The following is a 57,671-nucleotide window of genomic DNA, read 5'->3' as shown; positions in this document are numbered from 1 at the left end:
ACGCCTTCTTCACACCCGATCAGGGCAGAGGACAGTCGCAACAGGCCTCGCGCATGCGGAAATCTGCACAGCGCGGGAGATCGGCCCGGACGCCGAATGACGACGCCGTACGCCACCTTCGACGACGGCGAGCAAGGCAGCACAACACACCGCCAAGGCATGCAGATGCCGCAAACCCTCGCGGCAAAAGAAAAGGGCCTGCATTGCTGCAAGCCCTGAAAGAATGGTGGCCGAGGACGGAATCGAACCGCCGACACGGGGATTTTCAATCCCCTGCTCTACCAACTGAGCTACTCGGCCACTGCGCAACGCGGCAGGACCGGTGCGAGGACGCGCATCATAGCGAGGTGATCGGGATTGGGCAAGCGCAATGTTGCAGAATTTTCCTACCGACCGCCGCGGCCTGCGCCGACTGCGTCCGATCCGAGGGGGCGCGATGCTGGACACGTCCTCGGCATCCGGCCGGCGCACGGCAGGGACGCCTTGGTGATGGCCGCTGGCCGGATCGCCGAGGACACCGACTGGACGCCCGGCCAGCCGCGGTCATTCCGCCATACCTGAACGTCCGCAGGGACGTGCGGGTCAGCCTGGATGATCTGGTGGGTTGCTGCGCCAAGGGCGATCGGAGGAGCAGCAAAGGAGGTGGATGGCATGACGGAACGGGGTAATGGCCGGCCCACAGGCCGGCCGCATGCCGGATTGCGGGCTGACGGCAGATGGCACGACGCGGACGACGCCATCGCGCAGCTAGGTTGGGCGAGCCTGCCATTCCAGTGGCGGAAGCGCACGACACCAAGCGAAGGCGCCAGTAGAGCGTGTCCGCTGTCCGCCTTGCGTCACGTCATGTCACGTCGCGCGCGCGACCGCCAGCATGCCGCCAGCTTTCCGCAGCCCGCGCAGTCCGGGGGAGGCTCCGCCATCGCTGCGCCACCACGGCAGACAGGGGTGTGGTGTAGTCTTCGCCGGTCTTCCTTTCCGTGGATTCCGCCCATGCGTCACCCGCTCCGCCTCGGCTTGCTCGTGTTGTGCACCGCGTTGCTCGGCGCCTGCAGCGACGGCATCGTGCGGCGTGTGTCGGACCCGGCCGCCAGCGTGCAGCAACTGACGGTCAACATGGACGGCAGCTGGAAGGTGGACCTGCGCCTGCAGAACTACAGCAGCATTCCGATGCGCTACGACACCCTGCGTCTGGACCTCGGTGTGGGCGGCGAAGCGGCCGGCAGCCTGCAGGCCGCGCCCGGGATCTCGATCGGCCCGGAGACGGCGGACGTGGTGAGCGTCGCGCTGAAGCCCAGCTCGAGCGCGCGCATGGCCGTCGCCGATGCCCTGGCCGGCCGCCGCAGCCTGGAGTACACCCTGAAGGGCAGCATCGCCGCGACACCCGAAGACAAGAAGCCGCGCAGCTTCGAGATCGACACCCGCAACATGCTCTCGCCCGCGCCCGGCCTGGACGGCGTGCTGCGTTGACCCGGCGGTGGCGCTGAGGCGCCACCTGTCCCCGCTCCCTCCAACGCGACGTCCCGGCTTCCGGGGCGCGGAACGCGCCTGCGCGTCGACCCGCGCTTCACCGGACACAGGCGCTGCCTCGACCTGCCGCGCGGCACGCTAACGCACGGCGCCCTCGGCGCAGACCTGTCCGTGCGCTTTTCCTGAGGCACACCTCCTCCAGCGGGCCGCGTTCAGCCGGCGTTACCGCAAAATTAATACATAAATGTATTATTTATACATGTACAAATCATCGAGCCGCGCATGAGCCGCTTCGCCGCCACCGAGCAGCGCCTGGACGTGACCGCCCGCAAGCATCCGCACTTCCCGCGGCAAGCCGCGCTGGTCCTGCGGCTGATCAAGCTGCTGCACAAGCTCAGCCTGGACCAGAGCAACGAGGTGTTGCGGCCCTATGGCCTGAGCTACGCCGAATACAACGTGCTGATGATGATCGACGCCAGTCCCGACGGAACCTTGAACCCGTCCCAGCTGAGCGACGCGGCGGGCGAGAAGTCGGCCAACATCACCCGTCTGACCAGTCAGTTGGTCGACAAGGGCCTGATCCAGCGCATGCCCAGTGCCGAGGACCGGCGCATGCTGCTGCTGCGGCTGACCGAGGCCGGCGAGCGCCTGATCGAGGCGCTGATCCCCGACCTCTCCGCCCAGCTCGACACGTATGTGCAGCATCTGGATCCGGCGGCGCTGGCGCAGTTGCAGGCGCTGCTGAAGACCCTGCTGCGCGGGGTCGAGGACGCCGCATGAGCGCACAACACCCCAACGCCGCCGCCGCTGCCGAGGCAGCGCCAGGCCTGCGCACCCTGCTGGCCGACGCCCTGCGCGGCGAAGGCGAGGCCTGGCTGTTCGTGCTGCGCACGCTGCTGTCGATCTATCTGGCCGGCTGGGTCGCCCTGCGTCTGGACCTGGCCTCGCCGATGACCGCGATGATCACCGTGGTGGTGGTGATGCACCGGCAGACCGGCATGGTCTTCGCCAAGGGCTTCTACCGGGTGCTGGGCACACTGATCGGCAGCGTCGCGGCGCTGACGATGGTGGCGCTGTTCCCGCAGGAGCCGGTGCTGTTCGTGCTGGCGCTGTCGCTGTGGATCGGCGCCTGCACCGGCGGCGCGCTGCTGTACCGCAACTTCAAGGCCTATGCCTTCGTGCTGTCCGGCTACACGGTGGCGCTGATCGCGCTGCCGGCGGTGAACCAGCCGCAGAACGTGTTCAACCTGGTGGTGGCGCGGGTGACCGAGGTGGTGCTGGGCCTGCTGGTGACCGGCATCGTCAGCGACGTGGTGTTTCCCAGCCGGCTGCGCCAGACCCTGCGCGACACCGTGCGCCGCGCGTCCGACGGCTTCCTGGACTTCGTCCGCGACGCCACCGGCGGGCAGCTGCCGCGCGAGGCGATGGAGCAGGCGCACCTGCGCTTCGTGCGCGACGCGGTGACCATCGAGGACCTGCGCAGTTCGGTGGTGTTCGAGGATCCGGAGGCACGGGTGCGCAGCGGCCGCCTGCGCCTGCTCAACCAGCGCTTCATGGCGGTGTCGACCAGCTTCCAGGCGCTGCACCACTACATCAACCGGCTGCTGCGCAGCGGCGATGCGGAGGTGGCCGAGGCGCTGATCGGCCTGTATCGGCCGCTGAAGGCCGCACTCAGCGACCGCGGCGGACGCGAGGGCGCGGCCGCGACCGCGCGCAAGCTGGCGGCGTGCCGCGATGCGCTGGCGACGCGTGCGGCCGAAGCGCGTGCGACCCTGCCGGCGGCACGGCACGAGGGATTCGACACCGGCGTGTCGCTGCTGCAGCGCTTCTTCGCCGACCTGCACGACTACGTGGCCACCGAGGCGACCCTGGTCGCGCCGCAGCAGTGGCGCACGCCGCAGGACCGCGGCGACACCGCGGTGTTCGTGCGCGGCAACGACTACGCCGCGGCCGCACTGACCGCGCTGCGCAGCGCGTTGCTGGTGGCGACGATGTGCTGGCTGTGGATCCAGGCCGGCTGGATCAGCGGCGCCACCGCGGTGTTCCAGGCAGTGGCGCTGAGCGCGATCCTGTCGTCCAGCGCCAACGCGCCCGCTGCCGCGCGCTCGCTGTTCAAGGGGTTCGTGTTCGGCATCGTGCTCGGCGTGATCTGCCAGTTGCTGGTGCTGCCGCAGATGGACGGCTATGTGCTGTTCGTCGCCGGCACCCTGCCGTTCCTGCTGGTGACCCTGTACCTGGCCTCGAAACCGGCGCTGTACGGCTTCGCCACCGGCGCCAACCTGGCCTTCGTTTCGATCCTGGCGGTCCAGCCGACACCAAGCTTCAACGCCGCGGCCACCTTCAACAGCGTGGTGCCGCTGCTGCTGGGGACGCTGGCGGTGAGCGCGACGTTCGTATTCGTACCGCCGGTGATCGGCACCCGCTGGCAGCGCCGGCGCCTGCTGGAGCGGCTGCGGCGGCAGACCACGCTGGCCGCGCGTGCGCCGCTGCCGGGGCTGGCGCTGCAACTGGAGAGCGTCAACCGCGACCTGTTCCAGCAGATCGTCGCGCACACCCCGCCGGGCAGCGACGAACTGCGCGACCTGCTCGGCTGGGCGCTGTCGGTGCACGAAACCGGGCGCACCCTGGTCGAACTGCGCCGCGATGCGGCCGAAGGCACGCTGCCGCCGGCTTTGGCCACCGCGGTGGAGGCCGCCGTGCAGGCGCTGGCCGACCTGTATCTCGACCCCAGCCCGCACCGGCACCGACACGCCTTGCAGCGGGTGGAGGCGGCGCTGGCCGCCAGCCAGGTGGAAGGCGCGGTACCGCTGCGCTGGAAACCCACCCGCGAGCACCTGCTGCTGCTGCGCGGCGCGCTGCTCGACGCCGATTCCGTTCTCGCCGCGCTGGCCGATACGCCTGCGCCGACCACCGCCCCCCCAGGAGCCGACGATGCTGCTGCCCGCTGAACTCTCGATCGCCGGCGTGTACGTGCCCGGCCTGCTGGTGCTGGGCCTGGCCCTGCTGCTGGTGGCCTGGGCGCTGGACGCGGTCGCCGGCCGCGCTGGCCTGTACCGCTACGCCTGGCATCCCTCCCTGTTCCGTCTGGCCGTCTACGTCGGCGCCTTCGCCGCCCTCGGCCTGCTCCTTCTTCCGTGAGTCCCGCCATGAAGACCCCTGCCCTGATCCGTTTCGCCCTGACCGCCCTCGTGGTGCTGGTCGCCGCCCTGCTGGCGCATGCGCTGTGGCGCCATTACATGCTCTCGCCCTGGACCCGCGACGGCCGCGTGCGCGCGGAAGTGGTGCGGATCGCGCCGGACGTGTCCGGCCTGGTCGATGCGGTCGCCGTGCGCGACAACCAGCACGTCAAGCGCGGCGACCTGCTGTTCAGCGTGGACCGCAAGCGCTACGAGCTGGCCCTGGAAAAGGCCCGCGCCAACCTTGCGGTCGCGCAGGCGCAGGCGCGTGCGGCCGGTGCCAGCCTGTCGGCAGCGGCCGCCACCCAGGCGGCCAGCGAAGCGGAATTCCAGATGCGCCGCGCCCAGGCCGAACGGCGCGCGCGTGCCGCCGCGGTGATCTCCGCCGAAGCGCGCTCGGACGCCGAAGCCACCGCGCGTTCGGCGCAGGCCGACGTGCACCGCAGCGCGGCGCTGCGCGGCCAGGCCACCGCGGCACAGGCGCAGGCGGTGGCATCGGTGGAACAGGCGCAGGCCGCGCTTGACCTGGCCGAGCTGGATCTGCAGCGCACCCAGGTCCGCGCCACCGCCGACGGCTACATCACCAATCTGGAAGTGCGCGTCGGCGACTACGCCCAGGCCGGCAATGCACGCCTGGCGCTGGTCCGCGACGATGCGATGTGGGTCTACGGCTATTTCGAGGAAACCAAGCTGCCGCGGGTCCACGTCGGCGACCGCGCCGACATCCGCCTGATGAGCGGCGGGCTGATGCTGCACGGCCAGGTCGAGGGCATCGCCCGCGGCATTTCCGACAGCGACAATCCGACCGGCACCTCGCTGCTGGCCAACGTCAGCCCCACCTTCAACTGGATCCGCCTGGCGCAGCGCGTGCCGGTGCGCATCCGCATCGATCCGGCCAGCGTGCCGCAGGGCACCCTGCTCGCTGCGGGCATGACTGCCACGGTCAGCGTGCATCCGCGGAAAAACTGATGCCGCGCCTATGGGGCCTCCAGCGATCAGGCGGGCTCACGTGTAGGAGCGGTTTTCGGGGCAGCTCCAACAACGACGAAACGTCATTTGCAGGAGCGGCTTCAGCCGCGACGCGCATTCCTGCTACACCGCGTCGCGGCTGAAGCCGCGCCCACACGTTGCAAGGACAGATCCCGCCGAGCCGCGGCAACAACGGGCTGCCAGTGGCGCGCTCGTAGCGGCAGCAGACGCCTACCGCAGCAAACCAGCACGGCGCAGGCCTTGCACCTGCGCGCATGCTGTCGCCACGGTCACCGCAGTCCTCAGTCCTTGGCCTGCCGATTGACGCCGAGGAAGCGCCCGGCGATCACCGCATAGCCGCTGCGCGACACCGTGCTGCCCGGATCGAAGTAGGCATGCAGGGTCGGCTGCAGGTCCTGCGGCCCCTGGGTCGCCGCGAAACGCGCGTTGAGGATGCCGGCATCCAGCGCCAGCTGCACATAGCCGCGCAGGTTGCTCGGGATCGCCGCCACGTCCTCGATCGGCAGGCGCTGGTTGTTGTAGCTCACCGACAGCGTGCCGTCGAAGGCCAGCGCCTGCGTCTGCAGGCCCAGCGCCTGCACCAGCGAATACGCCAACTGCAGTTTGCTGACGGCGTCGTTGGGGCGGAAATCGCCGGCGACCAGCCCCATCACCGCGGCCTGGTTCTGCTGCAGGTCGCGCAGCACCCCGCCCTTGCCCACCGCCGCCTCGGCGAACGGATAGGCCGGGTCGTTGCGGCCGAGCCCGCTGAAGCTGGGCGTGGCCGGCAGCGCCTGGCGCACGCCGGCACCCATCACCAGATAGCGCGCCAACTCCGCGCGCTTGAGCGGATTCTGCGGACGGAACAGGCCGTCGGCGTAACCGTCGATCAGGCGGTTGGCGACCGCGTACTCCACCGCGCCGCGATCGCGATCGCCGCTGGCGACGTCGTTGAGGCCGGTGTAGCCGCCGCTGCGCAGGAAATCCAGGGTGCCGCGCACCGTGCCCGGCGCCGCGATGCCGTTGCTGCCCTTGGGCGCCACCGGTACGCCACTGATCGAACCGATGCCGCGCACGCTGATGGTCCAGGTGCCCGGCTTGCCCGGCGCACCAACGCTGACCGTGCTGCCCAGCAACGGCAACGCCACCGGCGAGCCATGGCTGACGCCGTCCGGATCGGTCAGCACCAATGCCTGGGTGTTGGCGTCGATGGTGGCCTTGGCGCTGATCCAGGCGACGTCCTTGCCGACGGTGAACGACTGGGTCTGCGGCGTGCCCACCGGCGAGAACGCCACCTCGAACGGCTGGCTGCCGCCGGGCAGCACCAGCGCATTGCTGTAGAACGGATGCAGGGAATTGACCGTCTTACCGAAGCCGCTGCGCTGCTTGCTCGCTTCCAACAGCGCGGCATAGGCATTCACGTAGCCCGCGCCAGCCTCCCAGTACGTGCGCCCGGGGATGTTGGTGGCGGTGCGTTCGAGCAGGTCCTTGACCTGGTCCGGAGTCAGGTCCGGGTTGGCCTCCAGCAGCAGCGCGACGATGCCGGCCACGTGCGGGGTGGCCATCGAGGTACCGCTCATGGTGGTGTAGAACGGCAGTTGCGCCGGCGCGATCAGCTTGCTGTCCTTGTCCGCGGCCAGCGGCGGCAACGCGCCGGTGGAATCGCGGGTGGAGACGATGTCCACGCCGGGCGCGGTGATCGTCGGCTCGTTGAGATAGGTCCAGGTCTTGCCGTCGGCCATGGTGAAGCTGCCGCTCTCGCCGCGCTTGCCGCGCGAGGAGAAGTCGGCCAGCGTGCCGTCCTTCTCGCCGGCGGCCACCGAGATCACCCACGGCGCCTGCGCGTACGGATTGTGGGTGTCCTCGTTGGGGCCGTCGTTGCCGGCGGCGAACACGCTGACGATGCCGCGCTTGTACAGCTCGTAGGTGGCGACGTTGACCGGATTCTGCGGATCGAACTTGCCGGAGGAGCCCCAGGAATTGCTGGTGACGCGGATCGGATCCTTGAAGCTGAACTGATGCGTGGCCGCATAATCCAGACCGCCGACTGCGTCCAGGATCAGCAGCACCGCACCGGATCCGTAGCCGACCAGACTGGCGCCGGTCGCCACGCCGCGATAGGCGCCGTTGGACTGCGCGCCGGTGCCGCCGACCGTGCCGGCGCAGTGCGTGCCATGGCCGGAGCCGAGATCGGTATTGGGCACACCCTCCGCATAGGTGATCGGCAGCATCGCATCGACGTTGGCCAGGTTGGTGGTGCCCAGCACGTTCTGCACGACGCGGGTGCCGTAGGCGAGATCGCGATGGGTGGCATCGATGCCGGAGTCGTTGATCATCACCCCGACGCCGCGGCCGCTGTAGGGCAGCGCGCGGCCGAAATCGCCGGGATTGCCCTGCGCGCGGTCCACGCCGGTCAGCTCGCGGGCTTCCTTGTTGAAATAGCGCAGCGGTGCGTTGTAGTAGATCGAGGCGACGTCGTCGCGCTGCGCCAGCGCGCGGATCTCGGCCGGCGTGGCCAGCGCGCCGGCGATCGGCAGCGTGCGCATGGTGATCCCGCGGGTGATGCCCAGCGCATGCAGCGCGGTGAGTTGCGAGGCCGAGACCGGCCCGGACTGATCGTAGGTGATCACGATCTGCAGTGCGTCGCCGGCCGGCGCAGCGGCGAGCTTGGCTTCCAGTACCTGGTCGAGATGGGCGGCGGCCAGGGCGTCGCCGCCGGCGAACACACCGCCGGCGAGGACGGCGCAGATACCGACGGCAAGAACGGGACGGCGAATGGACATTGCGGAATCTCCGGATCGTCGAAGCCCGTAGCGGGCGGTCAGCGCAGCGTGCCGGGCGCGCCGATACGCGGCCAATCCGGTATCGCACCCAGGCCGACCAGGTGGAAACACCCAGCCGCGGCGCATGCAACTACCACGGGATTGGAGGGTGCGCTCCCCTGTCGCCGCTCGCGACAGTCGGCACTGCACGGCGAGCCACACGCCGGGGCATGCCACCCGATCCAGCGAACACCGCGGCTGGAACGGCAACAGAGTGCATTGCAGGCAGAGGGCGCCGACATGCGGCAAAAACAGGGTGCGGGAGCGGCGTGCCCGATCCGGCGCATCGGCGCGCGGTGCGGCCGAAAGGAATGCGGGACGTGCGGGGCCCATTCCGATTCCCGGACGCCATTCCGGGGAGCGGTGGAACCCCGCACGTCCAGCACGGGGGATCGCGGTGGCTGCCGACCACGCCGCCGAACGGCGACAGCGTGATCGAAGGCAACCGCGAAAACGTCAACGACAGCAGTCGATCGGACGGCGCTTCATTTCGTCGAAGAACGGCGGCCTCCGGACTGCATCGCAAGCACCGACACGCGGTCGACTGCGCTTGCAGCGGATCGGGCGGACGCTGGCGTCCGCCCGATCCGGTCACTTCTTGCTGGCTTCGCGCAACGCCGAGTAAGCGTTGAGATAACCGGCGCCGACTTCCCAGGAGGCACGTCCCGCCATCGGTGTGGCGGTGCGCTCGATCAGGTCCTTGACCTGGTCCGGGGTCAGGTTCGGATTGGCCTCCAGCACCAGCGCCACCACACCCGCCACATGCGGCGTGGCCATCGAGGTGCCGCTCATGGTGGTGTAGAACGGCAGCTGCGCCGGCGCGATCAGCTTTTCGTCCTTCTGCGCGGCCAGCGGCGGCAACAGGCCGGTGGAGGCGCGGGTGGAGATGATGTCCACGCCCGGCGCGGTGATGCTGGGCTGGTTGATGTGGGTCCAGCTCTTGCCGTCGGCGGTGGTGAAGGTATCGCGCTCGCCGGCCTTGCCGCGCGAGGAGAAGTCGGCCAGCGTGCCGTCGACCTTGCCGGCGGCGACCGAGATCACCCACGGCGCCTGTGCGTACGGATTGTGGGTGTCTTCCTTGGGACCGTCGTTGCCGGCGGCGAACACGCTGACGATGCCGCGCTTGTACAGCTCGTAGGTGGCGACGTTGACCGGGTCGGCCGGGTCGAACTTGCCGGAGGTGCCCCAGGAGTTGCTGACGACGCGGATCGGATCCTTGAAGCTGTTCTGGTGCGAGGCCGCGTAGTCCAGGCCGCCCACCGCATCCAGCACCAGCAGCACACCGCTGGAGCCGTAGCCGACCAGGCTGGCGCCGGTCGCCACGCCGCGGTACTTGCCGCCGGACTGCGCGCCGCTGCCGCCGACCGTGCCGGCACAGTGGGTACCATGGCCGGAACCGGCGTCGGTGTTCGGCACGCCCTCCAGGTAGGTGACCGGCAGCATCGAGTTCAGATTGTGCAGGTTGGTGTTGGCCAGCACGTTCTGCACCACGCGGTCGCCATAGGCCAGGTCGCGGTGGGTGGCGTCGATGCCCGAGTCGTTGATCAGCACGCCGACGCCGCGGCCGGTGTACGGCACGGTGCGGCCGAAGTCGCCCGGATTGCTCTGCGCGCGGTCGACCCCGGTGGCCTGGCGCGCGTCCTGGTTGAAGTAGCGCAGCGGGGCGTTGTAGTAGATCGAAGCGACGTCGTCGCGCTCGGCCAGCGCCAGGATCTCCTCCGGCGTGGCCAGCGCACCGGCGATCGGCAGGGTCTGCATGCTGACGCCGCGGGTGATGCCCAGGTCGTGCAACACGGTCAGCTGCGCCGCCGAGACCGGCTTGGACTGCTTGTAGGTGATGACGATCTGCAACTCGTCGGTCAGCGGCGTGCTGGCCAGCTTGGACTCCAGCAGGCTGTCCAGATGCGCGGCGGCTTCGGCCTTGCCGCCAGCGAAGACGCCGCTGGCGAGCACGGCGCAAATGCCGATGGCGAGTGCGGGACGACGGATGGGCATCTGGAATCTCCGGTTGGTGGGCCCGGGACGGGCGGGTGACTGCAGCCTGACGCGGCCGCGCGGTGGCGCCTATCCGGGATCGCCCCTACTGCGCGTGGGTGGAAACACCCAGGGCCGCGTGCATCGCCCGTACGGATCGGTATGATCGGGACGAAGGCCGCTGCCGCGCGCCGCGGTGCCGGGCGGAACGCAGGCGCGGTGCGCAGTGCCGGCACATGCAACAGGGGGTTTCAGATGCACACGATGTTCGCAAGGGTTTGCCTGCTGTTCTGCGCCGTCGCGGCGTCCGGCGGGCTCGCCGCGCAACCGCTGCCGGTGCAGTTGGACGTGAGCGGCAATGTGGCGACGGCGGCCATCGGCGCCGGCCCGCACCCGCTCGCGGAACTGACGCTGGAGTTCGACAACGCCAGCGGTCTCAGCCCGGCCAACCTCGGCCTGAGCGCAGAACTGCTGACCCCGGCCCAGGTCACGGCCTTGCTGCCGCGGCTGCCCAGCATGCAAACCGGCCAGGTGCCGTCGCAGTTGCCGCTGCTGATCACGGTGACACCGCCACCGAGCGGCGGCCTGACGTTCCGGCGCGTCGTGCATGTGGAGCTGCACACCCATGCGCTGGCCTATACCGCCGACAGCACCCTGCGCCTGTTCAAGGCCCCGGAGGGCGGCGATTTCCGCGACATCACCGATGAGATCGCCCCGGGCAGCGTCCGCGCCCGCGGCACCACCGGCGGCTTCTCGCAGTTCATCGTGCTCCACGACCTGCGCCCGACCGCCAACGTGGTGGCCGCCAAGCTGAGCCGGCTGCAGGCGCTGGTGGCGCAGCTGCCCGCCAACGAGGCGGCGCCGCTGGCCTCGATGCTGAACAGCGTACAGAGCGCCCTGGCCAATGCCGACTACACCGCCGCCACGGTCGCGCTGGACGGGTTCCGCGAGCAGGTGTCGTCGCGCGCCGGCCATGGCATCGCGCAAACCTGGAACGCCGGCATGAGCGCAGGCAACCCCGCCGGCGAACTGCTGGCCGGCGCCGCGACGCTGCGCTTCTCCATCGACTACCAACGTCTCTACGCGCCTTGAGCGCTGCGGGACCGGTCGCACCCACCGCGACGGAGGACACGCCGCGATGCCCGCGCGCCTGACTGCCTACCTGCCCGACGCGCCGGCACCGACGCTGCTGCTCGCCGCCGGGCAGACCCTGGCGATCGGCCGCGCGGCCGACAACGCGCTGGCGCTGGAACACCCTTCGGTGTCGCGCTGGCACGCGCAACTGCAGCCGCAGGCCGACGGCCACTGGCAGTTGCACGACCTGGGCAGCAAGAACGGCAGCTTCCGCGATGGCGTGCGGGTGGCCGCGCCGATCGCGCTGGAGACCGCGACCTGGCTGCGCTTTGGCGACATCTACGCCGAGTTCGCCCCACTCAGCCCGGCCGATGCGGAACTGGCCGAACGCCGCCAGCGCGCCCGCTGCGATCGCGCCACCGCCCTCACCCAAGGGCTCGCCCAGATCGGCGGACTCGACGATCTGCTCGGCGCCAGCCTGGACGCGGTGGTCGAACTGGCCCAGGCCGAACGCGGCCTGCTGGTCCTGGCCGAGGCGCACGGCCAGCGCGTCGCGGCCAGCCACGGGATCGGGCCGCTGCCGCTGCAGCACAGCCTCCCCGGCAGCGAGGGCGCCCTGCACCGCGCCCTGCGCGACGGCCGGGCCACCGTGGCCCACGACGTCGGTGGCGTGCCGTGGCTGGCCGAGCGCGCCTCGGTCTGCGCCGCCGGCCTGCGCACCCTGCTATGCCTGCCGCTGCGCGACGGCACCCGCGTGCTCGGCGCGATCTACGCCGACAGCCGCCGCGCCGGCAGCGCCATCGGTGCGCTGGACATGCAATTGCTCGAAGCCTTCTGCGAGCGCGCCGCGCTCTGGATCGCCGCCCGCCAGGCGCTGCGCGACACCGGCGCGGAACAGGGTCCTGAGCCGGCATGAGCGATGCGGCCACCGCCACCGGCCTGTACGCGCAGGAGAGCCTGACCCCGGGCGACGTGCTGGCCGGCCGCTTCCGCATCGAGCGTTTGCTCGGCATCGGCGGCATGGGCCTGGTGTACCTGGCCCACGACCAGGCGTTGGGCATCGACGTCGCGGTCAAACTGCTGCGCCCGGAACTGGCGCAACGGCCGCAGGCCTTCGCCCGCTTCCGCCAGGAACTGCTGCTGGCGCGGCAGGTGTCCAGCCCGCACGTGGTGCGCATCCACGACCTGGCCGAACACGCCGGGCGCTGGCTGATCAGCATGGACTACGTGGACGGCGAGTCGCTGGAGGCGCGGCTGCAGCGCGAGGAACGGCTGGACGTCGACACCGCCCTGCGCATCGCCGGCGACATCGCCCGCGGCCTGCAGGCGGCGCATGCACGCGGCGTCGTGCACCGCGACCTCAAGCCGGCCAACATCCTGCTGCAGCGTGGCGGCGATGCGCTGATCAGCGACTTCGGCGTGGCCTGCTCGATGGCCAGCAGCGGTCTCGGCGCGACCCTGGGCAACGTCATCGGCACGCCCGCCTACCTGTCGCCGGAACAGGCGCGCGGCGACGCGCTCGACCCGCGCAGCGACCTCTACGCGCTGGGCCTGATCCTCTACGAAATGCTCGCCGGGCAGGTGCCGTTCGCCGGCGGCACCCTGTCCGAGACCCTGGCCCAGCGCATGCTGCGCGAGCCACCGCCGGTGGACCGGCTGCGCGCGGACGTGCCGGGCTGGCTGGTGCGGTTGCTGCAGCGGCTGCTGCGCCCGCAGCCGCGCGACCGCCTGCAGCACGCCGGCGAGGTGATCGTGGCGATCGAGCGTCGGCAACTGCCGCGCGATCGCCGGCGCTGGCGCCGGCTCGGCCTGGGCCTGGCCGCGACGCTCGCCGGTGCTGCCCTGCTTGGCGTCGGTGCCTGGCGGTGGCAGGCGCAACGCGCCAGCGCCCCGCCGCCGGTGGTCGCCGCGCAACCGCTGCCGCGCCTGCTGGTCCTGCCGCTGGCCGGCGACCCGGGCAGCGCCGAGCAACGCCTGGCGCTCGGCAGCTGGCTGCGCGGCAGCCTCGGCGAAACGCTGACCGTGGTCGATGACGCGCGCACCCGGCAGGCGTTGCGCCAGTACGACCCCACCGGCCAGGCGCCGCTGGACGTGGCGGCGCTGCGCCGGCTCGCTTCGGCGCAGCGCGTGCTGCAGCCGAGCCTGCAACACCAAGGCGCCGGCTGGCGCCTGCAGGCGCTGCTGCACCCGGCCAGCGGCGCGCCGCAACGCATCGACGGACCGACCGCCGCCGATCCGGCCGCGGCCTACGCCGCCTGGTTGCCGATCGCGTCCAGGGCGCTGCTCGGCGAAGGCGCCACCCTGCCCGACGACCTGCCCGCACCTGCCGCGCTGCAGGCGTATGCGCGCGGCCTGGCAGCGCAGCAGCACGACGACAGCGCGCAGGCACTGCAGCAGTTCGCCGAGGCCAGCGCGCAGGCGCCGCAGTCCGCGCCGTTGCGCCTGGCCGAGGTGGTCGCGGCGCAAGCCATCGGCGAAGAACAGAAGGCGCGCGAGGCGCTGGATGCGCGCGCGCCTGCGGCGACGGCGCGGCCGCGCACCCTGGCCCTGCTGGCGGCGCTGCGCCTGGAAGCCGAAGACGATCTCGCCGCTGCCGACAGCGCCTGGCAGGCGTTGGCCACGGCCCGGCCCGACGACAGCGAGGTGCAGTTGCAGGTCGCGCGCATCCAGGCGCAGGCCGGCCACCTGGACGCGGCACGCGATCGCCTGCGTACGCTGGCGCAGCGCGATCCCGACGACCCGCGGCTGTGGTTGGCGCTGGGCAAGCTGGCGATCCTCAGCGGCAACGCCGCCACCGCGGTGGACGACGACCTGCTGCGCGCGCAACTGCTGTTCCGCCGCGGCCGCGACCTCTATGGCGAAGCGGAGACGGTGAACGCGTTGGGCGTGGGCTACGGCCGGCTCGGCCTGGCGCAGCAGGCGCAGGCGCAGTACCTGCGCGCGGTGGAGCTGCGCCGGCAGGTCGGCAATCGCCGTGGCGTCGCCACCAGCCTGCGCAACCTGGCGGGCACGCTGAGCATCGGCGGTGCCTTCGCCGAGGCCGAACAGAAACTGCAGCAGGCGCAGGTGCTGTACGTCGAACTCGGCGACCGCGACGGTCAGGCCGCCGCCGCCAACGAACTCGGCCTGCTGGCCGAGGAGCGCGGCGACTACCCGCAGGCGCTGCAGGCGTTCCGCGGCGCGCTGACCGCCTGGCGCGCGATCGGCGATGCGCACGGCGTCGCCGAGACGCTCAACAACATCGGCTTCGCGCATTTCCAGTTGGGCGACCTGGACAGCGCGCAGGCGTTCTGGGAACAGGCCGCGCGCGCCTATGCCGACCTCAACGACGCCACCGGCCGCGTGCGCACCGCGCAGAATCTCGGCCTGCTGGCCACCGCACGCGGCCACTGGACCCAGGCGCAGACCCTGCTGAGCCAGGCGTTGCGCGAGGCCGAGCGCCACCAGATGCTCGAGGAAGTGGCGGTGAGCCGGCGCAACCTGGCCGAACTGGCGTTCTGGCAAGGCCAGCGCGCGGTGGCGCTGACCGAACTGGACCAGGCGCAGCGGCTGTTCCAGCAGAGCCGCGACCAGCGCGGGCAGACCGACATCGCCTTGCTGCGCGCGCAGGTGTGGCTGGCGTTGGACGACCCGGCGCAGGCGCGGCTGGCGCTGCAGCAGGTGCAGCGGCAAGCGCCCGCCTCGGTGTCCAGCGAACAGCGCGCGAGTGCGGCGCTGCTGCAGGCGCAACTGGCCGAACGCGACGGCGATGACGCCGCGGCCGCCGCCGCGCTGCGCCAGGCCGAGGCGCTGGCACGCGCCAGCGGCACCCGCCTGCTGCAACTGCAGGTCCAGGTACACGCGGCGCACGACGAACCCGCGCTCGCCGCGCTGGAGGGCGACGTCGCCCGCCTGGGCAATGCCGGGCTGCGCCTGCGCTATCTGCAGCAGGCGCTGCGCTACGGCGCGGCCGACCAGGTCGCGGCGCGCTATGCGCAGGCGCAGGCCCTGCTGCTGCGCGGCAGCCCGTTGTTCGCCGCCGCCCTGCACACGCAGGCCGCGCAGCGCCTGGACGCGCTCGGCGACCACGCCGCCGCGCAACGCGCCCGCCGCGCCGCGGCGCAGGCCACCGACGGTTCCGCTGTCGCGCGCGCACAGACCACGCCATGAACGACGCCGCCACGACCGCCGCCGAACGCTACCGCCTGCTGCTGCAGCGGCTGGAAGCCAACGAACGCGAATTCCGCCGCCTCGGCCGCGCCGTGGTCAAGGTGCAGGAGGACGAACGCCGGCGCCTGGCGCGCGAGCTGCACGACGGCGTCGGCCAGAACCTCACCGTGCTCAAGCACCGGCTGGCGCAACTGGGCGCGGCGCTCGGCGCGGCCGACGCCGCGTTGCGCGCACCGCTCGAAGACGCCATCCATCTGTGTACGCAGGCACTGGAAGACACCCGGCAGATGTCGCGCTTGCTGCGCCCGCCGATCCTCGACGACCTGGGACTGGAAGCCGCGCTGGGCTGGCTCGGCCGCAGCCAGTCCGCCGCCGGCGCCACCCCGGTCAGCGTCGAGATCGGCCCGCTGCCGACGCTGGACGAAGCGCTGCAGACCCTGCTGTTCCGCAGCGCGCAGGAAGCGCTGACCAATGCGCTGAAGCACTCGGCTGCGCAGTCGGTGCTGTTGCGGCTGGTGGCCCGCGACGGCTGGGCGCATCTGCAGGTGCTCGACGACGGCCGCGGCTGCGACCCGCAGCAGGCGCTGGTGGCCGGCGGCAGCGGCCTGAGCGGCCTGCGCGAACGCCTGCGCCTGAGCGGCGGCAGCCTGCGCCTGCAATCGTCCCCGGGCGAGGGCTGCTGCGTGCAGATCCGGGTCCCGCTGGAGGCCGATTGAACGTGATCGCCCTGCCCCGCCCCGACACCCGCGCGACGCTGCACACGCCGCGACATCCCGCCTGTCGGCGCGCTTGGAGCGCACCGGCATGAGCGCGCCGATCCGGGTCCTCATCGCCGACGACCACACCCTGGTGCGCGAAAGCCTGGTCGCCGTGCTCGACGCGATCGACGGCATCCAGGTGGTGGCGCAGGCCGCCGACGGCATCGAGGCGCTGGCCAAGGCCGAGGCGACCAGCCCGGATGTGGCGATCGTGGACATCTCGATGCCGCGGCTCAACGGCATCGACGTGGTCCGACGGCTGTGCGAGACCGTGCCGCTGGCGCGGATCCTGGTGCTGACCATGCACGAGGAACACGAATACGTGCTGCACGCGGTGCGCGCCGGCGCCTCCGGCTATCTGCTCAAGGACAGCGCCAGCGCCGACCTGATCGCCGCGGTGCGCAACCTGCACGCCGGCCGCGGCCACTTCTCGCCGCAGGCCGCGCAGGCACTGGTGGCGCAGATGCAGCAGCCGCAGGCGCTGCCGCCCGATCCCTACCGCAGCCTGACCGCGCGCGAACGCGAGGTGTTCCACCTGATCGTGGAGGGCCGCACCACCAAGGAGATCGCGCGGGTGCTGCAGATCAGCGTCAAGACCGCCGAGAACCACCGCTTCCGCGTGCTCAACAAGCTGGGCATGCGCAATACCGCCGAACTGGTGCGCTACGCGGTCCGCCACGGCCTGCTCGACTGAACGGCGCCGCGCACCGGCGGGCTCGGCGCGGCTGCGCATACTCCATACGCCATAGTATCCTGGGCACCTCGGCCGCGCCGCGGCCCTCGTCACGAGCGATCGCATGAGCACCTATCAAGCCCCGTTGACCGATCTCCGCTTCGCGCTGCACGACGTGCTGCAGGTGGAGGCATTGTTCGCCCGCCTCGGCCACGCCGACGCCAATGCCGAACTGATCGACGCGGTGCTGGAGGAAGCGGCGCGCTTCACCGGCACCGTGCTGGCGCCGCTGAACCGGGTCGGCGACGAGCACGGCTGCATCCTGGACAAGGCCACCGGCGCGGTGACCACCGCCCCCGGCTTCCGCGAGGCCTACCGGCAGTTCGCCGAGGGCGGCTGGACCGGGCTGACCGCCGCCGCCGAGTTCGGCGGCCAGGGCCTGCCGCACACCCTCGGCGTGCCGCTCAACGAAATGGTCAACGCCGCCAACCTGGCCTGGGGCAACTTCCCGCTGCTGTCGCACGGCGCGGTCGAAGCACTCAAGCAGCACGGCGAGGCCTGGCAGCAGGAGGTGTTCCTGAAGCCGCTGGTGGATGGCCGCTGGACCGGCACCATGTGCCTGACCGAACCGCACTGCGGCACCGACCTGGGCCTGCTCAAGACCCGCGCCGAGCCCAACGCCGACGGCAGCTGGTCGGTCAGCGGCACCAAGATCTTCATCACCGCCGGCGAGCACGACTTCACCGACAACATCGTGCACCTGGTGCTGGCGCGGCTGCCGGACGCGCCGGCCGGCGCCAAGGGCATCTCCCTGCTGGTGGTGCCGAAGTTCAAGGTCGCCCGCGACGGCAGCGTCGGCGAGCGCAACGCGCTGCGCTGCGGCTCGCTGGAGCACAAGATGGGCATCCACGGCTCGGCCACCTGCGTGATGAACTTCGACGGCGCCGAGGGCTACCTGGTCGGGCAGCCGCACAAGGGCCTGCAGGCCATGTTCACCATGATGAATACCGCGCGCCTCGGCGTCGGCCTGCAGGGCATCGGTCTGTCCGAACGCGCCTACCAGAACGCGCTGCACTACGCCCGCGAGCGCCTGCAGTCGCGTTCGCTGAGCGGCGCCAAGCTGCTGGAGAAGCCGGCTGACCCGATCCTGGTGCACCCGGACGTGCGCCGCATGCTGCTGACGGTGAAGGCGCTGACCGAAGGCAGCCGCCTGCTGGCGCTACATGCCGCAACCCTGATCGACATCGCGCACAGCGCGCAGGACCCGGCCGAGCGCGAGCAGGCCGACGTGCTGGTCAGCTTCCTCACCCCGATCTCAAAGGCCTGCCAGACCGAGTGGGCGGTGGAGAACACCTATCACGCCCTGCAGTGCTTCGGCGGCCACGGCTACATCCACGAACACGGCATGGAGCAACTGGCCCGCGACGCGCGCATCACCACCCTGTACGAAGGCACCACCGGCATCCAGGCGCTGGACCTGATCGGGCGCAAGACCGCGTCCAGCCAGGGCGCCGGGCTGAAGCTGTTCCTGGCGCAGATCGAGGCCTTCCTGACCGAGCACGCCGACAACCCGGCGGTGGCCGAATTCGTCGCGCCGCTGCGCGAGAAGGCCGCCGAGTGGGCGGCGCTGACCAAGCGCATCCTGCAGCGCGCCGCCGGCAATCCCGAGGAACTGGGCGCGGCCAGCTACGACTACGTGTTCTATTCCGGCTACGTGGTGCTGGCCTACTGGTGGGCGCGCAGCGTCGCCGCGGCCGAGGCCTCGGCGCACGGCGAGGCGTTCAAGCAGTCCAAGCGCGAGACCGCGCGCTTCTACTACGCCCGCCTGCTGCCGCGCACGCTGACCCACGCCGCGGCCATCGACAGCGGCGCCGCGCCGCTGATGACGCTGGCCGACGCGCAGTTCTGAGTCGCACATCCAGGTCCGAACGCAGCCCCGGCATGCACGCCGTGCCGGGGCCGCACGGCCCGCCGCGACCGATACACAAACCGTCACCAATCGGGTATAAGCTGTCTTCCCGATGGAGACAGACACAACAACGCTTGGTCTGATCGATACCGGGGCCTGCGGCGCCTCGGCCGCGGTCCCGTCGCCTGCGGCGTCCCCTTCCCACCTGCCTTCGGTCCGGCTGCTGTCGCTGGACGCGCATGGCCGCGTGCTGGACTGGATCAACTGGCAGGATGCCGCCTGCCTGTACGCACGCGGCGCGGTGGCCTGGACGCTCGGCGAGCCGTGCCTGCACATCCACGGCGGCATCAGCCGCGCCAGCGGCGAGCGCAGCGTGCTGGAGCTGCATCCGATCATCGCCGCGCGCGGCCACGCGCATGCGCGTGCGCTCGACCCCACCCCGACCCTCACCAATACCGCGCTGTTCGCCCGCGACGCGCAACTGTGCCTGTACTGCGGCCAGCAGTTCAGCCGCCCGCAGCTGACCCGCGATCATGTGCTGCCGGTGTCCAAGGGCGGCCGCGACATCTGGGAGAACGTGGTCACCGCGTGCTTCCACTGCAATTCGCGCAAGGGCAACCGCACCCCGCAGCAGGCGTCGATGCCGCTGCTGGCGGTGCCGTACCGGCCGAGCTGGATCGAGCATCTGATCCTGTCCAACCGCAATATCCTGGCCGATCAGATGTCGTTCCTGAAGGCGCAGTTGCCGAAGCGCTCGAAGCTCTCGTTGTAGCCGCGCGGCCTCACGCCGCCGTCACGCCCGCTGCGACGGATTGCCGCACCCCGGCCAAAACCGGCCATCCACGCGCCCGCGGATGAACGGGTTGATTGCGCGTGCCCGGAATGGAGAGGAAAATGACAGGTCCGCTGAACCTCCATTCCGATGATCGACCCCACCCGCTATCCGCGCCTCTCGCGCATCCAGGTCCCCGCCGAACTGCGTCGCTTCGATGAATCGGAGCTGCCGGCCATCGCCGAGGAACTGCGCGCCTTTCTGATCGAGTGCGTCGGCAAGAGCGGCGGCCATTTCGGCGCCGGGCTGGGCGTGATCGAACTCACCGTCGCCCTGCACTACCTCTACGACACACCGGTCGACCAACTGGTGTGGGACGTCGGCCACCAGACCTATCCGCACAAGATCCTCACCGGACGCCGCGACCGCATCCACACGGTCAAGCAGGCCGACGGCGTGGCGCCGTTCCCCAAGCGCGAGGAAAGCGAGTACGACACCTTCGGCGTCGGCCATTCCTCCACCTCGATCTCGGCCGCGCTGGGCATGGCGGTGGCGCTGCAGCGCATGGGCGACGAGCGCAAGGTGGTGGCGGTGATCGGCGACGGCGCGATGACCGCGGGCATGGCCTACGAGGCGCTGAACCACGCCGGCGGCATGGACCCGGAACCGAGCCTGCTGGTGATCCTCAACGACAACCGCATGTCGATCTCCGAGGCGGTCGGCGGGGTCACCAAGATGCTGGGGCGGATGAGCGGCAGCAAGACCCTCAACGCCATCCGCGAGGGCGGCAAGAAGATCCTCGGCGACAAGAAGAGCAACCCCACCGCGCGCTTCGTGCGACGCTGGGAAGAGCACTGGAAGGGCATGTTCGTGCCGTCCACGCTGTTCGAGGAAATGGGCTTCCACTACACCGGCCCGATCGACGGCCACGACCTGCCGGCGCTGCTCGGCGCGCTGAAGACGCTCAAGACCCTCAAGGGTCCGCAGCTGCTGCACGTCATCACCACCAAGGGCAAGGGCTACGAACTGGCCGAGGGCGACCAGATCGGCTATCACGCGGTCGGCCCGTTCGACCCGAGCAAGGGCCTGGTGGCCAAGCCGGGCGCCAAGGCGCCAACCTACACCGACGTGTTCGGCGACTGGATCTGCGACATGGCCGCGGCCGAGCCGGCACTGCTGGCGATCACCCCGGCGATGCGCGAAGGCTCGGGCCTGGTGCGCTTCAGCAAGGAATACCCGCAGCGCTATTTCGACGTGGCCATCGCCGAGCAGCACGCGGTGACCCTGGCCGCGGGCATGGCCGTGCACGGCGCCAAGCCCGTGGTGGCGATCTATTCCACCTTCCTGCAGCGCGGCTACGACCAGTTGGTGCACGACGTGGCGGTGCAGCAGCTCGATGTGCTGTTCGCGATCGACCGCGGCGGCGTGGTCGGCCCGGATGGCGCCACTCATGCCGGCAACCTGGACCTGAGTTTCCTGCGCTGCGTGCCGCACCTGGTGGTGATGGCGCCGGCCGACGAAGCCGAGTGCCGGCAACTGCTCAGCACCGGTCTGCGCCATGCCGGCCCGGCTGCGGTGCGCTACCCGCGCGGGACCGGCCCCGGGATCGCCCCCGGGACCACGCTGGACCCCCTGCCGATCGGCAAGGCGCAAGTGCGCGCGCAGGGCCACACGGTGGCGCTGCTGGCGTTCGGTGCGACCCTGGCGGCAGCCGAACAGGTCGGCCGCGAGCTCGGTCTGAGCGTGGTCAACATGCGCTTCGTCAAGCCGCTGGACCGCGCCCTGCTGTTGGAGCTGGCGCAGAGCCACGAAGGCTTCGTGACCATCGAGGACAACGTGGTGGCCGGCGGTGCCGGTTCCGGCGTGGCCGAGCTGCTCAACGCCGAAGGCGTGCTGCGCCCGGTGCTGCACCTGGGCCTGCCCGACGCGTTCCAGCACCATGCCAGCCGCGAGCAATTGCTGGCCGAAGCCGGCATCGACGCCGCCGGCATCCGCGCCGCGGTGCTGAAGCGCTGGCCGCAACTGGCCACCAGCGCCAGCGCACCGCGCACCGCGGCGGGCTGACCCGTCGCGATTGCGAGCAGAGCAACGGCACGGCGGTTGGCGCATGCCGTGCCTGCTTGCGGCATTGCGCTCGGTTCTCGATGCGCCTCATGCCGCTTTCGATTGCGCCGGCGTCTCCAGCGCGTGACCTAGGGCGTGTCATCAATCCCCGAGCATGCCGCGCCGCGATTGCGCGCGCCTGTGGCAAGGAAGAGCGAGGAAGTGGACGTCCGTCCACGCCCGAGCGATGACGCGGCCATGGGCGCGCGCAATCGCGGCCCTTCGGGTTGGGCCTGGCAGGCGCGCGGCCGGCGCCGCGCGGCTTGACCTGACGGCCAGTCAGGCGCTGCGCCACGCAACGCCGGCCGCGCGCCTGCCAGACCCAACGCGGCATACTCGGGAATTGATGACACGCCCTAGGCTGTATCGACATTCAGCGGTATTTTTTTGGGATGTCGAAGACCATCACGTCGCGGCCCAGCCGCTATGAATTGACCCAGAGCCAATGGGAGCGGATCGAAGACTTGCTTTCAGGCAAAGCCAGTGACCCGGGCCGCACAGCAGCCGACAACCGCACTTTCGTCAATGGCGTGCTGTGGGTGTTGCGCTCCGGCGCACGCTGGAGTGATCTGCCGCCGCGCTACGGGGCCTACAAAAGCGTGCACAAACGCTTTACCCGTTGGGCCGCCAAGGGCGTCTGGGAGCGGATTTTCCAGAGCCTGACTCGGGCTCGAGACAACGAGTACCTGATGATTGATAGCAGCATCGTCCGGGCGCATGCACAGGCGGCGACCGGAAAAGGGGGGCTTCGGACTCGGCTCTGGGGCGCTCCCGAGGAGGCCTGAGCACAAAGATCCACTTGGCCGTGGATAGCCAGGGCCGGCCGGTGCGGGTCGTGCTGACAGGTGGGCAGCGTAACGACATCACGCAAGCGCGCGCCTTGTTGGCCGGGTTCAAGCCGAAATATGTGCTGGCCGACAAGGGCTATGACAGTCGGGAACTGGTGGCGTTGATCAGGTCACGAGGCGCCAAGGCGGTGATCCCTCCACGCAGTTGCCAGCGGCCGCGCCGCTACGACAAAGCACGCTACCGGTTACGCAATCGCATCGAACGTTGCTTCGCCAAGCTCAAGCAGTTCCGCCGTATCGCCACGCGCTTCGATCGCAAGCCAACGCATTTCTTGGCTTTCCTGTATCTGGCCTCTATCCCAATGTGGCTGAAATGAATGTCGATACAGCCTAGGGCGCGATCACCTCGGCGCCACTGGCGCGTAGCCGATCCAGCGGCCCGCCCGGCTCCTGCAGGGTCTGCATCGGCAACGCCGCGAAACTGGAGCGGTTCTGCGCCAGCGCCCGCTCGGCCGCCTGCAACCAGGCCGCCTGCGCACGCTGGCGCACATCGCCCAGGCCCAGCTTGCGCGCGATCGCCGCTTCGCCGACCGCGTCCAGGCACACCCGGTACTGATCGTTGGCGGGCAGCCTGGCCAGCGTGTCCAGATCGCCTTCGGACCACGCATTGGCGCGCTGGCGCATCGTCTCCAGGTCGCGATCGATGACCTGCAAGGTGCGCGCGAAACAGGCACTGTCGTTGAGCGAGGTCGCCCGGAACTCCTGCAGCGCGCGCTTGGCGTCGGGCACCTTGACCTCCACCACCACCGGCACGATCGGCACCCTGGCGCGCTTGGCCGCACGCGCGATCACCGGCTGCACGACGCTGCCCAGGCTCAGGCCGGAGGTGCGCATCGCCGTTTCGTACAGCTCCTGCGCCGCGAATACCGGCCGCCAGCGTTCCACGCTGCCGTCGCGGCCCAGGTAGCGCGCCTTCAGCGGCAGCCAACGCGCATACAGCTCCGGCGGCAGCACCTGCTGCAGGGTGCGGTCGTCGGGATTGCGCCGCGCCTTGAGCAAGGACGGCAGCAGCATCAGGCTGCGGAACATGCCCAGGCCCGAGTCCAGGGTGAGGGTCGGCGCCGCGATCACCTGTTGCGATTGGGCGATCACCCGCTCCACTTCGCCCGATTCCCACTGCATGCGCTTGGGCAGCGGCGACACCGTGCCGAGGATCCACAGCACGTGATCGCCGCGGCGGACCTGCCACAGCCCCGGGCCGGGCTGGCGCCCGCTCACCAGCACCGCCTCCAGGTCGACCACCGGCGGATGGGCTGGTGCGGCCGGCGTCGCGGTCTGCGCCTGCACGGCGGGCACGCCCGCCGCCAGCAACGCCGCCGCCAGGCACAACGCCGAGCCGAGCCGGCGCGCCACGGTCCCCGGCGCGGTCGTCGCGCGCACCCCGCGCCGCCCCGGCATCAGTCCGCCAGCTTCGGCAGATGCGTGGCCAGCGGGTCGGTGTCCGCCAGCAGTTCGAAGCGCTCCCACAGGAACCCCGGCGCTACCACGCAGCGCACCAGGCAGTAGTCGGCCAACGGACGCGCGGCCTGCCAGGTGCCGGCCGCGATCACCACCGACGGCATGCCGCCACGCTCGCTGGCATCCAGGCGGTAGCGCTGCAGGCCATGCTGCGGATCGAAGCCCAGCAGTTCCAGAGCACCGCCCTCTTCCCATTGCCAGGTCTCGTCGGCATCGATGCGGTGCCAATTGCTGACTTCACCCTGCGCCAGCAGGAAGCGGATCGCGGTGCAGGCCGGGCGCAACGTCTGCTCGTGCTGCACCACCAGGGCCGAGGTATGCACGCGCGCGTAGCGTCCGCCCTCCGGGTGCGGCAGCAGCGACAGGTCGCGCACCAAGGCGGCGATTCGGAAGGCGGCGGCGCTGGACATGCGTCCAGTCTAATCCGGCGCACGGCCGTGCGGATGTCAGGCCGCGCCATTTCCGCGGCGGCGGCCGCTCGACGTCACGAGGGGCGCAGCGAGTCGCGTGCAGGCGGCATGGCGCCCAGCCGCCTGCCATGCCGCAGGCACAGCGCGAAGAACACCAGCAGATCCCAGCTGTAGCGCTTGAGCAGGCGCCGCGGCTCGCGCAGCAGGCGATAGATCCATTCCAGGCGCAGTCGGCGCACCCAGGCCGGCGCGCGCCGCGCGGTGCCGGACAGGAAGTCCAGCAGCGCGCCCACGCCGAACGCCAGCGGCACCTGCAGTTGCCCCGCCTGCTGCAGCGCCCAGCGCTCCTGCAGCGGATTGCCGAACGCCACCAGCAGCACGTCGGCGCCACTGGCGTTGATGCGCGCGGCCAGCCCGTCCCCGGCCGCGGCGAACTCGGCATAGCCGTCGCAGGTGCCGACCACCTGCTGCCCCAGCGTCTGCCGCAAGGTCTGCGCCGCGGCGTCGGCCACGCCGGGCCGGCCGCCGAGCAGGAAGAAGCGCAGCGGCCGCGGGCTCTGCCGGCACAGCGCCGGAATCAGATCGGTGCCGTTGAGGTTGCCGGCGAAGCGGCGACCGTGCACCAGCAGCGCGCCCAGGTCCATGCCGATGCCGTCGTTGACGATGCACACGTCCGGCGCAGCCAGTTGCGCACGCAGGGCCTGGCACTGCACCACGAAGTTGGTGTTGGCGAAGAACACCTGGCGGCGCTCGCCGCGCGCCAGCGCCTGCAGCAACGCGGCAACGAACTCGGTCTCGGTGCTGCGCAGGATCGGATAACCGCCCAGCGCCAGCACCTCGCCGGTCGCGCGCTCACCAGAGGTCATGCGGAAAGCTCTCCAGCAGGCCGCGTTGCACCGCGGCCAGATCGAACACGGTATTGCCGCCCAGCGCCACGCATTCCTCCACCGTGTGCCCGGCATGCCAGCGGCCGCGGCCGGTGCCGGCGTAGTAGTCGTCGTACTTGAAGCGGTCCTCGCCGTTGCCCCAGTCCAGGTACACCGACGGCACGCCGTAGGCCTCGGCCAGGATCAGCCCGTGCAGGGAACTGGACACGACCAGGTCGGCGCCGAGCAATTGCCGCACGAAGGCGGCCGGCTGGCGGTTCGGCAGCACCAGGTGGTCCTTGTACTGCGCATACTTGTCCAACGGTTCGTTGAAGTGCGGCACCACCAGGAACGGCTGCCGTGCCGATGGCGCCAACAGCGCCTCGCGCGGGAAGAACAACGGCATCAGCAGACCCGGGTCGCCGTAGACCTCCGGCACCTGCAGGCCGCGCTCGCGCAGGAACGCGCGGGTCTTGGGGCCGCGCACCGCACGCACATCGAGCTGGCGGAAGGTATGGCGGTCGGCGGGAATCTTGCCGTTGACGCCGCTGCCCCACACGGTGTCGCCGTCGCGGGCGAAGTGCAGCACCGAGCCGATCGCGATCAGCCGCGTGCGCTTGTCGCGCTTGTCCAGCAAGGTGCGGTCGCGCTGGCCAAGCACGTTGGAGACGATGATCTTGGAAAGATGATCGCCGACGTTGATCTCGCCGTTCTTCGGCTTCCACCAGAACAGCGCCCGGCGCTCTTCGTAATCGATCCATTTTTGCAATGCGGACATCGGTCCTCCTTGGTTGCGCGGGGGGTACGGCGGACAAGCCGGGGCGTGGACTCAGGCCACGCCGTCGGCGAACAGACGGGTCTCCGGGTAGGCGGCCGGGTCCAGCACCCGGTCGGTGGTGTCGGACCAGCTCAGGCACTGCCGATGGCGCACGTGCGGCGCCTGCAGCGCCTGCCCTATCGCGGTGATGATCGACGCCTCGTCGCCAGGCGTGTAGCCGAAGCGCGACGGATAGCGGCCGACCACGGCATTGGGGCAGACGGCCGGCAGGCCGAAGAAGTCGTACTGCAGCAGCTTCATCGAACTGTCGGCCAGATACGCCGGCACCTGCTCGGACGCGTACGGCGCGATGCCGAAGCGGGCGTGCTTGATGTAGCGGATGGTCTCGGCGTGCTTCATCTCGCCGTACACCACCACGTTGTCGCCATAGCCCGGCGCGCGCCCCATGCCCGAGCCGATCACGTGGAAGGTGACCTGCGGAAAGGCGCGGCTGGCGGCGACGAAGAAATCGGGATCGAACAGCATCGAGCCCACCGCCACCGCATGGATGCCCTCGCCGTACGGCGAGGGGTCGCCGAGCGTGTGCAGGTCGTGGTCCACGCCGTGGCCGACGTGGTACACGTTGTGGCGGCTGGCGACCTCCTCGGCCATCGCCGGCGACACCAGCGCGATCACGTCCAGGCTCGGCGCCACGCGGTCGAACTCGCGCTCGATGTAGTCGGCGACGTTGATCGTGCTCAAGCCGTCGGAGGCGCGGTACACCTTGCGAGCGGTCGGGTTGATCCGCGCAGCCAGCGCGATGAAGGCCACCGCGATGCCGCTCTCGAACACGATCACGTCGGCCTCGCGCATCCAGCGGATCAGCGTGGCCGGCGCGCGCGCCGCGTACAGCTTGAACATCAGGTCTTCCAGCGGCCGCAGCCAGCGCCGCCGGGTGTTGAACGGATGCAGCAGCGCGCGCCACAGATAGCAGTCCACGCCGTTGTGGCGGACCACCTGGTTGGCGGTCGCGTCCAGCGGCAGGCGCAGGTCGCCCTTGAGCCGCGACAGCAGGCTGTAGCGCAGCGAGAAGAACCGCGTGGGGCCGCGCTTGGCCAGCTCGTCGGCAATGAAGTGGATGTTGGCGCGACGCGGCGTGCGGTAGTCGTGCGCCGACAGCACCAGATAGCACGGCGCACGCCCACTGGTGGCCGCGGCCGGTGCCGATGCGGGCAGCGCCGCTGCGGAAGAATCGCTCATGCGCTCGCTCCTGTGCGGAATGAAGGAAAGGAAAGACACGGCCGGCCGACGCTCATCGCGCTCCCCGTGCCTGGCGCAACAGCGTGCGCATCTGCAGGATGGCCAACACATCGCGGCGGAACGCCGGCCACAGCGCGAACACCAGCAGGCAGCCTAGCGCCATCGCCACCGCGCCGACGATCAGTTGCAGCCACAACGACGCGCCACCCCACTGCTGTGCGGCGAAGTACGCGGCAACGCCGCAGACGCCGTAGCCGAGCACCGCGCGCAAGGCGTTGTTGAACAACTCCCAGGCCGGGATCTGCGGCGCGATGCGCGCGATCCAGATCACCGACAGCGGCCACATCACCAGCAAGCCCAGCGTGTAGCCCACGGTCACGCCCATCACGCCCCACAGCGAGCCGGCGAAGATGCAGGCGATCAGCATCACCCGCCCGACCACCGAATAAACCAGTTGCTGACGCATCAGGCCCAGCGCCAGGAACACCCAGTAAGTGGCGTAGGAGGCGGTCTGGAAGATGCCGCCGAGCGTCAGCACCTGGAACAGCGGCACCGCCGGCCGCCACTGCTCGCCCAGCACCAGCACGATCAACGGCATCGCCAGCGCGCAGGCGAAGGAGAACAGCGCGACGATCAGGTGCACCATCACCGTCTGCCCGCGCAGCAGGAAGTTGCCGAAGCGCGGCGGATCGTCCTGCAGCTGCGACAGCACCGGCAGCGCCACCGAGGTGGCCGGTGCGTTGATCTGGTTCAGCGGCATCATCAGCAGCTGGAACGCGCGGTTGTACAGGCCCAGCGCCTCGGCGCCGATGCGGTGGCCGATGATCACCTGGCCGACGTTGCGGCTGGCGTAGCCGAGCAACTGCGCCGCCATCAGGTTCCAGCCGAAGCTGAGGAAGGTGCGCATCGGCGCATCGCGCCGGTAGCCGCGCGGCAGCCAACGCGCGCAGGCGCCGGCGATCAGCAGATTGACCAGCGCCTGCACCACCTGTTGCCAGACCAGCGCCCAGTAGCCGTAGCCGGCCAGGGCCACGCCGACGCCGGCCAGCAGGCCCAGCACCTGCGCGCCGACGTCGCTCAGCGAGACCTGGCCGAAGCGCAGCGCGCGGCTCAGGTGCGCGCGGTACTGCGTGGTCATGCCGTTGAACAGGAAGGTCACCGCCAGCGCCTGCGAGATGCCGAGCAGGGCCGGCTCGCGGTAGAAGTGCGCGATCCACGACGAGGACAGGAACACCACGATCGCCAGCGCCAGGCCGATGCCGCTGTTGATCCAGAACAGGTTGTCGCGCTGCTCGCGGCTGACGTGCTTGGCCTGGATCGCCGCCGAGGACAGGCCGAAGTCGCGCAGGATCTCGGCCATGCCGACGATCGCCGTCACCATCGCCATCAGGCCGTAGTCGTAGGGCGTCAGCAGCCGCGCCAGCAGAATGATGCCGCCGAACTGCACCACCATCTTGGCCAGTTGCCCGGCCATGGTCACCGCCGCGCCGCCAGCGGCGCGCGCGCCCAGTCCGGGCTGCGGCGCTGCCGGCCGCGGGGTCTCGGCGCTGCTCATGCGTCCTCCCCGCGACGCGCGGTCAGCGCCTGCAGATAGCTGCGGTAGTGCTGCAGGCCGATGCCGTTCCAGTCGCGCCGCGACAGGTCCGGCACGGCATCGGCGGGCACCTGCTGCGCCTGCGCCAGGGCCTGCGCCAGTTGCGCCGTATCCAGCTCGCCCTGGTACAGCTGCACCCACTGCGCGCCGACTTCGTCGGCGATGGCGGCATTGGCCTCGCTCCACGGCGCCAGCACCGGGCGCGCCAGCGACAGCGCCAGCAGCAGGGTGCCGGAGTTGTGCATCTGCCGGTACGGCAGCACCACCAATTCGGCCTCGCCGATCTCCTGCGCGAGCACCGCGTCCTCCACATACTGCAGGCGTGCACTGATCCGCGGGTCCTCGGCGCAGGCGCGCTCGACCACGCCGCGGATCTGCGCATCGATCGGATTGCCGGCGATGCGCAGGCTGAGTTGGGGATCGGGCAATGCGCCGAACGTCGCGATCAGCGTCTCCACGCCCTTGTACGGGCGCAGTAGCCCGAAGTGCAGCAGGCGTCCGGGGACGCGCGGCGGTTGCGGCAGCGGCGCGTACCAGTCGCAATAATGGCCGTGCAGGATGGTGTCGGTGGCCGGCGTGCGTGCGGGCGTGGTCGCATTGATGCGGATCCAGCGCGCGGTCTGGCGGTCGATCCAGCGCAGCAGCAGGCGTTCGCGCCAGCCCTTGTCCTCGTGCGGCGCCACGTTGTGCAGGGTGCGCACCAGCGGTATACCGGCCAGGCGCAGGCGCAACAACAGAACGGCGACACAGAGCTGCTTGGCCAGCGTGCCGAGCGCCGTGCGATGCCGCAGCAGGTATTCCGGCCAGTGCAGGTGCAGCACGTCGTAGCGCGACAGCAGCGCCGCGCGCATCGAGAAGAAGCGCAGTTGCACCTGCGGCGGCAACGCCGCGTAGAGCTGGGTCAGATAGGGATTGGTGGTCGCGTTCGGGCGCTCGGTGGACAGCAGCACGGTGACCGCCGGCGCGGCCTGCTGCGACGTGCCATGGCGCTGGCTTTCGCCGCTCATCGGCCGCCCTCCGCGCCGCCCAGCGCCAGGCGGTATTCGTCCAGATAGGCGCCGACCACGCGATCCCAGTCGTAGCGATGCGCGTAGGCCATCGCCGCTGCGCGCTGCGCGGCGAAGTCCGCATCGGTGCCGGCGGCGAAGGCACGAACGGTGGCCGCGGCTGTCTGCGCATCGGCCGGGTCGACCAGCACGCCCTGCCCCGACTCGCGGTGCAGGCGCGCAAACGGCGGGATGTCGCTGAGGATCGGCAGCAGCCCCGCGCTCATCGCCTCCACCGCGGCCAGGCCGAACCCCTCGTGCCGCGACAGGCAAACGAAGTACTGCGCGCTGCCGAGCAACTGCGCCAGTTGCGCCTGGGTCGGCGCCACCTGCAGGCGCACCCGCTGCTGCAGGCCGCGCTCGGCGATCGCCTGCTGCAGGTCGGCCATGCTGAAGTCGTATTCGCGCCCGGCCACGATCAACTGCCAGGCCGGATCCTGTGCGGCCAGCGCGCGCACCAGGTCCAGGGTCTCCAGCAGGCCCTTGTTAACCGACCAGCGCCCGAAGTAGATCAGCGTGCGTCCGGGCGTGACGCTGCCCTGCCCGGCGAACTTGTCCACGTCCACCCCGTTCTCGATCACCCGCAGCCGCTGCGGCGCGACCACCTGCGAGAACAGCCGGCCATCGTTCTCGCTGGTCGCCACCACCCGCGCATAGGCGAGCGCCGAGGCGCGGGTGAGGGTCTTGAACCAGAGCATCTTCAGGCGCGAGGCATAGGTGGTATGGAAGAAACCGCCATGGGTGGACACGATCATCGGCACACGGTGCAGCGGCCGGGTCAGGGCCAGGAAGTCGTAGAAGAAATCGATGCCGTGCACGTGCAGCAGATCCGCGCCGCGCACCGCCGACAGCACCGACGGCGCCAGCGGGTAGCGCGAGGAACCGCGGTACGGCAAGCGCACGATCGGCACGCCCTGGTGGCTGTCGTGCGGCGCCAGACGCTGCCGCGGATCGGTGAACACCCGCTCCAGGCTCACCACTTCGACCTGGTCGCGGCCCTGCTGCAGATGGCGGCGCGCGATATTCAGCACCACCTCCTCCATGCCGCCGACCGACGGATGGAACTGGCGCACCACATGCACCACCTTCATGCCCGGCCTCCGTCGCGCCCGTGCGCGGCCCGCAGCGCCGCCGTCATGCCGTCGCTCCCGCGACCGCACTGCGGCGCACACCGATCATCCACGGCGCGATCCGCACCAGCACCACGCGGATCGGCACGCTGGCCAGTACCGCCAGCACACTCACCGACACCGCCCAGGCCGGTCCCCAGGCGTCGCCGCGGACCAGGCCGGTACGGGCGGCGACGCCGGCCATCACCGAGAACAACAAGGTATGCGTGCACAGGATCAGCAAGGTGTTGCGTCCGATCCACTGCAGCCAGCCCCAATGCTGCACCAGCCCGGCGACGCACAAGGCCATGGCGCTGCCGAGCAGGCTGGCGGCCAGGAACCCCAGCGGGGAATCGCCGAACTTGAGCATGTTCACGTCGACGCGGCCGTTGTGCCAGGCGATCGCGAACCAGGCCGCGCCCAGCAGCACCGCCGCCAGCGCATTGCCGGCCGGCCGTGCCGGCCACCACTGCGCCCGCGTCGCGGCGAGCGCGCCGATCGCGAAGAAGCACAACGCCACCGGCAGCACGTCCAGCGAGAACGGCAGGCGCATGTCCTGCCCCGGGAACCAGCACGCCCAGCCCCAGGCCAGCGGCAACGAAAGCCCGGCCAGCACCTGCAACGACAGCGTACGACGCAGCGCCAGATAGGCCAGCGTGGTCACGAACAGCGCCGGCAGGAACCACAGCGCGGGCATCACGTAGAGCTTGGGCCCGATGCCGCTGACCAGGCCCAGCAGCGGCTCCCACCACGGCCGGTCGCCCCACAGTTGCGCCTTGCTGCCGATGTGCCGGGTCAGCATCCAGTACGCGTAGGCAACGAAGAAGAACGCCACATAGGGCAACAACAGGCTGCGCGCCAGCTTGCCGACCGTGGCCAGGCTCAGCGGGCGATTGCCGAAGGCCTCGCCGACCCAGCCCGACAACAGGAAGAACATCGGCACGTGGAAGCTGTAGGCCAGGATCACGTAGGCGTGCGGAATGCCCTTGGCATGGCCGAACACCACCAGCAGGATCGCGATCGCCTTGGCCGCATCGATGCGCATGTCGCGCGGCGCGCTCGCCCATGCGCTACGCCCCTGCGCCGGCACGGACGCGGAGACGGCCGTGGCGGGCGCGCTCATGCCGGCACCGCCGGGATACGGGGAGCCGGCGCCGCAGGCACTGCGGCTGACTCGCGCAGGCGCGGCGCCATCTGCCACAGGCAGCCGCACACGAACCACCACAGCGCCGCAGTCTTGATCGAGAAGTAGCCGTTGGAGACCAGCAGGCTCAGCGAGAAGGCGAAGATCAGCAGGTTCTTGAACAGCTGCCCTTCGATGGTGCGCATCAGCATCGCGAACGAGTACGCCAGCAGAAACGCCAGCACCAGCAGCACCGACTGCGAGGAGATGAAGTAGGCGATGCCGCTGTCGAAGTAGCGGTACGGCTGATCCACGTCCAGCCCCATCCACGCATCGGCGCTCATCCTGCGGATCGAATCGACGGTGAAGAACACCCGGCCCAACGTGGTGTCCTCGTAGCTCTGGATGCCGGAGGCCCACACCAGCAGCCACGCTCCGCCCATCACCGCGAAGAAGATCAAGAAGCCCAGGCGCTGGTCCATACGCAGCAGCAACGGACTCAGCAGCGCCATCATCACGCAGGTACCGGCGGCCAGGCGCCCGTCCGAGGCCACGATCAGGAAGCCGATCATCGCCACCGAGGCGACGATCGCCAACGGCCGCATCCAGCGCCAGAACGTCAGCAGGATCGCGGTGAAGAAGATGATGAAGTTGCCCATCGTCACCGGCTCGATGAATACCGAGGAGGCGCGCGGCAGGTTCGAGGACGGCAGGAAGTTGCGTGCGCCGGGCCGTGTCGCACTGACGAACAGGTTGCTGTCCTGATTCCAGAAGCTCGACGCGCTGGCGCCGCGCGCGTTGACGAAATAGCTCTTGGGGTTGACCACGTCGCCGTAGACCTTGGGCAGGGCCAGTTCGAACACCGCCACCAGCGACACCAGCAGCGCCATGCGCACGAACATGCGCGGCAGCGAGCCGGTATACGCCGCGCCGAGCATCAGGAAGGCGAACGGGATCAGCGCATCGCGGAAGAACTTCGGATCCAGCGTCCACGCCATGAACAGGCGCACCAGCATCAGCAGCGCCAGCAGCGCGATGCCGGTGAACACCATCGCCATGCGCTTGCGGTCCAGCGCGCGCAGGCCGAGCAGGAAGCAGGCGGCGTACACCGCCAGCTCCACCGCGTAGGTCATCGCCGGGCTGACCCGGAACACCTTCGCGTTGATCACCGCCAGCACGAAGTTGTAGCCGACGGCGAACAGCAGCACCAGCTCGATCAGCAGGTTGCGGCGCTGCTCGCGCAGCGGCATGTCCGGCACGCTCAGCATGCGCACCTCGCTGCGGCGGCGGCGCGTTGCACGCCAACGCGGCCATCGGCTGCCGTCACGCGCGGCAGAAACGTGTCGCGCGCCACGTCATTCGACGCAGGCAGCACGGGAACGACGGCGACGCGGAGGCGGCGCCGGCGCTGTTCACGGTCGACGGGAAGAAGACGCATCGGGCGCATCAGTAGGCGGTCTTCTGCCCGAGCACCTTGAACGCGGTCAGCACGATGATCCGCGTGTCCAGCCACAACGACCAGCGGCGGATGTAGTCCAGGTCGTACTGGATGCGCTTCTTCATCGTGCGCAGTTCCGGCGTCTCGCCGCGGAAGCCGTTCACCTGCGCCCAGCCGGTGATCCCCGGCTTGACGTAGTGCCGCTGCATGTAATGGTGGATCAGCTTTTCGTAGTGGGTGTTGTGCTGCGCCGCGTGCGGACGCGGCCCCACCACAGACATGCTGCCGCCGAGCACGTTGAACAGCTGCGGCAGTTCGTCCAGGCTGGTGCGGCGCAGGAACGCGCCGAAGCGGGTCACCCGGCTGTCGCCGCGCGTGGCCTGCACCACCACGTCGCTGGGCTCCTGCTGCACGCGCATGGAACGGAACTTGTACATGTAGAACTCGCGCCCGCCCAGGCCGTGGCGGCGCTGGCGGAAGAACACCGGACCCGGCGAGCTCAGCTTCACGCCCACCGCGATCGCCAGCATCAGCGGCCACAGCACGGCCAGTGCGGCCAGGGCCACCAGCTTGTCCTGCAGCGCCTTGGCGACCACGAAGTAAGTGTTGCGGTCCACGCCGCCCTGGCGCAGGTTGATCACCGGCACATTGCCGATCTGGTCGCCGGACTGGTTGAGCATGCCGAAGTCGAACAGATCGGGAATCAGCCGGACCTGGATCGGATAGCGGTCCATGCGTTGCAGGAGCTGCTTGATGTGGTCGCGCTCGCCCAGCGGCAACGAGATCCACACCTGCTCGACCTGGTGGTCGTCGAGGTAGTCGATCAGCGCGTCGGCGGTGCCCTCGCCCAGGCACTGCAGCTTCTGCGGATGGTCGGCCACCGACAGGTCGTAGTCGCTGCTGAAGTAGCCCACCACCTGCATGCCCACCCAGGGATTGCGGCTCAGGTAGTTGTGGATCTTCACCACCGGATGGCGCAGACCCACCACCACCACGCGCTGCACGTCCACGCCTTCCGAGCGCAGCCGGTTGAGCACGCCGCGCACCAGCGTGCGCGAGAGCAGCAACGTCGCCAGGCTGGTGACGAACCAAGTGCCGATCCACAGCCGCGAGACCTGCTGGCCGAACTGCACCACGAAGGCATGCATGGCGAACAGGGCGAACACGCCGCCACAGGCCAGGCTCAACACCATCATCTCGCGCAGCAGGCCGCGCCCGCGCCAGCTGCGGTACAGCGGGAACAGCGCGAAGCAGATCACCGCGTACAGCAGCGTGGTGCCGATCGCCACCCGGTAGGCCGGTTCCGGCATCCAGGTGCCGAACAGCAACCGGTGGGTGAGCAACGCGCCGCCGACCATGACGGTCAGGTCGGACACGCGCAACAGGATGTCTGCCGCGGCCGCGTACTTGGACAACATGCGCGGCGAGGAGGTCGTATAGGTGGCGCTACTCAGGTCTGCCAAAAGCATGATCGGGATTCCTATCCAAACCCGGTCGATCGGCATGCGGGGGAACATGCGACGCCGCCGGGCCTCGATTTCGCCTGCCTGTGGACCGCTGCGGCGCCTCCCTCGCCGACCCCAGGTCCACGGCAGCCCGTGATTACTTCAACAGAACAACGTCTTCGTACAACCGCGCTGGAAAATAATGGAGCACCTCATTGCCTAGCTGAACCACGTATCACCTCACTGAAGACTGTGCGTCGAACCGATGCCGTTGTGTGCGGTGCGGCACGCACCCGCGCCTCGCGCGGTGCGGCGCGCCATGACACCGCGACATCACGCCGATGCCGCCGCCGCGGCTTCGGCCTCGCGGATGAAGTAGCGCACCAGCGCCACCGCCACCGCCAGGAACAGGCCGAACACGAAGGCCAGCGCCAGGCCGAGCAGCTTCTTCGGCGAACTCGGCTTGCCCGGCACATCGGCGCGGTCGACGATCGAAATGTTGTTGGTGCCCACGTTGCCGACCACGCCGATCTCCTTGTAGCGCTGCAGCAGCGCGTCGTAGAGCTGGCGGTTGGTGTCGGCCTCGCGGCGCAGCATGGTGTAGCGGATGCTGCGGGTCTGCAGGTCCAGTTCGTCGTTCTTCAGCGCGGCGATGCGGTCGGCCAGCAGGGTTTCCTGCTGACGCGCCGATTCATAGTCGTTCTTCAACGCGCTGCGGATGTTGGCGACCTCGTCGGCGATCTGGCGCTTGGTCTCGGCGATCTGGTTCTGCAGGCGCTGCATCTCCGGGTAGCCGGGCTGGAACGTCGCCAGCTTCTGCTGGTAGTCGGCGGTCATCTTGGCCTGCTCGGCGCGCAGATTCTGGATCAACGGGTTGCTGACCACCTGCGGCAGGCCCATGCCGTCGCCGATGCCGGCCTGGCGCCAGGCCGCCTCGGCCTTGATCCGCGCGTCCTGCGCCGCGGCCAGGCGCACATTCAGTTCGCTCATGTTCTGCGTCGGCAGCGAGGGCTTGTCCTCGCCCATCGACACGATCTGTTCCTGGCTGGAATAGTCGACCGCGTTCTTCTCCGACTCCTCGACCTTGTCGCGCAGCTGCGCCAGGCGGTCAGACAGGTAGCGCGCGGCGAACGAGGACGCCTGCAGCCGGCGTTCCTGGGTCGAGGCGATGAACATCTTGGCGTAGGTGTTGGCCACGCGCGTGGCCAGCACGCGGTCGGGCGAATCGAAGTTGATCCGCACCAGGCGCGAGTCGCGGACCGGCTCGATGGTCAACGCATCCAGCACCGGGCCGACCAGCGCGTTCTCTGCCGCGGCGGCACGCGCCTGCGGCGTCGGCGCGCGCCCGTCGCCGTTGTCCTGCAGCTTCTCCAGGGCTTCGTCGACCAGCGGCTTGAACGCCGGCGCCTCGGTCAACTTGGCCTCGCGGATCACCTGCCGCGCCAGCGACCGGCTGCCGAGCAGTTCGTACTGGGTCTGGTAGAAGTCGCGATCCTGCGGCGATTCAACCGGCATCAGGTTGGCGACGTTGGCGACGTTGAGCGATTCGCGCTCGATCTGCAGCACGCTGGTGGCGCGGTACTTGGGCGTCATCAGCAGGAGGACCAGCAACGCCAGCAGGACGACTGCCCCGGTGATGCCGATGATCAGCCAACGCTGCCGGTACAGCGCATTCCAGTAATCCAGCAGGCCGATGTCGGCCGGGCTCAGCGGGGCACCCACAGGACGCGGGTGCGGCGCGGAAGCGGGAGGCAAGGTGGAGGCGCTCATCGGTAGGCCCTCCAGACCATCACGAACGGGGTCAGCTGCACCACGGTGCGCAGCAACACCAGCGCATCGGAGCGGTACACCACCACGATGTCGCCGCCGTAGATCGCCGGATCGGGCGCGGCGCCCTTCTGGATCTCGCGCAGATCGAAACGCGCCAGCATCTTCTGTCCACCGACGGTGCGGAACACCACCACATTGCCGCGGCTGGCCACGTCGCTGACGCCCTTGCCCAACGACAGCGCCTGCTGCAGGGTCAAGGCGGAGCCCTGGATGGGATAGATGCCCGGCTCGCTGACCGCACCGGTGACCGTGACCCGGTTGCCGGTGAACTCGTCGACCAGCACCGACACCTGCGGGTTCTGCAGATAGCCGTTGCGGTAGCGGTCGGCGATCTCCTTCTGCAGCGCATTGACGCTGGAGCCGGCGGCCTTCACGTCGCCGATCAGCGGCAGCGAGATGCGGCCCTCGTTGTCGACCCGCACCTGCCGTTCCAGGTCATCGACCTGGAACACCTTGACCGTCAGCAGGTCGCCCGGGCCGAGCAGGTATTCCGGCTTGCCCATTGAAGCGGCAAGCGGATCGCCCGCCGGCAGGTCGGTACGCATCGCCGGCCCGCTGCTGCATGCAGACAGCAGCCCCAGGCAGAACAGGGCCAGCGCCCAGTGGAAGGTCACGGAAAGTTTACCCATGCGCGATGCTGATGCCCTCTGTCGATTGGTTTTCGAAGCGCCGCACTCCCCCAGCCGGCCAGGGTTCCGTTCCCGGTCGGAGGATGATTGCGGTGTCAATTCCTGCCTGGGACGAACGGCCCTGGCCAACAGCGAAGCTTCGTGTTGCAACGCACTATGGCACAGGCATCTGCCGCCACCAAGGCGTTACCCGACATTTTTTTGACGCAGTAACGCGAGGGTTCAACTACATGTCCGGCTATTCAGCGTAGCAAGGACCCGTGAACGCTCCATCGACGCGATGTTAACGTGATCAATGTCAATGCATTGACGCTGCGTAGCTCTCAGTTCCCACGGGGCTTTCCGCTCTGGTGGGGCGACGAGCTCGTCGCGGGACAGCGCAATCCCGCGCATTTTGTCTACGGCGACGCGCCAGCCTCCCTGCGCCGATACAGATCGCCCTATGTCGCGATACCGACACGCATTGCCATCCCGGCGGGCACCCCATTCCCCACATCGGCCATACGCGCGCCGCCGATCCGACGCGCCCAAACAAAAAGGCCCATGTCGCGGACATGGGCCTTCGAAAGATGGTCGGGGTAGCCGGATTCGAACCGACGACCACTAGTCCCCCAGACTAGTGCGCTACCAGGCTGCGCTATACCCCGGTGTGTTGCGTCTCCGCCGTCATGGCGGACCCGCCTTGCGGCGAGCTGGCGATTATAGCGGGTTTGCCGCGGCCATTCCTAGCGGCAGCAGCGCCGCCGTGGCTCACCGCCGCAGCAACTGCAGGACTTCTTCCAGCTCCTGCCGCACCTGCTTGATGATCTGATTGCTCAGCGCCGATTCCTGGCGGGCACCCTCGCCTTCCAGGCGCAGGCGTGCGCCGCCGATGGTATAGCCCTGTTCGTACAGCAGGCTACGGATCTGCCGCACCATCAGCACGTCGTGGCGCTGGTAGTAGCGCCGGTTGCCGCGCCGCTTGACCGGTTCCAGGCTGGGGAATTCGGTCTCCCAGTAGCGCAGCACATGCGGCTTGACGTCGCACAGCTCGCTGACCTCACCGATGGTGAAGTAGCGCTTGGCCGGAATCGGCGGAAGTTCGCGGTTACTGCCCGGGTCCAGCATATGCCTCCACTCGCTCCTTGAGCTTCTGTCCGGGGCGGAAGGTCACCACCGTCCGCGCCGAAATCGGGATCTCTTCGCCGGTCTTGGGATTGCGGCCGGGCCGTTGGTTCTTGCGGCGCAGGTCGAAGTTGCCGAAACCGGACAGCTTCACCTGCCGCCCCTGCTCGAGCGCATCGCGCAGCACGTCGAAGAACGCATCGACGAATTCCTTGGCCTCGCGCTTGTTCAGCCCGACTTCGTCGAACAACCGCTCGGCCATTTCCGCTTTGGTCAACGCCATCGCCCTGCTATCCCCTGTCCTTCTCAACCACGCATCCGCGCGTCGTGTTCCCGCGCCAGCGCGGCCACCGCATCGGCGACCACCGCCTCCACGTCGCGGTCTGTCAGAGTGCGCGTGTTGTCCTGCAAAATCAAGCCCATAGCGAGACTCTTGCAACCAGCCTCGACCCCCGCGCCGACGTAGCGGTCGAACAGCACGACCTCGCGCAGCAAGGGCCCCACCGCCGCGCGCACGCTGCGCGCCAGCGCCGCCCAACTCACCGCGTCCGGCACCACGACCGCCAGGTCGCGACGCACCGACGGGAACCGCGACAGCTCGGCGGCGCGCGGCAGGGCACGCGCGGCCAGCGGCGCCAGGTCCAGCTCGAACGCCAGCACATCGACGTCGATCTGCATCGCCTGCAGCAGCCGCGGATGCAGTTGGCCGATCCAGCCGATCCGCACGTCGTCGCGATAGACGTCGGCCGATCGGGTCGGATGCGCGAACGGGTGCGCCGACGGCCGGTAGTCCAGGCGTGCGCCGGAGGCTGCGGCCAAGGCGTCCAGGTCGCCCTTGAGGTCGTGGAAATCGACCTTGCGCGCCGGCAGGCCCCACTGCAGGGCGTCGGCATCGCCGCACACCGCGGCCGCCACCCGCTGGGTCTCGGTCGGCGCGGCACCGGCTTCCGCCGCCGCGGCGAACACCTTGCCCAGTTCGAACAGGCGCACGCGCCCGGCCTGGCGCGCGGCGTTGCGGCCCAGCGCGGCGACCAGCCCCGGCAGCAGCGACGGACGCATCACCGCCAGTTCGGCGCTGAGCGGATTGGCCAGGGCCACGCGCCCGTCGTGCAGGCCCCACTGGTCCAGCAGCGCAGCATCGACGAAGGCGTAGTTGATGGTTTCCAGCAGATCGCGCGCCAGCAACTGGCGACGCACGCTGCGCTCGTCCAGTTGGGTCTCGCTGTCCATGGCGATGCGCGTGGCGCCGCCGGGCAAGGTGGTCGGCAGGCGGTCGTAGCCGTGGATGCGCGCCAGCTCCTCGATCAGATCCTCTTCGATGGCGATGTCGAAGCGGCGACTCGGCGCGGTGACCTGCCAGCCGTCGGCCGAGGCGACCACGTCCATGCCCAGCGCGCGCAGGATGCGCTCGACGTCGGCGTCGGCGATCTCGATGCCGAGCACGCGCAGGATGCGCGCGCGGCGCAGCGCGATCGGTGCCGGCGCCGGCAGGAATTCGGGCAAGGCGGCCTCGACCACCGGGCCGGCGCGCCCGCCGGCCAGCTCCAGCACCAGCCGCGTCGCCAGCTCCAGCGCCTGCCGCGGCAGCGCCGGATCCACGCCGCGCTCGAAGCGGTGACCGGCATCGGTGTGCAGGCCGAGCTTGCGCCCGCGGCCCATGATCGCGGCCGGCGCGAAATGCGCGGCCTCCAGGAACACGTGGCGGGTGGTCTCGGTCACGCGGGTGGCGTGGCCGCCCATCAGCCCGGCCAGCGCCACCGGCCGATCGGCATCGGTGATCAGCAGGAACGCCGAATCCAGCGCGGCCTCGCGGCCATCGAGCAGGGTCAGGGTCTCGCCGCCGCGCGCGTGGCGCACGCCGATCGGGCCCTGCAACGTGTCGAGGTCGAACGCATGCATCGGCTGGCCCAGTTCCAGCATCACGTACTGGGTGATGTCCACCAGCAGCGACAGCGGACGCACGCCGCTGCGGCGCAGGCGCTCGGCCATCCACAGCGGCGTCTTCGCCGCCGGATCCAGGTCCTCGACCACGCGGCCGCAATAACGCGGCGCGTCGGCGCCCGCGTCCAGCGCGACCGGCAGCGTGCGCTCGCTGCTCACCGCGGCCGGCGTCACCGCCAACGGCAGCACGTCGCTGCCGCATGCCGCGGCCACGTCGTAGGCGATGCCGCGCACGCCGAAGCAGTCGGCACGGTTGGGGGTGAGCTTGATCTCGATGCTGGCGTCGGGCAGGCCCAGATACTCGATCAGCGCCTGGCCGATCGGCGCATCGTCGGGCAGTTCGAACAGGCCGGACGCGTCGCTGTCCAGGCCCAGCTCCTTGGCCGAGCACAGCATGCCGTTGGACGCGACGCCGCGCAGCTTGGCCGGCTTGATCGCGATGCCGCCGACCTGCGCCCCGACCAGCGCCAGCGGCGCGACCAGACCCGCGCGCGCATTGGGCGCACCGCAGACGATCTGCAGCAGCTCGCCCTGCCCGGCATCGACCCGGCACACCTGCAGCCGGTCGGCCTCGGGATGCGGCGCAGCCTCGACGATCCGCGCCACCACCACCTGCTGCAGGCCGTCGCCGAGCGGCACGACCTCCTCGACCTCCAGGCCGATGGCGGTCAGGGTCGCCGTGAGCTGCTCACGCGTGGCCTGGGTCGGAACGTGGCTGCGCAGCCAGTTTTCGCTGAATTTCATGGAAGGGCCGGGAATCGGGAATGGAGAATGGGGAATCGAAGACGCGGTCTACTAGGAACGGAAACGGAGAGGGGAAACGAGCCTTTGCGTTGCTTTGCCCATTCCCGATTCCCGTTTCCCGACTCCCAGCCTCAAGCAAACTGCCGCAGGAACCGCACGTCGTTCTCGAAGAAGGCGCGCAGGTCGTTGACGCCGTAGCGCAGCATCGCGAAGCGCTCCACCCCCATGCCGAAGGCGAAGCCGGTGTAGCGCTCCGGGTCGATGCCGACGTTGCGCAGCACGTTCGGGTGCACCATGCCGCAGCCGAGCACTTCCAGCCAGCGGGTGCTGCCGTCGGGCTGCTGCCAGGCGATGTCGACCTCTGCGCCGGGCTCGACGAAGGGGAAGTAGCTGGGACGGAAGCGCATCTGGAAATCGCGCTCGAAGAACGCGCGCACGAACTCGGCCAGGGTGCCCTTGAGATCAGCGAAGGTCGCGTGCTCGTCGACCAGCAGGCCTTCGACCTGGTGGAACATCGGCGAATGGGTCTGGTCGCTGTCGCTGCGGTAGACCTTGCCGGCGGCGATCATGCGCAGCGGCGGCGCATGTTCCCCCATGTAGCGCACCTGCACACCCGAGGTGTGAGTGCGCAGCAGGCGGCCGTCGCCGAAATAGAAGGTGTCGTGCATCGCCCGCGCCGGGTGGTGCGGCGGGAAGTTCAACGCCTCGAAGTTGTGCCAGTCGTCCTCGATCTCGGGGCCGTCGGACAGCTCGTAGCCCAGTCGGGCGAAGATCTCGGTGATGCGCTCCAGGGTACGGGTGACCGGATGCAGCCCGCCGCGTTCGCCGCGCCGGCCCGGCAGGGTCACGTCGATGCGCTCGGCGGCCAGGCGCGCGTCCAGCGCCGCGGTTTCCAGCAGCGTGCGGCGCTCGGCCAGCGCGGCGGACACCGTGTCGCGTGCGCGGTTGATCGCCTCGCCGGCCAGCTTGCGCTGCTCCGGCGCCAGCGCGCCGAGCTGCTTGAGCTGGGCGGTGATGCTGCCGCTCTTGCCGAGCAGCGCGACCCGCAGTTGCTCCAGCGCCTCCGGACTCTGCGCCGCGGCGATGTCCGCCAGCGCCTGCCCGCTCAGGGAATCGATCTCACTCATTGCACTCGCGCCTCACTGCTCCGGCCGAACCCGTGGCCACCGTGTCCCGCCGATGCGGAACCTCCCTACCCGGCAGGCGCCCCGTCGCCGGGGTGCCCAAAAACGCAAAAGGGGAAGGACTTGCGCCCTTCCCCTGCATGCCTGCGATGGCTCCCGCCGAAACCCCGCACGTGGACGCACGGGTTTCTGCAGGGACTCGCAAACTTATGCCGCCAGCGCGCCCTTCGCCTTCTCCGCCAGGGCGGCAAAGCCCTGCGCGTCGTGCACGGCGATGTCCGCCAGCACCTTGCGGTCGAGGGTGATGCCGGCCTTGAGCAGGCCGTTCATGAAACGGCTGTAGCTCATGCCGTTGATGCGGGCCGCCGCATTGATGCGGGTGATCCACAGCGAACGGAAATTGCGCTTCTTCTGCTTGCGGCCGATGTAGGCGTACTGCTGCGCCTTGATCACCGCCTGCTTGGCGACGCGGAAGACCTTGCGACGGGCGTTGTAGTAGCCCTTGGCGAGGTTCAGAACTTTCTTGTGACGACGGCGCGCCTGGACGCCACGCTTGACTCGAGCCATGGTTCAGTCCTCAGAGGTAGGGAAGCATACGGTCCAGACGGCCTGCGTCCTCGGCACGGACGTGGTTCGTCTGCCGCAGGTTGCGCTTCCGCTTGGTCGCTTTCTTGGTGAGGATGTGGCTACGGTTGGCGTGGCCGGCCTTGTATTTGCCGGAGGCGGTCTTGCGGAAACGCTTGGCCGCCGCCCGGTTGGTCTTGATCTTGGGCATTGCAATGTCCTTGATGGTGTTTTGTCACTGGTCAGGGCGGTGGCTGCGCCACACTTTCCGTCCGTGCCCTTACCTGCTTGTAAGCCCTTGATCCACTGAGGATCCGGGCGGGTCCTATTGCCGCGCGAGCGGCAAACCCGATGAACTGGGCCGCGCATTATGCCAGGGCTTGGAATGCCTTGCAAATCATGCGGTTCGGTGGGCGCGCACTGGCGCGCCGGGAATCGAGAATGGGGACTAGGGAATCGAAAACGGCGCGCACGGCGTCGCCACGCAGCCTGCGCTGGGGCAAAATGCGGGGATGACCATGTCGGTGGGCGCCGTTGGCACCCAGGCGGCCGCGCGCCCGCACTGGGCGGGGCGCGATCCTGGACTGGGTCAGCGCTTCTTCGGCGCGATCATCATCACCATCTGCCGGCCTTCCAGGCGCGGACGCGATTCGATGACGATGTCTTCGCCCAGATCGGCCTCGATCCGCGCGGCCATTTCGCGACCGAGCTCCTGATGGCTCATCTCGCGGCCGCGGAAACGGATATTGACCTTGACCTTGTCGCCTTCCTCGATGAAACGGCGCATGTTGCGCAGCTTGATCTGGTAATCGCCTTCGTCGGTGACCGGACGGAACTTGATTTCCTTGATCTCGACCTGCTTGGTCTTCTTCTTGGCTTCGTTGGCCTTTTTCTGCTGCTCGAACTTGAACTTGCCGAAGTCCATGATCTTGCAGACCGGCGGATCGGCCTGCGGCTGGATCTCGACCAGATCGAGTCCATCCTCTTCGGCCAGCGCCAGCGCTTCGTCGCGGGTCAACACGCCGACCATCTCGCCGTCCGCGCCGATCACGCGCACGCGCGGCACGCGGATCTCTTGGTTCTTGCGGTTCTGTTTGTTGTCAGGGGTACTGATGTTGCAATCTCCCAGGGGAATCGGACTGGCGCGGACGGAGGCTCCGTCCGCACCAGGGTGGTGTCACGCCAACTGCTCGGCGCGCAGCCGTTCGGCGAAGGCGGCGACCGACATGGTGCCCAGATCCTCCCCCGATCGCGTACGGACCGCAATCGCGCCGTTTTCCGTCTCGCGGTCGCCCGCGACCAACAGGTACGGCACCCGCTGCAGCGTGTGTTCGCGAATCTTATAACCGATTTTTTCGTTCCGCAAATCGGCCTCGATGCGGAAGCCTTGATTTGCAAGGAGTTTCCGCACGTTGTCTACATAGTCTGCCTGCGCGTCCGTGATGTTCATGACCACGGCCTGCACCGGCGCCAGCCAGGCCGGGAACATGCCGGCGTGATGCTCGATCAGGATGCCGATGAACCGCTCCATCGACCCGACGATGGCCCGGTGCAGCATGACCGGATGCTTCTTCTGGCTGTGCTCGTCCACGTACTCGGCGCCGAGGCGGCCGGGCATCATGAAATCCACCTGCATGGTGCCGAGCTGCCAGGTGCGGCCGATCGCGTCCTTGAGGTGGTACTCGATCTTCGGGCCGTAGAAGGCGCCCTCGCCCGGCAGTTCCTGCCACTCCACGCCGCAGGCGCCGAGCGCGGCGCGCAGGGCGGCCTCGGCCTTGTCCCAGGTGGCGTCGTCGCCCAGGCGCTTTTCCGGGCGCAAGGCGATCTTGATCTGGATGTCGTCGAAGCCGAAGTCGCCGTACACCTTCAGCGCCTGCTGGTGGAAGGCGGTGACCTCGGCCTCGATCTGCTGCTCGGTGCAGAAGATGTGGCCGTCGTCCTGGGTGAAGCCGCGCACGCGCAGGATGCCGTGCAGCGCGCCGGACGGCTCGTTGCGGTGGCAGGCGCCGAACTCGCCGTAGCGGATCGGCAGGTCGCGGTAGCTGTGCAGGCCCTGGTTGAACACCTGCACGTGGCCGGGGCAGTTCATCGGCTTGACCGCGTAGGTGCGCTTCTCCGACTCGGTGAAGAACATGTTGTCCTGGTAGTTGTCCCAGTGGCCGGACTTCTGCCACAGCGACACGTCCAGGATCTGCGGGCAGCGCACCTCGCCGTAGCCGCTGTCGCGGTAGACCTTGCGCATGTACTGCTCGACCACCTGCCAGATCGACCAGCCCTTGGGGTGCCAGAACACCAGGCCCGGGCCCTCTTCCTGCAGGTGGAACAGGTCCTGCTGCTTGCCGATCTTGCGGTGGTCGCGCTTGTCGGCCTCCTCCATGCGCAGGATGTAGGCCTCGAGCTGCTTCTTGTCGGCCCAGGCGGTGCCGTAGATGCGCTGCAGCTGCTCGTTCTTGGCGTCGCCGCGCCAGTAGGCGCCGGAGATACGGGTCAGCTTGAAGGCCTTGAGGAAGCGCGTGTTCGGCACGTGCGGGCCGCGGCACATGTCCACGTATTCCTGGTGGTAGTACAGGCCCATCGCGGTGACGTCGTCGGGCATGTCCTCGATCAGGCGCAGCTTGTAGTCCTCGCCGCGCTGCTTGAACAGCTCGATCACCTCGGCGCGCGGGGTGACCTTCTTGATCACGTCGTAGTCCTGCGCGATCAGCTCCTGCATGCGCTTCTCGATCGCCGCCATGTCCTCGGGGGTGAACGGGCGCTCGCTGTAGATGTCGTAGTAGAAGCCTTCGGCGATGACCGGGCCGATCACCATCTTGACCTCGGGATACAGCTGCTTGACCGCGTGGCCGACCAGGTGCGCGCAGGAGTGGCGGATGATCTCCACGCCCTCGGCGTCCTTGGCGGTAATCAGGCGCAGGCTGGCGTCGTGGTCGATGAGGTCGCAGGCATCGACCAGGCGGCCGTCGACCTGGCCGGCGATGGTCGCCTTGGCCAGGCCTGATCCGATGGACTGGGCCACGTCCATGGGGCTGACGGGGTGTTCGAATTCGCGGCGGCTGCCGTCGGGGAGCGTAATCGTGATCATGGGAGTCGGCGGAAAGGGAAACGGGGGGACGGCGTCCGCGCCACTTCGGCGGCAGGCCAGCCTGGGCGCGGGACAGAAAGAAGGCGCCACAAGGGCGCCTGCTCAGACAGCCTTGGGCGGGAACTCAAGCGAGGGCGGTGGTAGTGCTCATGTCGCACGCTCGGCCGGCGTCGCCGCGGGCCACCCATGTCCGGATCAGGTCGATAGGCAAGAATGGTAAACCAGCTTTTACCAAAATGGTAATTGCGGCCGTTTACCGAAACGGTCATTCCTGGTGCGCGCCCAAGGCCTTCGCTGCGCCGCAGCAAGAGCTACAGCGGGCGCCATGGCATGCTTCGTCGACGTTTTCTCCGCACCCGGACGCGCCGTCATCAAAGGCAAGGCCACATCGCTGGACATCGCCTATCTGGCAGGCGTGTCGCAACCCACGGTCTCGCGCGCGCTGCGCGGCAGTCCGGCGGTCAACGAGCAGACCCGGCGCAAGATCCTGGCGATCGCGCGCGAGCTGAACTACAAGGTCGACAAGCACGCCTCCAGCCTGCGCCTGCGCAATGCCGGCACCCTGGCGCTGCTGTTCTTCGAAGACCCGACCACCGACGACTCGCTGATCAACCCGTTCTTCCACTCGATGCTGGGCTCGATCACCCGCGCTTGCGCGCGCCATGGCTACGACCTGCTGGTGTCGTTCCAGCAGTTGTCGGACAACTGGCGCGCCGACTACGGCGACAGCCAGAAGGCCGACGGACTGATCCTGCTCGGCTATGGCGACTACCTGCAGGCGCAGCAACGGCTGCAGCACCTGGTCGACCAGGGCACGCATTTCGTGCGCTGGGGCGCGGTGCTGCCCGGGCAGCCGGGGGTCTCGATCGGCAGCGACAACTTCCAGGGCGGCCACGACATCACCGCGCACCTGCTGGCGCACGGCCGCCGCCGCATCGCCTTCCTCGGCGACGCCTCCAACCATTACCCCGAATTCCTGGAACGCTATCGCGGCCACCTGCAGGCACTGCGCGCGGCCGGCGCCGAGGCCACGCCGGCGCTGCAGGTCGATGCGATCACCACCGAGCAGTCCGGCTACGAGGCCGCCCTGGCCCTGCTCGGCCGCGGCGAACGCTTCGATGCGCTGTTCGCCGCCAGCGACCTGATCGCCATCGGCGCGTTGAAGGCCTTGCGCGAGCACGGCCTGCGCGTGCCCGAGGACGTGGCCCTGGCCGGCTTCGACGATATCCCGGTGGCGGCCAGCGTCGATCCGGCGTTGTCGACGGTGCAGCAGGACACCAAACTGGCAGGCGCGGTGCTGGTGGACACCCTGCTGGCGCAGATCGCCGGGCAGCCGGTAAGCAGCCGCACCCTGCCGGTGACGCTGGCGCTGCGCGGCTCGTCGCTGCTGCGCAACTGAGCCCTGCTCGGGCGCTGACGCGCCGACGGCCGGCGCGCTGACGCCGACCGGCAGCGCCGCGTTCACGGCGTCGGCGCGACGCCGTCCTTGGCCGCCATCAGCCAGCGCAGCCGCGCGCGCAGGTCCGGGCGCACGATCGGCGCATCGGACAGGAACACGCGCACGCCATGTGCCGGCACCTCGGCGCGCAGCGCATCGGTCACCTCGGTGGCGCTGCCGTCGAAGCCGTCGTGCCAGGTGCCGGGCTGCAGATAGCGCCGCACTTCCAGCGTGCGCGGCGCGTCGCTCTTGTTCAGCAGCACCAGCGCGGTCTGAGTGCTACCCGCATGCTGGAACACCCGGTAGAACACCGCCTCGTCGCCGGACAGCTGCAGATTGAGCTGCAGGCCGCGCTGCAGCGCCGGGCTGCGCTGGCGCAGCGTGGCGATGCGTCGCAGCGGCGCGAAGATCGGGCTGCTCGGCGCCGCGTTCACCCGCGCCTGGCCGAAGTAGTTGCGGTTGCCGGCATGCTCGGCGCGCCCGCGCATGAAGCCGGTCTCCGAGCCGTAGTAGATCACCGGGATGCCGCGCGCGGTGAACAGCCAGTTGTGCGCATCGATGAAACCGGCGTCGCTGGCGTCCAGCCGCGCCATGTCGTGGTTGTCGTAGAAGGTCATCAGCTCGTACGGATTGGCGTACGGGCCGCGTTCCAGGTACAGCGCCGGCTGCAGCGTTTCGTAGCCGCGCTGGGCGTGGCCGAAGGTCGCCGCCAGCGCCTGCTTGAGCGGGAAATCCAGCACGCTGACGCCGGCGTTGTTGGCCCAGGTGTGGCCGGCGATCTTGTGCGCGTTGTAGTCGAAGTCCTCGCCGAACATGAACATGCCCGGGCGCTGCGCGCGGATGCGGCGCACGAACTCGTGCCAGAAGCTGTCGGGCATCCAACCGATGGTGTCGATCCGGAACGCATCGGCGCCCTGCCCCAGCCACTGCGAATAGGCGCCGACCAGATACTCCATCACTGCCGGGTTGCGCTCGTTGAAATCGGACAACTGCGCCAGGTTGCCGCCGGTGTTGTAGAACGCGTGCAGCGGGTTGTGCGCCGGGTCCAGCTTGGACGGCGGCAGGTTCTGGTGGTCGGCGATCAGTTTGCCGTCGCGGTCGAAGACCTGGCCGAACATCGGCTGCCGCTTGGGCATGGTCCAGGCGGGCGAGCCGTGATTACCGACGATGTCCAGCACCACCTTCAACTGCTGCGCGTGCATGGCCTGAGTGAAGCCACCGAAATCCAGGCCCGGGCTCGGCAGATGCTCGTCGAGCTTGTAGAAATTCACGCCCCAGTAGCCGTGGTAACCGGTCTTGCCACGGTCGCTCAGCGAGCTGCCCCAGGTGATCGGCTTGCCGCCGGTGAAGGCCTCGTCCGGGTTGTCGACGATCGGGGTGATCCACACCGCGCCGAAGCCCAGGTCGCGTATGTAGCCGGCGTTGTCGACCACGCCCTTGAAGTCGCCGCCGAGGTAGCCGATGTTGTCGCTCTCGCCCGGCGGCGCCGGGATCGGGATGTCGAAGGTGCGATGCGCGCCGCCCTGGTCGCGATGATCGTTGCCGGGATCGCCGTTGACGAAGCGATCGGTGACCACGAAGTACACCGCCTCGCTGGCGAACGGCTCCAGCGTGCCGTAGAACTCCTCCTGCGCAGGCGCCTGGGCCTGCGCCGACGCGGCGCAGGCGCCCAGCAGGGCCAGCGCCAACAACGACATCCGATCGATCATGCGTTCGCTCCCGAATCCGACGGCACCCACAGCACGCACAGCGCCGCCACCAGCAGGCTGCCGCCGCCGATCGCCAGCGCGTACAGCGGCCGGCCGCCGAGCCAGTGCGTGAGCACGAAGCCCAGCACGCTGACCGCGACCAACTGCGGGATCACGATGAAGAAATTGAAGATGCCCATGTACACGCCCATCTTCGCCGCCGGCACGCTGTCCGACAGCAAGGCGTAGGGCAACGACAGGATCGAGGCCCAGGCGAAGCCCACCCCGACCATCGACAGCAGCAGCCACTGCGGATCGCGGATCCACAGGAACGACAGCAGGCCGGCCGCGCCCAGGCACAGATTCAGCAGATGACTCACGCGCAGCCCGCAGGCGCGCACCAGCAGCGGAATGGCGATCGCGGCCAGTGCGGCGAAGCCGTTGTAGGCGGCGAACAGCACACCGACCCAGTTGGCGCCCTCGTTGTAGGCGGCCGAGGTGACGTCCTGGGTGCCGTAGTGGGTCTGGGTGACCGCAGCGGTGGTGTTGATCCACATCGCGAACAACGCGAACCAGGAGAAGAACTGCACTCCGGCCAGGCGCCGCATCGCCCGCGGCATGGTCTGCAGGTCGCAGACGATCGCCGCCAGCATGTGTCCGCGACGCAGGCGCGGCGCCAGGCCCTGCAGCACGCCGTAAGCGATGCACAGGCCGGCCAGCACGTACAGCATGCGGTCGCCCCGGCACCAGGCGATGGCCGCCGCGCCGGCAATACCCACCGCGCACCACAGCGCAGCGGCGCCATCGACACGGCGCGGTTGCGCCGCCGCTGCGTCCGCGGTGACGACGTCGCTGCCGTGCAGATCTTCGGGCGGATACTCGCGGGTGCGCAGCACGGTCCAGCCGATGGACAGGAACAGCACCGCACCGCCCACATAGAACGCGTAGCGCACCGTCGCCGGCACCTCGCCGGGGGCGGCGGTATTGCTGACGCCCCAGTGCGCCAGCAGCCACGGCAGCATGCTCGCCACCACTGCGCCAACGCCAATGAAGAAGCTCTGCATCGCATAGCCAGTGGCGCGCTGGCGCGTCGGCAACTGGTCGCCGACGAAGGCGCGGAACGGCTCCATCGAGATGTTGATCGAGGCGTCCAGCACCCACAACGTGCCGGCCGCCACCCATAGCGTCGGCGAGTTCGGCATCACCAGCAGGGCCAGCGTGGTGAACAGCGCGCCGACCATGAAGTACGGGCGGCGCCGGCCGAAGCGGTTCCAGGTGCGGTCGGACAGGTAACCGACGATCGGCTGCACGATCAGGCCGGTCAGCGGTGCGGCGATCCACAGTCCCGGCACCTGCTCCATGTCGGCGCCCAGGGTCTGGAAGATGCGGCTGGCGTTGGCGTTCTGCAGCGCGAAGCCGAACTGGATGCCGAGGAAGCCGAAGCACATGTTCCAGATCTGCCAGAACGACAGCGCCGGCTTGGCGCGTGGCACGGCGCTCATGGGCGCTCCTCGATCGGGCCGGCCGGCGCGATCAGCAGCGCGGCGACATCGGCGGCATTGACCACGCCATCGGCGCCGCCCTGGCCACCGGTGTAGCGCGCGAAGTGCTGCAGCGCGCTCATGTTCGCCGCCGGCAACAGCCGGGCGTGGCAGCGCTGCCCGGCCTGCAGCGCGAACAGCGCCGCCGTCGAGGTCTGCTCGCCGACGCTGTGCGGCATCACCAACGGCTGCGACTGCGGCGAATTTGCACCGCACTGCACCTGCAGGCGTTTGACCGCGGCGGTGACGCCGGTGTTGATCGGACCATGCGCGTTGACGTAACGCAGGCTCAGCCGGTAGGCGCCATCGTGCGGCGCGGTCCACGTCCAACCGTCGGCGCCCTCCACGCGGGCGACGTTGCCGACGCAGACAGTGGGGCTGTGCAACGACTCCCAACGCGCACCCTTCCGGGTGAGACTCAGGCATTGCACGCGCTCGGCCAGCGGCAGCAGCGCGCCGTCGGCGCTGCCCTCGCGTGCCTGCCCATCGACGTACAACACCGAGTCCGCAGCCGCCTGCACCCGCCAGCCCCCGGTCTCGCGTCGCACCTGCGGTGCCGGCGGTGCCAGCGGCGCGAAGGCGTCTTCTGCCGTCAGCATCTGCAAGGGCGCACTTCCGCTGTGGCGTGCCACCAAGTCGATGGTGATGACGCCGTTCTGGCTATGGGTCTTGCCGGCGACCAGCAGGTCGCCCTGCAGCTGCATCGGCCGGCGCAGCACGATCCGGCGGTCCTTCAGCTGCAACGCGATCTCCTGGCGCTCGCCGAACAGCATGGGCACCAGGCTGGTCGGCAACTTGGGCAGCACGCGGCCATCGTCCTCCACGCCGAACACGCCCTCGACCACCATCGCCAGGTAGCCGGCCACCGACCACAGCTGCCGCGGCGAATTGACCACCGGGCCGCTGAGCGGACCGTCGTCGACATGCACGGCCTGGCTCAGGAACTCGTAGTTCTCCATGTTCGATCCGGCCAGCGCGGCGCCGCGCAGCAGCGAGCGCACTTCCAGGTCGATGCGCGCACTGTCGTCGGTCTGCCGCGCCGCGCGCAGCGCGTAGGCGCTGACGAACGGCCAGATCGCCCGGTTGTGGTAGATCGGCACGTCGCGCTGCTGCGGCCACGCCACCGGGCTGCCCGCCGCCACCGCCGGATAGCGGGCCAGCGCCTGGCGCGCGCGCGCGGCCGGCAGCACGTCGGCCAGCACTGCCAGCGACAGGCCCAGCAGATCGTAGCTTTCGTAGCGCACCGGATGCTCGGCGGTGCCGATGTAGCTGACGTAGGTGCCGCGGTCCTCGCGCCAGAAACGCTGCGCGATCGCCTGGCGCAGTGCATCGGCCCAGTCGGCATAGCGCGCGGCCGCCTGCGTGTCGCCCTGCTCCCGGGCCAGGCGCTCGCCCAGGCGCAGCGCCTGGTAATGCAGCACGTTGGTCGACAGCGCGAAGGAACTGGCGATGAAGCCGACATCCTCGCGGGTCCAGGCCGGATAGGTCTGCTCGCGCCAGTCCAGGAACGAGGTCTCGCCGCGGTACAGGCCGATGCGCGGGTCGAACGCGAACGCGCGATCCTGCGCCAGCGTGGCAGTGAGTGCAGCGCGGGTGTCGGCGGCGAAGGCCGGATCGTCCAGCAGGTGGCGCGCGGCCAGGAACCACACCACCCGGTCGCTGCTCACCGGCCAACTGCCGCCGGAGCCGGTGTCCTGCGCCACGAACAGCCCCGGCAGCGCGTCGGTGCCGCGCATCGGCGACAGCTTGAAGCGCAGCGAGCGGCGCGTGCGCTCGGGATCCAGCCGCGCCAGGGCCAGGTCCGCGGCATAGCTGACGTCGCGGGTCCACACGTAGGGCCAGCGCTCGCCGGTCTGGTAGCAATCGCATGGCAACGGCTTGCCGTGATCGAACGCCGGATCGCGGATCGCCTGGACCTGGTCGTCGCGCAGTTCCTGTTGCGCCAGCGCGAACAGCGCGTCGAACAACGGACTGTCGGTCTCGCTGCGCAACGGCTGCGCCGGCACCGTGCGTGTGCCTCGGGCCGCATGCAGCACGAAACCACCGTCGGCCGTGGCCTCGGCCTGCGCGGTCTGGCCACGCCACTGCAATGACGTCTGTCCAGCAGACGCCGACGCCGCAGCACCCAAGGTGGCGGCCAAGAAAATCATCTTCAGCATCGAAGCGGCAGACCGGCTCGCACCGATCGACCTCCCTCCCTCTTTGCCTGCATGGTGGAAGCGCAGGCCGGCACGCCGGCGCTGCGGTCGCCGCCTCCGCATCGCGGGGCGCTGCGGACATGGTAGACGGGCGGCACCGCGACGCGTGCAGTTGCATACGTATTCATCGCATGCGCCACGGCGGCCGCGGACCGCCTCGCTATAGTCGATGCGCTGCCACGGTCGCCCTGGGAGGGGACATGCCGCTGTTTGAGGTCCTGTCGCGCCTGCGTCTACCGTCGTTGCTGGCGAGCGTGTTGTGGTGCGTTGCGCCATGCCTGCACGCCGCGCCGCAGACGGTGGCCCGCGTGGACTCGCCGGGCAAGATCCTGCGCGTCTCCCTGCAACTGGACGAAGGCCGCCCCAGCTATCGCGTGCAGCGGCTGGGCGAGGCGGTGATCGGCGAATCGCGGCTGGGCTTTCAGTTGCGCGACGGCGCGCTGGATCGCGACCTGGCGGTGCTGGACCAGCACAGCCGCAGCGTCGACGAGACCTGGGAACAGCCATGGGGCGAGCGCCGCTACGTGCGCAACCACTACAACGAGCTGCGCGTGGAGCTGGGCGAGCGCGGCGGCCGCCAGCGTCGCTTCGCGGTGGTGTTCCGCGTCTACGACGACGGGCTCGGCTTCCGCTACAGCTTTCCGCAACAGGCCGGACTGCAGGAAGCGATCATCGACGAGGAACTCACCGAGTTCGACATCGTCCCCGAGGCGACCGCCTGGTGGATTCCCGCCGGCGCGCCCATCCACTACGAATACCTGTACCGGCGCACGCCGCTGCGCGAAGTGCCGCTGGCGCACACGCCGTTCACCCTGCGCAGCCAGGACGGCCTGCACCTGGCCATCCACGAGGCCGCCCTGGTCGATTACGCCGGGATGTGGTTGCGCCGCGGCGAAGGCCAGCGCCTGCACGCGCAACTGTCGCCGTCGGCGGAAGGCTGGAAGGTGCGCCGGTCCCTGCCCTTCGACACGCCGTGGCGCACGCTGCAGATCAGCGACACCGCCGGTGGCCTGGTCGATTCCAACCTGATCCTCAACCTCAACGAACCCAACGCGCTGGGCGACGTGAGTTGGGTGCACCCGGCCAAGTACATCGGCGTGTGGTGGTCGATGCACTTGAACCAGGACACCTGGGCGCGCGGCCCCAGGCATGCCGCCACCACCGCCAACACCCGCCGCTACATCGACTTCGCCGCAGCGCACGGCTTTCGTGGCGTGCTGGTCGAAGGCTGGAACCCCGGCTGGGACGGCAACTGGGTCGGCAACGGCGACGACTTCGACTTCACCCGTGCCACCGCGGACTTCGACATCGATGCGCTCAGCGCCTACGCGGCGAAGAAGGGCGTGCACCTGATCGGTCACCACGAGACCGGCTGCGCGGTGGAACACTACGAAGACCAGCTCGATGCGGCGCTGGACCTGTACGCGCGGCTGGGCGTGGACACCTTCAAGACCGGTTACGTCTGCGACGACGGCCAGGTGGACCGGCGCAATCCTGCCGGCGGCCCGCTGTTGCGCGAATGGCACGACGGCCAGTTCATGGCCCGCCACCATCTCAAGGTGGTGGAGGAAGCCGCCAAGCGCCACCTGTCGGTCAACGCCCATGAGCCGATCAAGGACACCGGCCTGCGTCGCACCTACCCGAACTGGCTCTCGCGCGAAGGCGCACGCGGCATGGAGTACAACGCCTGGGGCGAGCCGCCGAACCCGCCGGAGCACGAAGTGAACCTGGTGTTCACGCGGATGCTGGCCGGGCCGATGGACTACACCCCCGGTATCCTCAGCCTGACGGGCCGCGGCGGACGCGCGATTCCGAGCACGCTGGCGCGGCAACTGGCGCTGTACGTGACCCTGTACAGCCCGATCCAGATGGCGGCCGACCTGCCCGAGCACTACCTGCAGCACCGCGACGCGTTCCGCTTCATCGAGGACGTGGCGGTGGACTGGGACGACAGCCGCGTGCTCGACGGCGAGATCGGCGATTACGTGACCATCGTGCGCAAGGACCGCCACAGCCGCGACTGGTTTCTCGGCAGCATCACCGACGAGCACGGCCGCGTGCTGCCGATCGCGCTGAGCTTCCTCGAACCCGGCGTACGCTATCGCGCCGAGATCTACCGCGACGGCGACGCCGCCGATTACCAGCACAATCCGTTCGACTTCGTGCGCGAGCAGCGCATGGTCACCAGCCGCGATCAGTTGCAGGTGAAGCTGGCGCCCGGCGGCGGCCAGGCGATCCGTTTCGTCCCGCTGGACCCGGCGCCGGCCTCCGCTGGCACGGCGGCATCGCGCTGACGCACCACCATGCGGCACGCGGCACCGCCGGCAGCACAGCGGCGGAGGCATGCACTCGCCATGCCGGATCACGGCGCTCGCCTCTGCGGCGCCGCGCCATCGTGCGCGGCAGGTCAGCGGCCCGGCGCGTCCGCCAAACCATGTCGTGCCATCTGCAAGCTCGCCCGACGTCCGCATGCCGGCGTACTCCCTGGCATCACTCTCAGTGCAGTACCCGAATGTGCATGCAGCACGACGTCAGCTGCATGAAGCACGCGCATGCTCGCCGCGGCACCGGCGTAGCGGCGCGCGCACGACATTGCGATCCTGAAAGCGCTTCCAATGCGATGCAGGCCAGTGAATACGTATGCAGCGGACGTTCGCGACGAAGCCGCGTGTCTACCATACAGCGCAATCGCGACACCGCCCTGCGGCTGCGCGACACGCACATCCGGCCGCCTCGCCGGTTCAGACATTCGCAAGACAACATTGCCTGGGAGGGGAAAATGTTGAACCACAAGCGCAACGCGCTGACGCTGGCGCTGGCCGTCGCGATGACGCCGATGCTGGCTGCGGCACAGTCCGAGACCACCGCCACCACATCCAACGATCCGGTCACCGAACTGGACAAGGTCCAGGTGACCGGCATCCGCCGCGGCATCGAGAACGCCATCGCGATCAAGCAGGATTCGACGTCCATCGTCGAAGCGATCTCGGCCGAAGACATCGGCAAGCTGCCGGACGTGAGCATCGCCGAATCGCTCGGGCGCCTGCCCGGCCTGGCCGCGCAGCGCGTCGCCGGCCGCGCCCAGGTGATCAGCGTGCGCGGCCTGTCGCCCGACTTCGCCACCACCCTGCTCAACGGCCGCGAAGTGGTCAGCACCGGCGACAACCGCAGCGTCGAGTTCGATCAGTACCCGTCGGAGCTGGTCAACGGCGTGACCGTGTACAAGACGCCCGATGCCGGCCTGGTCGGCCAGGGCCTGTCCGGCACCATCGACATGCAGACCGTGCGTCCGCTGAGCTTCCCGGACCGGGTGATCGCCGTCAGCGGCCGCCTGCAGAAGAGCTCGCTCGGCAAGGCCGCCAACGTCGACGCCTTCGGCAACCGCTTCAGCGCCAGCTACATCGACCAGTTCCTGGACAACACCCTGGGCTTCTCGATCGGCTATGCCCACAGCGACATGCCCATCCAGGAGAACCAGGTCGGCCTGTACGAGCCGTGGACCACGCAGAACACCGACAGCGGCAGCCGTCCCGGCGTGGCGCCTGGCACCTACTTCTCCGACGGCATCAAGGCGCTGCGCCGCACCGGCAACAACAAGCGCGACGGCGTGATGGCGACCGTGCAGTTCCGTCCGTCCAGCAGTTGGACCAGCACCTTCGACGCATTCCATACCGAAGCCGAGCAGATCGACACCGCCAACCAGTTCGAGGTCAATCTCAGCAACTACAACGGCGGCTACACGCCCGGCCTGCTGATCACCAATCCGCAGGTCGACGCCAGCGGCAGCTTCACCGGCGGCACCGCCAGCGGCGTGTATCCGCTGGTGCGCGGCATGTACAACAAGCGCAAGGACAAGATCGACGCATTCGGCTGGAACAACGAGTTCAACCTCGGCAGCGTGCGCCTGATGGCCGACCTGAACTACTCCAAGGCCACCCGCAAGGAGCTGAACCTGGAGAACAACCTGCAGCTGGTGCCGATGCCGCAGCTGGACACGGTCGGTCTCGTGGTCAAGCCGAATGGCTTCTCGCAGATCACACCCGGCCGCGACTACTCCGACCCGAACAACCTGTTCCTGACCAACACCATCTACGGCTCCGGCTACGGCAAGGTGCCGGAGGTCGAGGACCGGCTGAAGGGTGGCCGCTTGGCGGCGACGCTGCCGGCGCCGCAGGCGCTGACCTGGTTCTCGGACATCGACGTGGGCGTGAACTACGCCGACCGCCGCAAGCAGAAGACCCAGGCCGAAGGCAACATCCTGCTCGGCGCGCAAGGCGACACCAGCATCGCCAGCGATCTGCAGTACGACCCGGTCAACCTCGGCTTCGCCGGCATCGGCACCATCCCGGCCTGGAACGTGCCGGCGGCGGTCTCGCGCTACATGACCTTCAACCCGGTCACCAATCTGGACTACCTGATTCCGAAGTCCTGGACGGTGCAGGAGAAGATCACCACGGCCTGGCTCCGCGCCAACATCAACACCGACATCGGCGAGGTCGGCGTGCGCGGCAACATCGGCGTGCAGTTGCAGCACGCCGACCAGAGCTCGCAGTCCAGCTACTTCGACCAGTCCCGTCCGGCCGGCCAG

The 57,671-nt window shown here is 69.3% G+C and carries 44 protein-coding genes and 2 tRNA genes (1 of these 46 cut by a window edge); 18 read left to right on the top strand and 28 right to left on the bottom strand.

Annotation, left to right across the window (positions count from 1 at the left end; all coding sequences use genetic code 11):
- Positions 1 to 96: 96 nt before the first annotated feature.
- Positions 97 to 219: a hypothetical protein gene (locus tag RAB70_RS11775; RefSeq protein ID WP_265531488.1), complete on the top strand. Its 123-nt coding sequence runs from the start codon at positions 97 to 99 to the stop codon at positions 217 to 219.
- A 5-nt stretch (positions 220 to 224) separates the two neighbouring features.
- Here the strand turns inward: RAB70_RS11775 and RAB70_RS11770 are convergent.
- Positions 225 to 300 (bottom strand) — tRNA-Phe (locus RAB70_RS11770).
- Between the two features lie 690 nt (positions 301 to 990).
- On the opposite strand from RAB70_RS11770, the gene RAB70_RS11765 reads away from it, so the two are divergent.
- From RAB70_RS11765 to RAB70_RS11745, 5 genes are all read left to right on the top strand, one after another.
- Positions 991 to 1,467: an LEA type 2 family protein gene (locus RAB70_RS11765; RefSeq protein WP_017909054.1), complete on the top strand. Its 477-nt coding sequence runs from the start codon at positions 991 to 993 to the stop codon at positions 1,465 to 1,467.
- A 282-nt stretch (positions 1,468 to 1,749) separates the two neighbouring features.
- Positions 1,750 to 2,247, top strand: coding sequence for a MarR family winged helix-turn-helix transcriptional regulator (locus RAB70_RS11760; RefSeq protein ID WP_017909053.1), 498 nt, complete (start codon positions 1,750 to 1,752; stop codon positions 2,245 to 2,247).
- Positions 2,244 to 4,415, top strand: a complete 2,172-nt coding sequence (locus RAB70_RS11755) for an FUSC family protein (protein ID WP_148829155.1) — start codon at positions 2,244 to 2,246, stop codon at positions 4,413 to 4,415. Before RAB70_RS11760 ends, RAB70_RS11755 begins: the two co-directional genes overlap by 4 nt.
- Positions 4,399 to 4,605 carry a DUF1656 domain-containing protein gene (locus tag RAB70_RS11750; RefSeq protein WP_017909051.1) on the top strand — a complete coding sequence of 69 codons (207 nt, stop codon included), beginning with the start codon at positions 4,399 to 4,401 and terminating at the stop codon, positions 4,603 to 4,605. Before RAB70_RS11755 ends, RAB70_RS11750 begins: the two co-directional genes overlap by 17 nt.
- Before the next feature lie 8 nt (positions 4,606 to 4,613).
- Positions 4,614 to 5,612 carry an HlyD family secretion protein gene (locus RAB70_RS11745; protein WP_148829154.1) on the top strand — a complete coding sequence of 333 codons (999 nt, stop codon included), beginning with the start codon at positions 4,614 to 4,616 and terminating at the stop codon, positions 5,610 to 5,612.
- A 302-nt stretch (positions 5,613 to 5,914) separates the two neighbouring features.
- Here RAB70_RS11745 and RAB70_RS11740 read toward each other — a convergent pair whose 3' ends face one another.
- Together RAB70_RS11740 and RAB70_RS11735 are read right to left on the bottom strand one after the other, a co-directional pair.
- On the bottom strand, positions 5,915 to 8,395 hold the full coding sequence (locus tag RAB70_RS11740) for a S8 family serine peptidase (RefSeq protein ID WP_148829153.1): 2,481 nt from the start codon (positions 8,393 to 8,395) through the stop codon (positions 5,915 to 5,917).
- 630 nt (positions 8,396 to 9,025) lie between these two features.
- A complete protein-coding gene (locus RAB70_RS11735) occupies positions 9,026 to 10,429 on the bottom strand; it encodes a S8 family serine peptidase (protein WP_148829152.1) in 1,404 nt (467 codons plus the stop codon).
- A 234-nt stretch (positions 10,430 to 10,663) separates the two neighbouring features.
- Here RAB70_RS11735 and RAB70_RS11730 point away from each other — a divergent pair, with 234 nt between their 5' ends.
- The 9 genes from RAB70_RS11730 (at position 10,664) to RAB70_RS11690 (ending at position 23,011) form a co-directional block, all read left to right on the top strand.
- Positions 10,664 to 11,500, top strand: a complete 837-nt coding sequence (locus RAB70_RS11730) for a DUF6689 family protein (RefSeq protein ID WP_148829151.1) — start codon at positions 10,664 to 10,666, stop codon at positions 11,498 to 11,500.
- Between the two features lie 46 nt (positions 11,501 to 11,546).
- The gene (locus tag RAB70_RS11725; protein ID WP_148829150.1) at positions 11,547 to 12,398 is read left to right on the top strand and encodes an FHA domain-containing protein; all 852 of its coding nucleotides are present in this window, start codon (positions 11,547 to 11,549) and stop codon (positions 12,396 to 12,398) included.
- On the top strand, positions 12,395 to 15,631 hold the full coding sequence (locus RAB70_RS11720) for a serine/threonine-protein kinase (RefSeq protein WP_148829149.1): 3,237 nt from the start codon (positions 12,395 to 12,397) through the stop codon (positions 15,629 to 15,631). The genes RAB70_RS11725 and RAB70_RS11720 overlap by 4 nt, the downstream gene beginning before the upstream one ends.
- Positions 15,628 to 16,347, top strand: a complete 720-nt coding sequence (locus RAB70_RS11715; protein WP_148829148.1) for a sensor histidine kinase — start codon at positions 15,628 to 15,630, stop codon at positions 16,345 to 16,347. The genes RAB70_RS11720 and RAB70_RS11715 overlap by 4 nt, the downstream gene beginning before the upstream one ends.
- An 88-nt stretch (positions 16,348 to 16,435) precedes the next feature.
- Positions 16,436 to 17,083, top strand: a complete 648-nt coding sequence (locus RAB70_RS11710) for a response regulator transcription factor (protein WP_017911263.1) — start codon at positions 16,436 to 16,438, stop codon at positions 17,081 to 17,083.
- 103 nt (positions 17,084 to 17,186) lie between these two features.
- Positions 17,187 to 18,971 (top strand): acyl-CoA dehydrogenase C-terminal domain-containing protein, encoded by a 1,785-nt coding sequence (locus tag RAB70_RS11705; RefSeq protein WP_148829147.1) that lies wholly within the window; start codon positions 17,187 to 17,189, stop codon positions 18,969 to 18,971.
- Positions 18,972 to 19,083: 112 nt separating this feature from the next.
- A complete protein-coding gene (locus RAB70_RS11700) occupies positions 19,084 to 19,743 on the top strand; it encodes an HNH endonuclease (RefSeq protein ID WP_173003348.1) in 660 nt (219 codons plus the stop codon).
- A gap of 150 nt (positions 19,744 to 19,893) precedes the next feature.
- The gene (gene dxs, locus RAB70_RS11695; protein ID WP_148829146.1) at positions 19,894 to 21,807 is read left to right on the top strand and encodes a 1-deoxy-D-xylulose-5-phosphate synthase; all 1,914 of its coding nucleotides are present in this window, start codon (positions 19,894 to 19,896) and stop codon (positions 21,805 to 21,807) included.
- Positions 21,808 to 22,238: 431 nt separating this feature from the next.
- Positions 22,239 to 23,011, top strand: a protein-coding gene (locus RAB70_RS11690) for an IS5 family transposase (RefSeq protein WP_148830346.1) whose coding sequence is annotated in 2 segments (ribosomal slippage) — positions 22,239 to 22,581 and positions 22,581 to 23,011 — 774 coding nt in all. Because the reading frame shifts where the segments join, the coding sequence is not laid out codon by codon here.
- 13 nt (positions 23,012 to 23,024) lie between these two features.
- Here RAB70_RS11690 and RAB70_RS11685 read toward each other — a convergent pair.
- The 22 genes from RAB70_RS11685 to thrS all read right to left on the bottom strand — a co-directional run bounded on the left by RAB70_RS11685 (position 23,025) and on the right by thrS (position 46,218).
- Positions 23,025 to 24,074, bottom strand: coding sequence for a TraB/GumN family protein (locus RAB70_RS11685; RefSeq protein WP_225851667.1), 1,050 nt, complete (start codon positions 24,072 to 24,074; stop codon positions 23,025 to 23,027).
- Between the two features lie 17 nt (positions 24,075 to 24,091).
- Positions 24,092 to 24,562, bottom strand: a complete 471-nt coding sequence (locus RAB70_RS11680) for a cupin domain-containing protein (protein WP_148829258.1) — start codon at positions 24,560 to 24,562, stop codon at positions 24,092 to 24,094.
- A 74-nt stretch (positions 24,563 to 24,636) separates the two neighbouring features.
- Complete coding sequence (locus RAB70_RS11675; RefSeq protein ID WP_148829259.1) at positions 24,637 to 25,428, bottom strand: WecB/TagA/CpsF family glycosyltransferase; 792 nt, start codon at positions 25,426 to 25,428, stop codon at positions 24,637 to 24,639.
- On the bottom strand, positions 25,415 to 26,206 hold the full coding sequence (locus RAB70_RS11670; protein WP_017910240.1) for a polysaccharide pyruvyl transferase family protein: 792 nt from the start codon (positions 26,204 to 26,206) through the stop codon (positions 25,415 to 25,417). Before RAB70_RS11670 ends, RAB70_RS11675 begins: the two co-directional genes overlap by 14 nt.
- A 51-nt stretch (positions 26,207 to 26,257) precedes the next feature.
- Positions 26,258 to 27,445, bottom strand: coding sequence for a glycosyltransferase (locus tag RAB70_RS11665; protein ID WP_148829260.1), 1,188 nt, complete (start codon positions 27,443 to 27,445; stop codon positions 26,258 to 26,260).
- Positions 27,446 to 27,497: 52 nt separating this feature from the next.
- Entirely contained in the window at positions 27,498 to 29,000 is a 1,503-nt protein-coding gene (locus RAB70_RS11660; protein ID WP_148829261.1) for a lipopolysaccharide biosynthesis protein, read from the bottom strand.
- On the bottom strand, positions 28,997 to 30,046 hold the full coding sequence (locus tag RAB70_RS11655; protein WP_148829262.1) for a GDP-mannose--glycolipid 4-beta-D-mannosyltransferase: 1,050 nt from the start codon (positions 30,044 to 30,046) through the stop codon (positions 28,997 to 28,999). Before RAB70_RS11655 ends, RAB70_RS11660 begins: the two co-directional genes overlap by 4 nt.
- A complete protein-coding gene (locus RAB70_RS11650) occupies positions 30,043 to 31,176 on the bottom strand; it encodes a glycosyltransferase family 4 protein (protein WP_148829263.1) in 1,134 nt (377 codons plus the stop codon). Before RAB70_RS11650 ends, RAB70_RS11655 begins: the two co-directional genes overlap by 4 nt.
- A 43-nt stretch (positions 31,177 to 31,219) precedes the next feature.
- Complete coding sequence (locus tag RAB70_RS11645; protein ID WP_148829264.1) at positions 31,220 to 32,317, bottom strand: acyltransferase family protein; 1,098 nt, start codon at positions 32,315 to 32,317, stop codon at positions 31,220 to 31,222.
- Complete coding sequence (locus RAB70_RS11640) at positions 32,314 to 33,585, bottom strand: polysaccharide biosynthesis protein GumE (RefSeq protein ID WP_148829265.1); 1,272 nt, start codon at positions 33,583 to 33,585, stop codon at positions 32,314 to 32,316. The genes RAB70_RS11645 and RAB70_RS11640 overlap by 4 nt, the downstream gene beginning before the upstream one ends.
- 178 nt (positions 33,586 to 33,763) lie before the next feature.
- Positions 33,764 to 35,224, bottom strand: coding sequence for an undecaprenyl-phosphate glucose phosphotransferase (locus RAB70_RS11635; RefSeq protein WP_148829266.1), 1,461 nt, complete (start codon positions 35,222 to 35,224; stop codon positions 33,764 to 33,766).
- 309 nt (positions 35,225 to 35,533) lie between these two features.
- The gene (locus RAB70_RS11630) at positions 35,534 to 36,970 is read right to left on the bottom strand and encodes a GumC family protein (protein WP_148829267.1); all 1,437 of its coding nucleotides are present in this window, start codon (positions 36,968 to 36,970) and stop codon (positions 35,534 to 35,536) included.
- Complete coding sequence (locus RAB70_RS11625; RefSeq protein WP_026143621.1) at positions 36,967 to 37,659, bottom strand: polysaccharide biosynthesis/export family protein; 693 nt, start codon at positions 37,657 to 37,659, stop codon at positions 36,967 to 36,969. Before RAB70_RS11625 ends, RAB70_RS11630 begins: the two co-directional genes overlap by 4 nt.
- Positions 37,660 to 38,229: 570 nt before the next feature.
- Positions 38,230 to 38,306: transfer RNA gene (locus RAB70_RS11620), tRNA-Pro, on the bottom strand.
- A gap of 103 nt (positions 38,307 to 38,409) precedes the next feature.
- On the bottom strand, positions 38,410 to 38,766 hold the full coding sequence (locus tag RAB70_RS11615) for a MerR family transcriptional regulator (protein WP_009597860.1): 357 nt from the start codon (positions 38,764 to 38,766) through the stop codon (positions 38,410 to 38,412).
- The gene (locus RAB70_RS11610) at positions 38,747 to 39,046 is read right to left on the bottom strand and encodes an integration host factor subunit alpha (protein ID WP_003466661.1); all 300 of its coding nucleotides are present in this window, start codon (positions 39,044 to 39,046) and stop codon (positions 38,747 to 38,749) included. The genes RAB70_RS11615 and RAB70_RS11610 overlap by 20 nt, the downstream gene beginning before the upstream one ends.
- A gap of 23 nt (positions 39,047 to 39,069) precedes the next feature.
- Entirely contained in the window at positions 39,070 to 41,448 is a 2,379-nt protein-coding gene (pheT, locus tag RAB70_RS11605; RefSeq protein ID WP_148829268.1) for a phenylalanine--tRNA ligase subunit beta, read from the bottom strand.
- A gap of 131 nt (positions 41,449 to 41,579) precedes the next feature.
- Complete coding sequence (gene pheS, locus RAB70_RS11600; protein WP_010342858.1) at positions 41,580 to 42,575, bottom strand: phenylalanine--tRNA ligase subunit alpha; 996 nt, start codon at positions 42,573 to 42,575, stop codon at positions 41,580 to 41,582.
- A gap of 204 nt (positions 42,576 to 42,779) precedes the next feature.
- Positions 42,780 to 43,139, bottom strand: coding sequence for a 50S ribosomal protein L20 (rplT, locus tag RAB70_RS11595; RefSeq protein WP_010342859.1), 360 nt, complete (start codon positions 43,137 to 43,139; stop codon positions 42,780 to 42,782).
- Positions 43,140 to 43,149: 10 nt separating this feature from the next.
- Positions 43,150 to 43,347 (bottom strand): 50S ribosomal protein L35, encoded by a 198-nt coding sequence (rpmI, locus tag RAB70_RS11590; RefSeq protein ID WP_010342861.1) that lies wholly within the window; start codon positions 43,345 to 43,347, stop codon positions 43,150 to 43,152.
- 378 nt (positions 43,348 to 43,725) lie between these two features.
- Positions 43,726 to 44,265 carry a translation initiation factor IF-3 gene (gene infC, locus RAB70_RS11585; RefSeq protein ID WP_081613216.1) on the bottom strand — a complete coding sequence of 180 codons (540 nt, stop codon included), beginning with the start codon at positions 44,263 to 44,265 and terminating at the stop codon, positions 43,726 to 43,728.
- Between the two features lie 48 nt (positions 44,266 to 44,313).
- Positions 44,314 to 46,218, bottom strand: a complete 1,905-nt coding sequence (gene thrS / locus RAB70_RS11580; protein ID WP_148829269.1) for a threonine--tRNA ligase — start codon at positions 46,216 to 46,218, stop codon at positions 44,314 to 44,316.
- 325 nt (positions 46,219 to 46,543) lie between these two features.
- Between thrS and RAB70_RS11575 the strand changes: the two genes are divergently transcribed.
- Positions 46,544 to 47,617 carry a LacI family DNA-binding transcriptional regulator gene (locus RAB70_RS11575; RefSeq protein WP_148829270.1) on the top strand — a complete coding sequence of 358 codons (1,074 nt, stop codon included), beginning with the start codon at positions 46,544 to 46,546 and terminating at the stop codon, positions 47,615 to 47,617.
- Positions 47,618 to 47,679: 62 nt separating this feature from the next.
- Here the strand turns inward: RAB70_RS11575 and RAB70_RS11570 are convergent, their stop codons facing one another.
- Genes RAB70_RS11570 through RAB70_RS11560 form a run of 3 tightly spaced genes read right to left on the bottom strand, consistent with a single transcriptional unit; the run spans position 47,680 to position 53,044 of the window.
- Positions 47,680 to 49,353, bottom strand: a complete 1,674-nt coding sequence (locus RAB70_RS11570; RefSeq protein ID WP_192578959.1) for an alpha-amylase family glycosyl hydrolase — start codon at positions 49,351 to 49,353, stop codon at positions 47,680 to 47,682.
- Positions 49,354 to 49,361: 8 nt separating this feature from the next.
- Positions 49,362 to 50,846: an MFS transporter gene (locus RAB70_RS11565; protein WP_148829272.1), complete on the bottom strand. Its 1,485-nt coding sequence runs from the start codon at positions 50,844 to 50,846 to the stop codon at positions 49,362 to 49,364.
- Complete coding sequence (locus tag RAB70_RS11560; RefSeq protein WP_170268126.1) at positions 50,843 to 53,044, bottom strand: Six-hairpin glycosidase-like protein; 2,202 nt, start codon at positions 53,042 to 53,044, stop codon at positions 50,843 to 50,845. The genes RAB70_RS11565 and RAB70_RS11560 overlap by 4 nt, the downstream gene beginning before the upstream one ends.
- A gap of 239 nt (positions 53,045 to 53,283) precedes the next feature.
- Here RAB70_RS11560 and RAB70_RS11555 point away from each other — a divergent pair, with 239 nt between their 5' ends.
- A complete protein-coding gene (locus RAB70_RS11555) occupies positions 53,284 to 55,377 on the top strand; it encodes a glycoside hydrolase family 97 protein (RefSeq protein ID WP_148829274.1) in 2,094 nt (697 codons plus the stop codon).
- A 485-nt stretch (positions 55,378 to 55,862) separates the two neighbouring features.
- Positions 55,863 to 57,671, top strand: partial view of a TonB-dependent receptor gene (locus tag RAB70_RS11550; protein ID WP_170268125.1) — the 5' portion only. The gene runs 942 nt beyond the window's last position; the window shows 1,809 of its 2,751 coding nt (coding positions 1-1,809); the start codon lies at positions 55,863 to 55,865; its stop codon lies beyond the right edge, outside the window.

It is taken from the genome of Xanthomonas sontii (assembly GCF_040529055.1).
Taxonomy (GTDB): Bacteria; Pseudomonadota; Gammaproteobacteria; order Xanthomonadales; family Xanthomonadaceae; genus Xanthomonas_A; species Xanthomonas_A sontii.
This window is presented reverse-complemented; position numbering and strand designations above follow the sequence as displayed.

Excerpts from the sequence above, each read along its gene's own strand:
- RAB70_RS11665 (WP_148829260.1), bottom strand. The coding sequence starts at position 27,445 with ATGAGCGATTCTTCCGCAGCGGCGCTGCCCGCATCGGCACCGGCCGCG.
- RAB70_RS11700 (WP_173003348.1), top strand. The coding sequence starts at position 19,084 with ATGGAGACAGACACAACAACGCTTGGTCTGATCGATACCGGGGCCTGC.
- RAB70_RS11765 (WP_017909054.1), top strand. The coding sequence starts at position 991 with ATGCGTCACCCGCTCCGCCTCGGCTTGCTCGTGTTGTGCACCGCGTTG.
- RAB70_RS11675 (WP_148829259.1), bottom strand. The coding sequence starts at position 25,428 with ATGACCTCTGGTGAGCGCGCGACCGGCGAGGTGCTGGCGCTGGGCGGT.
- pheS (WP_010342858.1), bottom strand. The coding sequence starts at position 42,575 with ATGAGTGAGATCGATTCCCTGAGCGGGCAGGCGCTGGCGGACATCGCC.
- RAB70_RS11735 (WP_148829152.1), bottom strand. The coding sequence starts at position 10,429 with ATGCCCATCCGTCGTCCCGCACTCGCCATCGGCATTTGCGCCGTGCTC.
- RAB70_RS11755 (WP_148829155.1), top strand. The coding sequence starts at position 2,244 with ATGAGCGCACAACACCCCAACGCCGCCGCCGCTGCCGAGGCAGCGCCA.
- rpmI (WP_010342861.1), bottom strand. The coding sequence starts at position 43,347 with ATGCCCAAGATCAAGACCAACCGGGCGGCGGCCAAGCGTTTCCGCAAG.
- RAB70_RS11680 (WP_148829258.1), bottom strand. The coding sequence starts at position 24,562 with ATGTCCAGCGCCGCCGCCTTCCGAATCGCCGCCTTGGTGCGCGACCTG.
- RAB70_RS11555 (WP_148829274.1), top strand. The coding sequence starts at position 53,284 with ATGCCGCTGTTTGAGGTCCTGTCGCGCCTGCGTCTACCGTCGTTGCTG.
- rplT (WP_010342859.1), bottom strand. The coding sequence starts at position 43,139 with ATGGCTCGAGTCAAGCGTGGCGTCCAGGCGCGCCGTCGTCACAAGAAA.
- RAB70_RS11575 (WP_148829270.1), top strand. The coding sequence starts at position 46,544 with ATGGCATGCTTCGTCGACGTTTTCTCCGCACCCGGACGCGCCGTCATC.
- dxs (WP_148829146.1), top strand. The coding sequence starts at position 19,894 with ATGATCGACCCCACCCGCTATCCGCGCCTCTCGCGCATCCAGGTCCCC.
- thrS (WP_148829269.1), bottom strand. The coding sequence starts at position 46,218 with ATGATCACGATTACGCTCCCCGACGGCAGCCGCCGCGAATTCGAACAC.
- RAB70_RS11625 (WP_026143621.1), bottom strand. The coding sequence starts at position 37,659 with ATGGGTAAACTTTCCGTGACCTTCCACTGGGCGCTGGCCCTGTTCTGC.
- RAB70_RS11630 (WP_148829267.1), bottom strand. The coding sequence starts at position 36,970 with ATGAGCGCCTCCACCTTGCCTCCCGCTTCCGCGCCGCACCCGCGTCCT.
- RAB70_RS11655 (WP_148829262.1), bottom strand. The coding sequence starts at position 30,046 with ATGAGCGGCGAAAGCCAGCGCCATGGCACGTCGCAGCAGGCCGCGCCG.
- RAB70_RS11760 (WP_017909053.1), top strand. The coding sequence starts at position 1,750 with ATGAGCCGCTTCGCCGCCACCGAGCAGCGCCTGGACGTGACCGCCCGC.
- RAB70_RS11745 (WP_148829154.1), top strand. The coding sequence starts at position 4,614 with ATGAAGACCCCTGCCCTGATCCGTTTCGCCCTGACCGCCCTCGTGGTG.
- RAB70_RS11640 (WP_148829265.1), bottom strand. The coding sequence starts at position 33,585 with ATGCTGAGCGTGCCGGACATGCCGCTGCGCGAGCAGCGCCGCAACCTG.
- RAB70_RS11570 (WP_192578959.1), bottom strand. The coding sequence starts at position 49,353 with ATGTCGTTGTTGGCGCTGGCCCTGCTGGGCGCCTGCGCCGCGTCGGCG.
- RAB70_RS11615 (WP_009597860.1), bottom strand. The coding sequence starts at position 38,766 with ATGCTGGACCCGGGCAGTAACCGCGAACTTCCGCCGATTCCGGCCAAG.
- RAB70_RS11715 (WP_148829148.1), top strand. The coding sequence starts at position 15,628 with ATGAACGACGCCGCCACGACCGCCGCCGAACGCTACCGCCTGCTGCTG.
- RAB70_RS11660 (WP_148829261.1), bottom strand. The coding sequence starts at position 29,000 with ATGAGCAGCGCCGAGACCCCGCGGCCGGCAGCGCCGCAGCCCGGACTG.
- RAB70_RS11730 (WP_148829151.1), top strand. The coding sequence starts at position 10,664 with ATGCACACGATGTTCGCAAGGGTTTGCCTGCTGTTCTGCGCCGTCGCG.
- RAB70_RS11740 (WP_148829153.1), bottom strand. The coding sequence starts at position 8,395 with ATGTCCATTCGCCGTCCCGTTCTTGCCGTCGGTATCTGCGCCGTCCTC.
- RAB70_RS11645 (WP_148829264.1), bottom strand. The coding sequence starts at position 32,317 with ATGAGCGCGCCCGCCACGGCCGTCTCCGCGTCCGTGCCGGCGCAGGGG.
- RAB70_RS11720 (WP_148829149.1), top strand. The coding sequence starts at position 12,395 with ATGAGCGATGCGGCCACCGCCACCGGCCTGTACGCGCAGGAGAGCCTG.
- RAB70_RS11775 (WP_265531488.1), top strand. The coding sequence starts at position 97 with ATGACGACGCCGTACGCCACCTTCGACGACGGCGAGCAAGGCAGCACA.
- RAB70_RS11705 (WP_148829147.1), top strand. The coding sequence starts at position 17,187 with ATGAGCACCTATCAAGCCCCGTTGACCGATCTCCGCTTCGCGCTGCAC.
- RAB70_RS11710 (WP_017911263.1), top strand. The coding sequence starts at position 16,436 with ATGAGCGCGCCGATCCGGGTCCTCATCGCCGACGACCACACCCTGGTG.
- RAB70_RS11610 (WP_003466661.1), bottom strand. The coding sequence starts at position 39,046 with ATGGCGTTGACCAAAGCGGAAATGGCCGAGCGGTTGTTCGACGAAGTC.
- RAB70_RS11565 (WP_148829272.1), bottom strand. The coding sequence starts at position 50,846 with ATGAGCGCCGTGCCACGCGCCAAGCCGGCGCTGTCGTTCTGGCAGATC.
- RAB70_RS11635 (WP_148829266.1), bottom strand. The coding sequence starts at position 35,224 with ATGCTTTTGGCAGACCTGAGTAGCGCCACCTATACGACCTCCTCGCCG.
- pheT (WP_148829268.1), bottom strand. The coding sequence starts at position 41,448 with ATGAAATTCAGCGAAAACTGGCTGCGCAGCCACGTTCCGACCCAGGCC.
- RAB70_RS11750 (WP_017909051.1), top strand. The coding sequence starts at position 4,399 with ATGCTGCTGCCCGCTGAACTCTCGATCGCCGGCGTGTACGTGCCCGGC.
- RAB70_RS11725 (WP_148829150.1), top strand. The coding sequence starts at position 11,547 with ATGCCCGCGCGCCTGACTGCCTACCTGCCCGACGCGCCGGCACCGACG.
- RAB70_RS11670 (WP_017910240.1), bottom strand. The coding sequence starts at position 26,206 with ATGTCCGCATTGCAAAAATGGATCGATTACGAAGAGCGCCGGGCGCTG.
- RAB70_RS11650 (WP_148829263.1), bottom strand. The coding sequence starts at position 31,176 with ATGAAGGTGGTGCATGTGGTGCGCCAGTTCCATCCGTCGGTCGGCGGC.
- RAB70_RS11560 (WP_170268126.1), bottom strand. The coding sequence starts at position 53,044 with ATGCTGAAGATGATTTTCTTGGCCGCCACCTTGGGTGCTGCGGCGTCG.